A 57,671-nucleotide genomic window follows, 5' to 3' on the forward strand; every position below is an offset into this window, starting at 1 on the left:
CGCCCCATCGAGAGGCCGAGTGGAGGTTCTGCGCAGTGGGCAACCCGGCATGGATGCCGGGTTAGCCGCCCCCGGCCATGGATGGCCGATGGCGGCGGGCCCACGGAGCAGGACCGGAGCGAGGGCATGGCGAGCCTAGGCGAGCCACCGAACGAAAGGGGCAAGAGCCCTTTGGTTACTTTGGGGCTTTTCCAAAGTGACTCGCTGTAAAAGCGAAACCAATAGCAGCCGTTACCGCAGAAATGGATATGTACTGAGCCAAAAGACGCCTTCGCGAGCAAGCCCGCTCCCACATTTGGATTTTCGTTGGCCCTCAGGCCATCGTTTCCTGGTGGCATACATGCTGCCGAGCATCACTGGCAATCAACTGCCTGATCTCTTCAAACAACTCATCCCCCTGCGCCTCCGTGCAGTCCTCGCCATAGCGCTTGCGCAACCCGTAATGGCTAAGAATCAAATGCACATCCGCGTGCAGCCCATGCTGCTTCAAGCAGTTTTCAACGCATTGCAACGGGCAACCATCCAGCGCAAAAATCCGCCGTCCCGAACGTGCCTTGTTGACCAGCGCCGCCACATGCCCGCCGACCCCGACGATGCAGGACATTTCAGCCAGACCGCTGCGATCGAGCCGCACAGCCAGGGTATTGGCCAGTTGGGCGACGTTGGAGCAGCCTGAGCAGGAGTAAATCAGGGGCAAGGTTGAACGGGGCATGAGCGCTCTCCATGGATGGACTTCTTCAGTGTGCAAGGCCGGTGGCATTGCGCATTGACTGCGGTCAATTCCGTCTATTGGAACGCCGCGAGATCCTCTTCGGCAAGGATGCTGATGTTGCGCCGTTCCATCGCGATCAGGCCGCTGTCCACCAGGCGGTGCAAGATCCGCGAAAAGGTTTCCGGCTGGATACCCAACTTCGAGGCCACCAGGCGTTTGGACACCTGCAAGACAATCAAGCCGCTGACCGGGTTGCGTTCCTGGAACAGGAAATTGATCACCCGCCGACTCGCACTGGCCATGGTCAACGTGTCGATGTCGCGCAGACGCAGGTGCAGGTGCACGCTCATGCTCGCCAGGATCGCCAGGCAAACTTTCGGCTGGTCTTCGAGGGCGTTGCGGTAATGGCTGCCCTCGATACTCACCAGCACGCTGTCCTTCAGCGCCGTGGCACTGACCGGGTAGAGACGGGCCTGGCTGAACAGCAAGGCTTCGGCAAACGTCTGGCCGGGCTGAATGATCTCCACCAGGTTTTCCTGGCCTTCGCCGGTAAGCCGGTACAACTTGATCTGGCCGCTGACCAGCAGGAAAAAGCGCTTGGCCGGGTCCCCTTGGTGCATGAGTGTGCTGTGACAGGCCAGGCGCTTGAGCATCGCCAGGCCGCAGACTTCCTCGAAGATTTTCTCCGGTAGCTGGCTGAACAGATGGTGACGACGCAACGTTAAAACGATGGAAGGGTGGGTCAGCATGGCGTACCTCCGCTGACGCTCATAGTAGAGAGCGCCGGCCGGATGACCTATGCCTCTGCCGGCCTACCTCCAAAGAGGCATGCCCCTCAGCCCGCATTGCGCAAGTGCTCCATGGCCCACACCGCCGCTTCGACCCGCGAGCGCAAACCGAGTTTGTGCAGCAGGTTTTTCACGTGAACCTTGACCGTGCCTTCGGTGATGCCCAGCTTGTGCCCGATGACTTTGTTGCTGAAGCCGCTGGCGATGGTTTTCAGCACCTGACGTTCACGCTCGGTCAGTTCCACCACGGTCTGGCGCTGCGGTGAGCGCAGTGCCTGGGCCATGACTTGGGTCAGCCCCGGGCTGATCACCAATTCGCCGTTCAAGGCATTGCGGATGTACTGAATCAACAGCTCGGGTTCCATGTCCTTGAGCAGGTAGCCGTCTGCATCCAGACGCAACGCGTCGCGAATATCGTCTTCGGCATCCGAGACCGTGAACAGCAGCACCTTGCCGGTGTAGTGCATCGCCCGTAATTGGCGCAGGGTTTCAATGCCATTCATTAGCGGCATGTTGTTATCGAGCAACACCAGATCCGGTTGCAGCGGTTCGATCAGACTGAGTGCTTCTTCTCCGTTGTTGGCTTCACCGACGATCAGGAAATCATCTTCGAGTTCGAGCATCTGGCGGATGCCGTGACGCATCATCGGATGGTCGTCGACCAGCAGGATGGTGTGTTGCAGGGAGGGGTTCATGTGACGCTACCTTCTGTTTGCTGCCCGAGAAACTCCGGTTGGAATTCCAGTTGGACGCGGGTGCCTTGCGGCTCCCTGGAGACTATTTCGAGTTGACCGCGCAAGCTGCGGGCCCGCTCATCCATGATTTTCAGGCCGTGGTGTTCGCGTTGGTCGACGTTGCCGCTGAAGCCGCGCCCGTCGTCTTCGACGATGAGCCTCACGGTTTCACCGTCCGGACGCAGTTGCAGCCAGGCGTTTTGCGCATGGGCGTGGCGCAGGCAGTTGGAGAGCGCCTCGCGGGTGATCTGCAAGATGTGGATTTGCTCGCTGGCCGATAGCTGAAAGGCCAGCGCATCGACGTGCAGGTGCACCTGGAATTCGCCGCGACGGGAGAACTCCTCGGCGGTGTCCTTGAGTTCCTGTACCAGCCCCGCATCGTGAATCTGCAAGCGAAAGGTGGTCAGCAACTCGCGTAACTGGCGGTAGGCATTGTTCAGTCCTTCGCGCAGTTCAGCGGTGACGTTTTCCAGGGTTTCGACCGGTTCGCCACGGCGCATCAGGGTCTGCAGGCGGCTGACTTGCAGCTTCATGTAGGACAGGGCCTGGGCCAGCGAGTCGTGCAGTTCGCGGGCGATGATCGTGCGTTCGTCGAGCAACAGCAGGCGATGATCCTGTTCCCGTTGACGCTTGAGCGAGAGCGAGGTGCCAATCAGGTTGGCCAGGGCCTGGATCAGTTGGGTTTCCCAGGCTTGGGTTGGATGTCCGTCGACAAAATGCGCCTTGAGTTCACCCAGTTCACTGCCCTGGTTGCTGATGCTGAACGTTTGAGGACTGGCTTTATGGTGCTTCTGACACGTGGCGCAATCGCTGCTGGCGCAGACTTCGCGGATGTTCGCGCCATGCAGGGCGAGCAACTGCTGGGCCGGTGCCTGCATTTGTCCTTGCAGACACAGCGACAGGCGCAAGCCGGGCAGGCGTTGCTGGAAGCGTCGAATCAACTCATCCAGACCTTCGGCATTGGCCAGGCGTGTGGCCAGGCTTCGGCTGCTTTGGTACAGCAACTCGAGGGCGGCATTGGCTTGTTGCAGGTTCAGGGTTTTTTGCTGGACCTGACTCTCAAGCGTGCGATGCGAGTCTTCGATCGTCTCGGCCATGGCGTTGAAGCTCATGGCCAACTGGCCCAGTTCGTCGTGGGACTGATGGTTGACCCGCACCTTGAAATCGCCGCGACGGAAGCGCTGGGTCGCGTCCACCAACTCTTTCAAGGGCATGACGACCCCGTACTGCAATTCGTAGAGCCCAATCAGCAGGACGAACAGGGTGGTGAACAAGGCGAGGCCCTGGATCACCTGTTGCCAACCTTGCTTCTGTTCGCTTTGACGCTGCAACAGGTTGACGAACTGGTTCAGTTGTTCAATGAAGGGCAGAGCCTGGACCTGAAAATAGGCGGCATCGCCACGCTCCAGTGCCGGGCGCAAATCCTCATTCCAGTGTTGCTGGATTTGCCCGTAGCTGATTTGCAGCGCGGCGGTCGGGCCATCTTCCAGCACTGCCTTGAGTGACTGGCTGTTGAGGCGGGTTTGCAGGCTGTCGCTGATGGCGATGATTTCTTCGCCGGTTGCACCCGCGGCCAGTTTCCAGCTCAGGTGGTAAGTCTCCATGCGCACCGAGCCTGCGGTGTTGATGGCGGCCGCATCGCCTTGGCTGAACCAGGCGATCAGTCCGGCGCTCAACGAACTGGCGAGGGCGAGCACGGCGATCAGGATCACCGCCAGCCCGGCGCGAGCGGGCAGGGAACTGCGCAACCAGCGCACCATCAGCGCAGGTCCGGGAAAAAATCAGGAAAACCGAGCATGTGCAGCTCCAGGATGGGTTTTGCCGCCGATCCCGGGCGCGCTACCTCTAAAGAGTTGTCGACTGATCCTTGTCAGCAAAAACCTTGGCGGAAAACCCTAAGACGCTGATAAACCGATGGTTTTAGGGTTTTCCTGCACTACCTCCTTAGAGGTAGACCGCACAAGCATAGGCCTATGCCCATATGGGCTTCGTTGACATGGATCAAGTTTTTGCGGGGTTGGCCTCTCTAGTCTGCCGCCATGGCTAATTGATTGGAGAGCATTTGTGAACCAACCGCGTGTACGACAAGGCTTGGTGCTGGGCATGAGCACGCTGGCCTTCACTGTCTGTTTCATGGTCTGGATGATGTTTGCCGTGCTCGGGGTGCCGATCAAGGACCTTCTCCAGCTCAACGAAACCCAGTTCGGCCTGCTGGCCGCGACCCCGGTGCTGACCGGCTCGCTGGTGCGGTTGCCGCTGGGTCTGCTGACCGACCGCTTTGGCGGGCGCAGCGTGTTCTTCCTGCTGATGCTGGCCTGCGTGGCGCCGCTGTACCTGATCAGTCACGCCACCGCCTACTGGCAGTTCCTGGTGCTGGGCTTGTTCGTCGGCCTGGCCGGCGGCTCGTTCTCGGTCGGGATTGCCTACGTCGCCAAATGGTTCGACAAAGAGAATCAGGGCTTCGCGATGGGCATCTTCGGCGCCGGTAACGCCGGGGCCGCAGTCACCAAGTTTCTCGCCCCGGCGCTGATCGCTGCCGGCAGCTGGCAGTTGGTGCCGAAAGTCTTCAGCGCGATCCTCTTTATTACTGCGCTGTTGTTCTGGTTCCTCAGCGCTGAAAACAAGGACCACCGCAGTGCCAGCGGCGCCACCTTGCGTGAGCAGTTGAGCTCGCTGAAGGACCCGGCGGTGTGGCGCTACTGCCAGTACTACTCGATCGTTTTCGGTGGTTATGTCGCCCTCGCGCTGTGGATGACCAAGTACTACGTGCAGGAATACGGTTTCAGCCTGCAAAGCGCGGCGCTGCTGGCGGCCTGTTTTTCCCTGCCCGGCGGCGTGCTGCGTGCGGTCGGCGGCTGGATGTCGGATCGCTGGGGGGCGCAAAGCGTGACCTGGTGGGTGTTGTGGGTCAGCTGGATCTGCCTGTTCCTGCTCTCGTATCCCCAAACCCAGCTGCAAGTGCAAACGATCAATGGCCCGGTGGATTTCCACATCGGCCTCAATCCCGCGCTGTTCACCGTCCTGCTGTTCGTCATGGGCATCGCCTTCGCGTTCGGCAAGGCCTCGGTCTTCAAGTACATCGCCAACGACTACCCGAAAAACATGGGCGCGGTGTCCGGCATCGTCGGCCTCGCCGGTGGCCTGGGCGGTTTCGTGCTGCCGATCCTGTTCGGCGCCCTGGTGGACCTCACCGGCGTGCGCTCTTCCTGCTTCATGTTGATGTACGGCGTGGTCTGGGTCTCCCTCACCTGGATGTACTTCAGCGAAATACGCAAAAGCGCGGTGCTGGGTAAAGCACCGCTGCTGACTCCGTCCCCGATTTCCAGCATTGCCCTAGGAGAAGAACATGTCCGTTCTGCAAAAGCCTGACAAAGGCCCGGTCATTCATGACTGGCGCCCCGAGGACCCAGCATTCTGGGGAAGTAGTGGCAAACAGACCGCCACGCGCAACTTGTGGATTTCCATTCCTGCGCTGCTGTTGGCCTTTGCGGTGTGGATGGTCTGGAGCACGGTGATCGTGCGTTTGAACGCCATCGGCTTCAGCTTCACCACCGACCAGTTGTTCTGGCTGGCGGCATTGCCGGGGCTGTCCGGGGCGACCTTGCGCGTTTTCTATTCCTTTATGGTGCCGATCTTCGGCGGCCGTCGCTGGACCGCCCTGAGCACCGCGTCGCTGTTGTTGCCCTCGATCTGGATGGGCTTCGCCGTGCAGGACCCGAGCACCTCCTACAGTGTGTTCGTGTTGATTGCCTTGCTCTGCGGTTTTGGTGGCGGCAACTTCGCCTCGAGCATGTCCAACATCAGCTTCTTCTATCCCAAGTCGCAGCAGGGCACGGCCCTTGGCCTCAACGCCGGGCTGGGTAACCTGGGCGTCTCGGTGATGCAGTTCTGTGTACCGCTGGTGATTACCTTCGGTGTGTTCGGTTTCATGGGCGGCTCGCCGCAAGCGTTGCCGGATGGCGGCCAGTTGTGGTTGCAGAACGCCGGCTTCATCTGGGTGCCGTTCATTGTCTTGGTGACGGTGCTGGCCTGGTTCGGCATGAATGACCTGTCCAGTGCCCGCGCTTCCTTCAGCGAGCAGGCCGTCATCTTCAAACGCAAACACAACTGGCTGATGTGCTGGTTGTACCTGGCGACCTTCGGTTCGTTCATCGGTTTCTCCGCCGCGTTTCCGCTGCTGATCAAAACCTCGTTCCCGGATGTCATCGCGTTGAAATTCGCCTTCCTCGGCCCGTTGGTCGGTGCGCTGGTACGCCCATTGGGCGGCTGGCTGGCGGACAAGCTCGGCGGCGCGAAAGTGACCTTGTGGAACTTCGTGGCGATGATCGTGATGGTCTTCGGCGTCATGCACTTCCTGCCGCAGAACGGTGGGCCCGGCAACTTCTACGGCTATCTCGGCATGTTCATGCTGCTGTTCATTACCACTGGCATCGGCAACGGCTCCACCTTCCGCATGATCCCGGTGATCTTCCGCACCCAGCACGAAAAAGCCTCGGCCGGCAAACCACCGGCAGTACGCGAACAAGCCTTGAAAAACGCCGGCAAGGAATCCGCTGCGGTCCTGGGCTTCAGTTCGGCCATGGGCGCCTTCGGTGCGTTCTTCATTCCCAAATCCTTCGGCTCTTCGATGGCCCTGACCGGCGGCCCGGAGATGGCCTTCTACATGTTCGTCGGCTTTTACCTGAGCTGCATCGTCGTGACGTGGTGGTGGTACGCGCGCAAAGGCGCAGCGACTCCCTGCTAAGACGACCCGAATCCAACCATTGCGTGGGCGGGGCACAGAACCCCGCAGCAAGCCTGAGAGGACTACACCGTGAGTCATTTACTGGATCAACTGAAGTTTTTCAATCGCAAGCAAAACGAGTTTTCCGACGGTCATGGCGAGACCCGCAAAGAGTCTCGCGACTGGGAGAACGTCTACCGTTCGCGCTGGCAGTACGACAAGATCGTGCGGTCCACCCACGGGGTGAACTGCACCGGTTCCTGCTCGTGGAAGATCTACGTCAAGAACGGCCTGATCACCTGGGAAACCCAGCAGACCGACTATCCGCGTACCCGTAACGATCTGCCGAACCATGAGCCCCGTGGCTGCCCGCGTGGTGCCAGTTACAGCTGGTACATCTACAGCGCCAACCGGCTCAAGTACCCGAAAATCCGCAAGCCGTTGCTCAAGCTCTGGCGCGATGCGCGGCAGACCATGGCGCCGGTGGAAGCCTGGGCCAGCATCGTCGAGGACAAGGCCAAGGCCGACTCCTATAAAAGCAAACGCGGCATGGGTGGCTTCATTCGCTCCAACTGGGAGGAAGTCAACGAGATCATCGCTGCCGCCAACGTCTATACGATCAAGCAATACGGCCCTGACCGGATCGTCGGTTTCTCGCCGATCCCGGCCATGTCGATGGTCAGCTATGCCGCGGGTTCGCGTTACCTGTCGCTGATCGGTGGCGCCTGCCTGAGCTTCTACGACTGGTACTGCGACTTGCCACCGGCCTCGCCGATGGTCTGGGGCGAGCAGACCGACGTGCCGGAATCGGCCGACTGGTACAACTCCAACTACATCATTGCCTGGGGCTCCAACGTCCCGCAGACCCGTACTCCCGACGCGCACTTCTTTACCGAAGTCCGTTACAAGGGCACCAAGACCGTCGCGATCACTCCGGACTACTCGGAAGTCGCCAAGCTCACCGACCTGTGGCTGAACCCTAAACAAGGCACCGATGCGGCGCTGGCCCAGGCGTTCAACCATGTGATCTTCAAAGAATTCCACCTGGACAAACCGAGCGCCTATTTCACCGACTACGCCAAGCGCTTCACCGATTTGCCGGTGCTGGTGCTGCTCAAGCAAATGGTCGACAAGGCACCGGGCGCCGGTTACCAGCCGGACCGCTTCCTGCGCGCCAGTGACCTGACCGACAACCTCGGCCAGGAAAACAACCCGGAATGGAAAACCATCGCCCTCGATGTCAGCGGCGAACTGGTGTCCCCTCAGGGCTCCATCGGTTATCGCTGGGGCGAGAAGGGCAAGTGGAACATCCTGCCTCGTGAAGGCGGCGAAGGCCGTGAGATCGATCTGAAACTGAGCCTGATCGGCGATGACGTTGCCGAAGTGGCGTTCCCGTATTTTGCCGGCGAGTCCCACGAGCACTTCCAGCACGTGGCCGGCGATGCCGTGCAATACCGCCGAGTGCCGGTGCATAACGTGGTGCTGGCGGACGGCAGCGTGGCCAAAGTCGCCACCGTGTTCGACCTGTCGGCCGCCAACCTGGCGATCGATCGCGGCCTCGGCGGCGACAACGTAGCCAAGGATTACGACGACGCCTCGGTGCCTGGCACCCCGGCGTGGCAGGAGCAGATCACCGGCGTCAGCCGCGAGAAAGCCATCCAGATTGCCCGTGAGTTCGCCGACAACGCCGACAAGACCAAGGGTCGCTCGATGATCATCGTCGGCGCGGCGATGAACCACTGGTACCACATGGACATGAACTACCGCGGGCTGATCAACATGCTCATGCTCTGCGGGTGTGTCGGTCAGACCGGTGGCGGTTGGGCGCACTATGTGGGTCAGGAAAAACTCCGTCCGCAATGCGGCTGGCTGCCATTGGCGTTCGGCCTGGACTGGAACCGTCCGCCTCGCCAAATGAACGGCACCAGCTTCTTCTACGCCCACAGTTCGCAGTGGCGCCACGAGAAGATGAGCATGCACGACGTGCTCTCGCCATTGGCCGACAAATCGCAATTCCCTGAGCATGCGCTGGACTACAACATCCGCGCCGAACGTGCCGGCTGGTTGCCCAGCGCACCGCAACTCAACACTAACCCTTTGCACATTTGCCGTGATGCGGCTGCGGCCGGCATGGACCCGAAAGACTACGTGGTCAAGTCGCTGCAGGACGGTTCGCTGCGCTTCTCCTGCGAACAGCCGGACAGCCCGGTCAACTTCCCGCGCAACATGTTCATCTGGCGTTCCAACCTGCTGGGCTCCTCGGGCAAGGGCCACGAGTACATGCTCAAGTACCTGCTGGGCACCAAAAACGGGGTGATGAACGAAGACATCGGCCAGGTCGGCGACTGCAAACCCGAAGAAGCCGAATGGGTGGACGAGGGCGCCATCGGCAAGCTCGATCTGGTCACCACGCTGGACTTCCGCATGTCCTCGACCTGCGTCTATTCCGACATCGTGTTGCCGACGGCAACCTGGTACGAAAAAGACGACATGAACACCTCGGACATGCACCCGTTCATTCACCCGTTGTCGGCCGCCATCGACCCGGCATGGGAATCGCGTTCCGACTGGGAAATCTACAAAGGCATCGCCAAGGCGTTTTCCAGCATGTCCGAAGGGCATCTGGGCGTTGAAAAGGATCTGGTGACCATCCCGTTGATGCACGACAGCGTCGGCGAACTGGCCCAACCGTTTGGCGGCACCGACTGGAAAAGCGACGGCGTGGCACCGGTGCCGGGCAAGAACGCACCGAACCTGCATGTGGTGGAGCGTGACTACCCGAACATCTACAAGCAGTTCTCGTCCCTCGGGCCATTGCTGGAGAAACATGGCAACGGCGGCAAAGGCATCAACTGGAACACCGAAGACGAAGTGAAATTCCTCGGTGAACTCAATCACAAAGAAGGCGATGCCGGTATTAGCCAGGGTCGGCCGAAAATCGACACGGCGATCGATGCCGCTGAAGTGATCCTGTCCCTGGCCCCGGAAACCAACGGCCAGGTCGCTGTGAAAGCCTGGGCCGCGCTGTCGGAGTTCACCGGCATCGACCACAGCCACCTGGCGCTGTCCAAGGCCCACGAGGCCATCCGTTTCCGCGACATTCAGGCACAGCCGCGCAAGATCATTTCCAGCCCGACCTGGTCGGGTCTCGAAGACGATCACGTCAGCTACAACGCCGGCTACACCAACGTTCACGAAGGGATCCCATGGCGCACCATCACCGGTCGCCAGCAGTTCTACCAGGATCACCCGTGGATGCAGGCGTTCGGCGAGCAATTGATGAGTTATCGGCCGCCCGTCAACACCCGCACCATCGAAGGGGTGAAAGGCAAGCGCAGTAACGGCCACAAGGAAATCGTCCTGAACTGGATCACTCCGCACCAGAAATGGGGCATCCACAGCACCTACAGCGACAACCTGCTGATGCTCACCCTCAGCCGTGGCGGGCCAATTGTCTGGCTCTCGGAGAACGACGCGAAAAGCGCCGACATCGAGGACAACGACTGGATCGAGTGCTTCAACGTCAACGGTGCACTGACTGCCCGGGCGGTGGTCAGCCAGCGCGTCAAGGACGGCATGGTGATGATGTATCACGCACAGGAACGGATCGTGAACGTGCCCGGTTCGGAAACCACCAAGACGCGTGGCGGCCACCACAACTCGGTCACCCGGGTTGTGCTCAAACCGACCCACATGATCGGCGGCTATGCCCAGCAGGCCTACGGTTTCAACTATTACGGCACGGTCGGTTGCAACCGCGATGAATTCGTCGTGGTGCGCAAAATGTCCAAAGTCGACTGGCTCGATGGTTCAAGTGGCGATGACCTGCCGCGTCCACTGCCGACCGATATCGAGGAGAACTGAGATGAAGATTCGCTCACAAATCGGCATGGTTCTGAACCTGGACAAGTGCATCGGTTGCCACACCTGTTCCATCACCTGCAAAAACGTCTGGACCAGCCGCGAAGGCATGGAATACGCGTGGTTCAACAACGTCGAATCGAAACCCGGGATCGGCTACCCGAAAGAATGGGAAAACCAGGACAAGTGGAAGGGCGGCTGGATCCGCAATGCCAACGGCACGATCAACCCGCGCATCGGCGGTAAATTCCGCGTGTTGGCGAACATTTTCGCCAACCCGGATCTGCCGAGCCTCGACGATTACTACGAACCGTTCGACTTCGATTACCAGCACCTGCACACCGCACCACTGGGTGAGCATCAGCCCACTGCACGTCCGCGTTCGCTGATCTCCGGCAAGCGCATGGAGAAAATCGAGTGGGGCCCGAACTGGGAAGAAATCCTCGGCACCGAATTCGCCAAGCGTCGCAAGGACAAGAACTTCGACAAGATCCAGGCGGACATTTACGGCGAGTACGAAAACACCTTCATGATGTATTTGCCGCGCCTGTGCGAGCACTGCCTCAACCCGACGTGCGCAGCGGCTTGCCCGAGCGGGGCGATCTACAAGCGTGAAGAAGACGGCATCGTCCTGATCGACCAGGAAAAATGCCGTGGCTGGCGGATGTGCATCAGCGGCTGCCCTTATAAGAAGATCTATTTCAACTGGAAGAGCGGCAAGTCCGAGAAATGCATCTTCTGCTACCCGCGTATCGAAGCCGGGATGCCGACCGTTTGCGCAGAAACCTGCGTCGGGCGCATTCGCTACCTCGGTGTGTTGCTGTATGACGCCGACCGCATCAGCGAAGTGGCGAGCACCGCCAATGAGCAGGACCTGTACGAGAAACAACTGGAGATCTTCCTCGATCCGAACGATCCGGCGGTGATTCGTCAGGCCTTGGCCGATGGCGTGCCGCAGTCGGTGATCGACTCGGCCCAACGTTCGCCGGTCTACAAAATGGCCGTGGACTGGAAACTCGCACTGCCGCTCCACCCGGAATACCGCACCTTGCCGATGGTTTGGTACGTACCGCCACTGTCGCCGATCCAGAACGCCGCCACTGCCGGCACCGTTGGCATGAACGGGGTGATCCCGGACGTCGACAGCCTGCGTATTCCACTGAAGTACCTGGCCAACCTGCTGACGGCGGGCGATGAAAAACCGGTCAAGCGTGCGCTTAAACGCTTGCTGGCGATGCGCGCCTACAAACGTTCCGAGCAAGTCGATGGCGTTCAGGACCTGCAAGTTCTGAAGGATGTCGGTTTGAGTGTGGCCCAGGTCGAGGAGATGTATCGCTACCTGGCGATTGCCAACTACGAAGACCGCTTTGTGGTACCGAGCGCCCACCGTGAAGACGCCATGAGCGATGCCTTCGCCGAACGTTCCGGTTGCGGCTTCAGTTTCGGCAGCGGCTGCAGCGGCAGCTCCGACACCAACATGTTCGGCGCCAAGAAGGCCAACCGTCGCGACATCCTGAAAACCGTCCAGTTGTGGGAGGAATGAGCATGCAAATTCTCAAAGTGATTTCGCTGCTGCTCGACTACCCGACCGAGACGCTAATTAGCGGTCGCGACGAACTGGAGCAAGCGATCATCCAGTCACGGGAAATCAGCCCGACGCAGCGCGGTGCGTTGTTCGAATTGCTCGAGCTGATCTGCGGCAATGACCTGATGGACGGGCAGGAGCACTACGGTGCGCTGTTCGGTCGGGGGCGCTCGCTGTCGCTGCTGTTGTTCGAGCATGTGCACGGTGAATCCCGCGACCGTGGCCAGGCGATGGTCGACATGATGGCGCAATACGAAGAAGCCGGTTTTGCCATCGGCGTCAAAGAGCTGCCCGATTACATCCCGCTGTACCTGGAGTTCCTGTCTACCCGCGAAGACATCGAGGCCCGCGAGGGCCTGGCGGATGTTTCGCACTTGCTGGCCTTGCTCGCCGCACGTCTGGAAGAGCGCGAAAGCGCCTATGCCAGCTGCTTCCGGGCGTTGCTGCAAATTGCCGGGGCCGAGCCGCATCAAGCGGTCGCCGACTTGCGGGCGCAGGTCGCGGCGGAACCTCGCGACGACTCCCTCGAAGCCCTCGACAAGATCTGGGAAGAGGAGGCCGTGGACTTCCTCCAGGCCGAACAGCAGGACCGTTGCAGTTCGCTGTCAAGCGCGCCGGGCAAGGCCCGGGAAGAAAGCGCGGTGCCGTTGCACTGGGTGGATTTTCAGCATGAAGGGTTGGCCGCCGTGCCAGCCAAGGAGGTAGGCAATGTCTAAATGGAACCTGTTGTTGTTCGGGGTCTATCCCTACGTCGCCCTGGCGATTTGCCTGATTGGCAGCTGGGCGCGCTTCGACCTGTCGCAGTACACCTGGAAGGCAGGTTCGAGCCAGATGCTCAATCAGCGCGGTATGCGCGTGGCGAGCAACTTCTTCCACATCGGTGTGTTGTTCGTGCTGGCCGGACACTTTGTCGGCCTGCTGACCCCGGCGTCGATTTATCACCACGTGATCAGCACTGAGAACAAGCAGTTGCTGGCAATGGTTTCAGGCGGGTTCTTCGGCCTGTTGTGCCTGATCGGCCTGCTGATGCTGGTTAACCGGCGGCTCAGCGACCCTCGGGTACGTGCCACCTCCAGTCCTTCGGACATCCTGATTCTGCTGGTGCTGCTCGCGCAATTGCTGCTCGGTCTACTGACCATCGTCGCGTCCACCGGACACATGGACGGCTCGGTCATGGTGATGCTCGCCGATTGGGCGCAGAACACCGTGCTGTTGCGTCCGGTGGAAGCAGCGGCGGCCATCGCGTCGGTCGGGCTGATCTACAAGTTGCACGTATTTCTCGGTTTGACCCTGTTTGTGCTGTTCCCCTTCACCCGTCTCGTACACATGATCAGCGCACCGATCTGGTACCTGGGGCGTCGTTATCAAATCGTTCGTCAGAAGTACTGAGGAGACAATCATGTCAGGTGGATGTGGATGTGGTGGTGGTAACGGCGGCAGCGGTGGCTGCGGTTCTTCAAAAAAAGCGGAGGCCGTTCTAGACATCGCGCCGGTCGCAGAGGCGCAGTTTGAAGCGCTGCCGGTTGAACCCGCAGGGGGCGATGACGCCCCGGCGCAGTTGATCGCCAGCAGTGAACAGGAGTGGCCGATCATCAGCGTCAACGAGGTGTCGATCACTTCGGAGGCGATGGCCCAGGAGCTACAATATCACCCGGCCGAAAGCCGCGAGGAGGCGGTCTACCTGGCCGCCCGGGCGCTGGTGATCCGCGAGTTGTTGCAGCAGCGCATCACCGAGCTCGGTGTGTCGCTGGAGATCGGCGCCGGTGAGAACGAAGAAGAAGCGGCCACGCGCTTGCTCCTCGAACGTGAAGTGCACGTGCCGCAGTGCGATGAGGAAACCAGCCTTCGTTACTACGAAAACAATCGCGGACGCTTCCACAGCGCGCCGTTGCTGGCAGTGCGGCACATCCTGCTCGAATGTGCGCCGGACGATGTCGAGGCGCGCGCCGTTGCGCATGATCAGGCGGAAGTTCTGCTGCAACGACTGGAAGAATTCCCCGGCAGTTTCGCCGAGCTGGCCGTGAAATATTCGGCCTGCCCGTCGAAGGCTCAGGGTGGTTCTTTAGGGCAGATCAGTAAGGGCCAGACCGTGCCCGAACTGGAACGTCAGCTATTCACCCTGGCACCGGGCCTGGCCAGCAAACCGCTGGAAAGTCGCTACGGCTGGCATGTGATCAGTGTCGATCAGCGAATCGAAGGCATGCCGTTGCCCTATGAAGTGGTGTCGACGGCGATCCGCACGCAGTTGCAGCAAGGCGTCTGGCAGAAAGCGCTGGTGCAATACCTGCAAACCCTGATTGGTGCGGCGGATATTCGTGGCATCCACTTGCAGGGCGCCGACTCACCGCTGGTGCAGTGAGCATCGAGGCAAACCGGGAGAAGTGATGAACGCTGTGATGCAGGATGGTTTTGGGCGGCAGATCGATTATCTACGGATGTCGGTGACGGACCGCTGTGATTTTCGCTGTGTGTATTGCATGGCGAAAAACATGACGTTCCTGCCGCGTCAGCAGGTGCTCACGCTGGAGGAGTTGCAGCGTTTGGCGACGCTGTTCGTTGGCCTGGGTGTACGCAAAATCCGTCTAACTGGCGGCGAGCCGCTGATCCGTCCCGGCATTGTCGGGCTGTGCCGCAACATCGCCGCCTTGCCCGGTTTGCGCGAACTGGTGATGACCAGCAACGGCTCGCAACTGGGCCGTCTGGCCCGGCCGTTGGTCGACGCCGGGGTCAAGCGGATGAACATCAGCCTCGATAGCCTGGACGGGCAGAAGTTTCGGGCGATCACCCGCATCGGCGATCTCGACCAGGTGCTCAATGGCATTGAAGCGGCGCGGGACGCGGGGTTCGAGCGGATCAAACTCAACTGCGTGGTGATGAAAGGGCGCAACTTCGATGAAGTCCCGGCGTTGGTGCAGTACGCCATTGACCAGCGCATCGACATCAGTTTTATCGAAGAAATGCCCTTGGGCGACGTCGGTCGTTCCCGGGGCGAATCGTTCTGTTCCAGCGACGAAGTGCGCACGCTGATCGCCAGCCAGCATCGCTTGCTCGACAGCACTGAAAACAGCGGCGGCCCGGCGCGTTATGTGCGTCTGGAGCGCCATCCCGAGACCCGGATCGGTTTTATTTCGCCCAACAGCCACAACTTTTGTGGCAGCTGTAATCGGGTGCGGATGACGGTTGAAGGGAAGCTGTTGCTGTGTCTGGGGCAGGACGATGCCCTGGATTTAAGAGGATTGCTGCGGCGGTATCCGTTGGATGATCAGCCGGTGATCAATGCGGTGCAGAAGGCCTTGCGCGGTAAGCCGCTGCGCCACGATTTCAGCCCTGAAGGGGAGGTGCAGATTGTCAGATTCATGAACATGAGTGGCGGTTGAACTGACCTGCGCATTCTGTAAAACACCGAGAACCAATGTGGGAGCGAGCTTGCTCGCGATAGCGGTAGACCAGTCGACATCACTGTTGAATGTGCTGCAGTCATCGTCGGAACGCCGCCCGGAGCAAGCTCGCTCCCACATTAGATTCTCGCTGGCCTAAGTGTTTTTTATCCGCCCTGCATTTGGGCGTTTTTTTTGCCGGAAAATCTTGATATCGATCAATTGCAGATCAGCACTTTGTCCGTAGCCTTACCGCATGTTGTGTTGATTATTAATTAAACATCTATATGTAGTGTCTGGAGGCCAAATGCAGAGCACGCTGATCGCAGTAGGATGTAACCGCTTGCACAAACGCGATGGCAGTCAGGTCGCCTTCGATGCCGACAAAATCCGTCAGGCATTGATCGCCGCCGGCAAGGCGACGGGGGAGTACGGCGAGGTTGAGGTTGAAGGCTTGCTTCAGGCGGTATTGGCCAGGCTCGAAGGATTGCCAAGACTCCATGTCGAGCAAATCCAGGACCGTGTTGAACGGGTGTTGATGGACGCCGGTTTTTTCCTCGCCATGCGGGCCTACATCGTCTACCGCGAACAGCACGGGCGCTTGCGCCGCGATCGGCGGACCATGGTCGAAGTGGCGACCTCGATGAACGAATACCTTGACCGTGAAGACTGGCGGGTCCAGGCCAACGCCAATCAGGGCTATTCCCTGGGCGGTCTGGTGTTGAACGTGTCGGGCAAGGTTACCGCCAACTACTGGCTGGACGAGGTGTACAGCGAGGCCATCGGTCAGGCTCACCGCGAGGCGGATTTGCATGTGCACGACCTCGACATGCTCGCCGGTTACTGCGCCGGCTGGTCGCTGCGCACCCTGTTGCACGAAGGGCTCAACGGAGTGCCGGGGCGTGTTGAAGCCGGTCCGCCGAAGCACTTGAGCAGTGCCCTGGGGCAGATGGTGAATTTCCTCGGCACCCTGCAAAACGAATGGGCCGGCGCCCAGGCGTTCAGCTCGTTCGACACCTACCTGGCGCCCTATGTGCGCAAGGATCAGCTGAGTTTTCAGGAGGTACGCCAGGCGATCCAGGAGTTCATCTACAACCTCAATGTGCCTTCGCGCTGGGGCACCCAGACGCCGTTCACCAACCTGACTTTCGACTGGGTGTGCCCGCAGGATTTGCGTGAGCAGATACCTGTCATCGGCGGTGAGGAAATGCCGTTTGCCTATGGCGACCTGCAAGTCGAAATGGAGCTGCTCAACCGCGCTTACATCGAGGTGATGCAGGCCGGCGATGCGAAAGGACGGGTGTTCACCTTTCCGATCCCGACCTACAACATCACCCATGACTTTCCGTGGGACAGTGAAAACGCCGACCGCCTGTTCGAGATGACTGCGCGTTACGGCCTGCCGTATTTCCAGAACTTCCTCAATTCGGACTTGCAGCCCAATCAGGTGCGCTCGATGTGCTGCCGTTTGCAGCTGGATGTGCGCGAGTTGCTCAAGCGCGGCGGCGGCTTGTTCGGCTCGGCGGAGCAGACCGGATCGCTCGGCGTCGTCACCATCAACTGTGCGCGGCTGGGCTATGTGTTCAAGGGTGATACCAGCGGTTTGCTGCAGCGCCTGGACACGCTGATGGAATTGGCGATGGAAAGCCTGGAGGTCAAGCGCAAGGTGATTCAGCACCACATGGATGCCGGTTTGTACCCGTACACCAAGCGCTACCTGGGCACCTTGCGCAACCATTTTTCCACCATCGGCCTCAACGGCATGCATGAAATGCTGCGCAATTTCACCGGCGACGAGGAGGGCATGCACACCGAGCACGGCCGGCAGTTTGCCCTGAAGATGCTCGATCATGTGCGTGCCACGTTGCTGCGTTTCCAGGAAGAAACCGGCCACATGTACAACCTGGAAGCGACGCCGGCCGAGGGCACGACCTACCGCTTCGCCAAGGAAGACCTCAAGCGCTACCCCGACATTCTCCAGGCCGGCAGTGTGCAAGCGCCGTATTACACCAACTCCTCGCAACTGCCCGTGGGCTACACCGAAGACCCCTTCGAGGCGCTGGAACTTCAAGACGAGCTGCAATGCAAATACACCGGCGGCACGGTCTTGCACCTGTACATGGCCGAGCGGATTTCTTCGACCGAGGCCTGCAAGCAACTGGTGCGCAAAGCCCTTGGCCGCTTCCGCCTGCCGTACCTGACCGTGACCCCGACGTTCTCCATCTGCCCGGTGCACGGCTACCTCGATGGCGAGCACGAGTTCTGCCCCAAGTGCGACGAAGCACTGCTGCTGCAAGAACAGAAACTCGGCACCGTTCATTGATTTCGATCCACTCAACTGCAAGGAGCTTCACCATGACTGCATCGCAAACATTGCCCCAGGCTAAACGTCAACGCTGCGAAGTCTGGACTCGCGTAATGGGCTATCACCGCCCTGTGTCGGCGTTCAATCCGGGTAAACAGTCGGAGCACCGCGAGCGGGTGCACTTCACTGAAGGCGCGGCATTGGCCGGGCGCCAATGAGTCGAACGCTTCGGGTCGGGGGCATGGTGCCCCTGACCACTATCGACTATCCGGGACAGCTCGCCTGCGTGCTGTTTTGCCAGGGTTGCGCCTGGCGTTGTCGTTACTGCCACAACCCGCAGTTGATCCCGCCTCGTGGCACAGACGAGGTGGATTGGCGGCGGGTGTTGGCGTTTCTGCAACGGCGTCAGGACCTGCTCGATGCGGTGGTGTTCAGTGGCGGAGAGCCCACCTTGCAGGACGGTTTGCTCGGTGCCATGGATGAGGTGCGGGCGATGGGATTTCGCATCGGTTTGCACAGCGCCGGGATCAAACCCGCCGCGTTCGCCAAGGCACTGACCGGGGCCGATTGGGTCGGTTTCGATGTCAAGGCGTTGCCCGAAGATTGCCAGGCGATCACCCGGGTCGAGGGCAGCGGAACCGCCAACTGGCGCAGCCTTGAGCATCTGCTGGCCAGCGGTGTCGACTACGAATGTCGCACCACCGTGCATTGGCATCTGTTCGAGCCGGCGCGTCTGCTGATCCTCGCCAAGCGCTTGAGCGAACTCGGTGTCAAACGCTTCGCCGTGCAGTTGGTTCGCACTGAGCGGATGTTCGATCCGCTGCTGCCGAGTGTTTCGGCACAAGCCTTGCTTCCTGAACTGTGGGAAGCCATGCGCGAGTTGTTTCCAGCCTTCGTATTACGGGGGTAACCGGGGCTGGGGTTTTACGTTTAGCGGTGACATCCATCATTAGGTTTTCAAATGCGCTGCCAATCGGCAGGTATCAAACTGGGAGCATTTGATATGGCCAAATTAACGACAGCACAACGTATCGTCATCGGCTTTGCAATCGCGCCGTTGGCATTGATGGGCATGGCGTTTTACGCGTTGCACGATCTGGCAACGCTCAAGGAGCAGGCGGTAGTCATCGTCAAGCAGGACTGGCCGAAGATCGATCCGATCATGGTCATTGCCACCGGCGTGCGCGATAACGCCAGGAACACCCGTGATTTGCTGATCGATAAAGACAATCAGCAAGTTCAGCAGTCAATCGACGCCACCAAGAAACGGATTACTCAGGCACTCGAAACGCTTGAGCCGTTGTTCTATTTGCCCGAGGGCAAAACCGCTTATGCCGCGCTGAAGAAGAATCGCGAAGCCTACGTGGCGGCGTTCACTCAAGTGCAGGTGTTGATCCGGCAAGGGGCCTTCGATGACGCCATGGCACAGCTGAAACAAAAGGTCGTGCCGGCCGAACGCGAGGTTTATAGCAGCCTGGATCAGTTGATGGTGCTGCAAGGGAAAATATTCGCCGACCGAGAACAGGCAGCGCAGGAGCTGTACAGCGATGCCCGGCGCAATATGCTTGGATTGTTTGTGTTCTGTGTGGCGTTGGTCATCGCCGCGGCGGTGATCGTCACGCGCAGTGTGACCCGTCCATTGGGCGGCGAGCCGGATGATGCCGCACGGTTTTTGAGTCAGATCGCTCAAGGCGACCTGACGATTCAGGTGCCCGTGAACTCAAGTGTCGGCGGCAGCGTGATGATGAACATGCATCAGATGCAGCAAAGTCTGAATGCCATGGTCAAGCACATCGCGACTTCGGTGGACCAGGTGGCCAGTTCCTCCGAAGAACTGAGTGCGGTCAGCAGCCAGACCAGCAGTAACCTGCAATTGCAGGGGCTGGAGATCGAGCAGGCGGCCACCGCTGTGAACCAGATGACCGCTGCGGTCGATGAAGTGGCGCGCAATGCGGTCAGCACCTCCGAGGCCTCGCGGCAGTCCGAGCAAACCGCGCAGCGCGGGCGTGAACAGGTTCAGGAAACCGTGGTTTCAATCGGCGCACTGGCCGATGGCGTCACCGACACCTCACAACGCATCGAGCAATTGGCGGGCCGGGTGCAGGACATCAGCAAGGTGCTGGACGTGATTCGCAGCATCGCCGAGCAGACTAATCTGCTGGCCCTCAACGCGGCCATTGAAGCGGCCCGTGCCGGTGATGCCGGACGCGGTTTTGCCGTGGTCGCCGATGAAGTGCGCGCTCTGGCGCATCGCACTCAAGAGTCCACCCAGGAGATCGAGCAGATGATTGGCAACATTCGTCTCGATACCGGCCACGCGGTGACGGCCATGCAAAGCAGCAGCAACCTGGTTCGGGCCACCCTTGAAGTGGCGCAACGCTCGGGCGATGCACTGGATGAGATCACCCGGTCAATCTCACAGATCAACGAGCGCAACCTGATGATTGCCAGTGCTACGGAAGAGCAGGCGTTGGTGGCGCGGGAGGTGGATCGCAATCTGATGGGGATTCGCAACTTGTCCGAGCAGGTTTTGCTGGGTGCCCAACATACTCACACCGCGGGTCACGATTTGGCGCAGATGGCCGGGGCGCTGCACCAGACGGTGGCGCGTTTTAAAGTCTAGGTAATTCGGGGTGGTGGTTGTGGATGAGGGCGCTCAGGACCAGCCCCAGAACTGCAACCACCAGCCGAAACCTACCAGGCCGGTGGCGAGTAACAGGCAAGTGCTGCCAACGCAGCGACGAACCTGGGAAAGGCCTTCGCGGTCCAACCGTTTCCATCCCAGCAGCAGGCTCCAGCCCATCGCGGCCATTAACAAACAAGCCCTGGCCGGTTGTACCCATTCCAGCAGCAGACCTTCATAGCGCAGCAATTTCACCGTTGTGGCCGACAGCCCGAGAAACAATCCCGCACCACCCAGGGGCGTGAGTGTCAGCGCCAGGGGCCAATACAGTGCAGGATCTTGCGCCAGTCGAGCCGTCAGGTGCAGAAGGATCATCAGCGCCGTGCCCAACACCATCGAGCTCAAACTCAGATAAACGACGATGCTGAAACCGTCGAGCCAACTGAAGCTGTCGTTGAGCTGCGGGTAATGAGTGAGCAACCACCAGGGCGCGTTGTCCTGCAGAGCCCAGAGTTGGTCGTGCTCGACCAGCCATTGGGCGAGGGTTTGTTTGAGGGCAACGAACCATGGGCTGACCGTCCACTGAAAGGCGCCCATGGCCAGGCCGATCACGCCGAACAGCAGTAGGCGCGCGTCCCACGGCGAAAGCGTCTGCGCCGTTGCGTGAAGAATCTCTTGGTTGCTGGAGCGGGCGATCAGCTGAACGGCGCCGCGTTGTCCGCTGCAACGTCCGCAGGCGTGGCAGTCACTGGCGCCTTGCATACGACGGATATCGAGCAAGGGCGCGCAGTTGGGCGGCGGCAGGCGGGGCGCGGCATTGTCCATCCAGCGTTGTTCGTCGACCTGAAAATGCACGGGAGCCAGACGGGCGAGCAGGGCGAAGACGCCGCTGACCGGGCACAGGTAACGGCACCAGACGCGCTTGCCCCGGGCGAACAGCAGCCCGACGACGACTGCGGCGACAGTCGAACCGCCCAGGATCAACAGCGCCGCCTGGGCGTAGTCATAGACGCTGATCAACTGGCCGTAGAGGGTCGTCAGGCAGAACGCCAGGGTTGGCCAGCCGCCCCAACGCAACCAGCGCGGCACACCCAAACCTTTGCCGTAATGGCTGGCCCATTCGCTGAGTGAACCTTCCGGACAGAGAACGCCACACCAGAGTCGGCCGAACAGCACGATCGACAGCAGCACGAACGGCCACCAAACGCCCCAGAACAAAAACTGCGCGAGCAGGGTCAGGTTATCGAGCAGCCGTGCCTGGCTGTCCGGCAGCGGCAACACCGCCGGGATCACCAACAGCAACGCGTAGAACAACACAACGACCCACTGCACGGCACGAATCACGGGCGCATGACGACGCATGCCGTCGCCCAGGCGCTGGAGTAAACGATTGCGGCGACTCAGCTCAGGCATGGGACTTTTTCCGCAGCACGTTGACGCAGCCAACCGCCGACGGCCAGCCAATAACCGGCCAGCACCAGTAACGTCATGCCGCTGGGCGTCGCACGATAACCGGCAAAACCCGCGAGAAAACCGCCCAGTCCATGGCTGTCGCTGAGCAATGCGCTGCTGTCCCAAAGCGCATCGCCAACGAGGCTGTACATCACCTCCGGTAAATCCATGGCAAGTAATTGACCGCCGATTCGCTCGGTGCCGCTGACCAGCAATGCCGCGCCGAGTACCAGCAAAACAGCTTCGCTGATGGCAAAGAATCGCTGCCACGAAATGAACTGGCGACTGCTGTGCAGCAGGGTAATAGTCAGCGCCGACAGCACCAGCCCCATTGCGCCGCCGATGGCAAACAAACCGAGCTGCGGACCTCGCAACTGAGCACCGGCGCCATAGAGAAAGACCACCGTTTCACTGCCTTCGCGGCTGACGGCGAGCATGGCCAGCAGTAACAGACCTGCGCCACCTTGCCGGGCCAGGTGGCTATCGGCGTGTCGTTGCAAATCGTGCTTGAGCGTGCGCCCGTGACGGTGCATCCAGCCAACCATTTGCACGATCAGCAGGCTGGCCACCAGCGCGAGTGCGGCCTGGAACCATTCACTGGCGGAGCCGCTCATGGCCTCACCGGCAAACAGAATCAACACCGCCAGCAGGCCCGAAAGCATCAATCCCAGCACAACACCGGCCCACAAGTACTTCGCCAGTCGATCACCCTGATGCTGCTGGCTGACCCAGGCCTGGAGAATGCCGATCACCAGCAGCGCCTCGACGCTTTCGCGCCAGACAATGAACATTGATTGATTCATGAAAACTCCGTGTTTGAACGGGTTATTTCGCGAGGATGCCGCCCTCGGGCAGTTGTGGATTGAACTCGTCGAAGAAGGGGTAGTGGCCAGGTCTGAGGGGATGAATCACTACGAAAGTCGTCACGCCCGGCGACAGTACTTTTTCAACCCGCAATGGTGTGCTCTCGAACTCTGCTGGCCCTTGACCGATATTTTTAAGGATGATCTTGAAGCGCTGTCCGGCCGGCACCTCCAACAGGGCGGGAGTGAAGTGACCATCGCGCAGGTCGAGTTCATAGCTCGGTAATTCGGCATAAGCCGTGAACGGCGCAACTGCTCCGGCAAGCATCAGCCATGCCTTGCGCAGGCGCTTCATTCAATAGCCGCCTTTTTTACCGATGCCGGCGTAGATGAATTCGTAGTGCAATTCGCAGCGTTCAAACCAGGGAGCCACACCGGTTTCCTTATCGGTATGGCGGCCAAGGGACCCATGACCGTCGGGTGGCAGGACGGTGAAAGTCAGCTGATATTTGCCTGGACCGAGCAGCTTTACATTGTCGCCATAGTGCGGGCCGTCATTGGCGACCATGGCATGGAAATCGCCTTTGAGTTCGTTCTCGTTGCCCTGTTTTTTCAGGTTGAACGAGACATTGAGGTAAGGCACGAAACTGCCTTCCTGAAAGCCCTGTCGATTGTCCGCCGTGGCACGAATGTCGGCTTCCAGATGTACATCGGAATCCGCGGTGGCCCGCATCATTCCGGCAGGCGCCATCTCGATCGGCTGCAAATACACCGCCCCGACTTCCAGCCCTGGACACAACTGGGGTTCCCCGATCGGGTATTCCTTGGCCTGAGCCAACGGTGTGAGCAAGAGCAGGGCGAGTGACAGCGAAAAGGTCGTACGCATGATGTCTTCCTGGGCACAAACGAGTAGGAACCCGAGTGTAGGAAGCTTTCCTGCGAATAATAATGATTGTTATCAAGTTTTCAGCGATTAAGGCATTCGATTTCAGTCCTTGATCCGTATCAAGAGCGTTCTTGCGCAGGCGATGTAGGTTGGAGGCTCATCCTAGAGGCGAACCGGGGAGCGACATGGCCAAGAACTTTCCCATCAGCCCCAAACATCCCGAGCGCATTTGCTGGGGCTGCGACAGATACTGTCCAGCCAATTCCCTGGCGTGCGGCAATGGCTCCGACAGGACAATGCATCCAGCCGAAATGATCGGAGACGATTGGTATCTGCATGGCGACTGGGGCATTGAACCTTTGATCGCGGTCGAAGACGTAACGGACGATCCCGGTCTGAAGGGCTGAGCAACCCCTTTAAACATAGAAACCACCGGACGGAATTTTTTTTGAAATCAAGGGGTTGCCAGCCTCGGGAAATCAGTACATAATTCACGCCATCGAAAGCACTGACCGCTGAAAAAGCTCAATGTTTTCAAGGAGTTAGATCACGAATCTTACTCCAAGTTTGTACGCGTTTGGTGTTGTGCTACATGACATCAGATGTTTGAGGCCGAGTAGCAAAATGGTTATGCAGTGGATTGCAAATCCACCTACGCCGGTTCGATTCCGACCTCGGCCTCCACTTTAAACAAGCTCCGTAGATCTATGATTTACGGAGCTTTTTTATTTGCGCTGTCCTGCAAGATTTAGTCTTGAAAAGGTCAGTCGCAAACTTGCTTCGACGGGGCGGGATGTATATATTTCCCCCTCTGCTGCACAGGCGTCAGAACTGCCAGATCGTTATTTGACAGTCTTCAGACTGCTTCACCGCGCTACCGCCCGAATGGCGAAACTGGTAGACGCATGGGACTTAAAATCCCCCGCTCGTAAGGGCGTGCCGGTTCGATTCCGGCTTCGGGCACCATCTTGCATTCCACTGAGCGCTTTTGAGTTCTTTGGAAGCCTTGAAAAACCTGCCTTCTGGCGGGTTTTTTCGTTTTAGCATTCCGTCGGATTCTCGTCCATTCTTCTCTAATCCAGTCATTTAGAGGGTAGAGTTAGGGGTAGTCTTTGGTTCGATTAAGGATGATACCCTTATGTCGCGCACAACTGCTCCGCTTACCGACGCTGCTTGCCGTTTAGCAAGGCCAACGGACCGTCCCTACAAGCTTTTCGACGGCGACGGTCTCTATCTCCTAATTCAACCCAATGGTCGTAAAGGCTGGCGTCTCAGGTATGTAAAGCCTGACGGCCGGGAGGGGTTGACCTCCCTCGGCAGCTATCCCGTGATTGGCCTGGCCGAAGCTCGCCAGAAGCGTTTAGATGCGAAGCGGATGCTCGCAGACGGCATTGATCCCGTCGAGAACAAGCGTAAAGCCAAAACGGAAGATGCTGTTAACGGCCGTACTTTTAAAAGCGTTGCGTTGGACTGGCACAAGAACATGTCGGCCAGATGGACACCCGACCATTCCAAAAATGTGTTCAACCGTCTGAATAACTATGTGTTCCCGTTTATCGGTGCTCGCGCGATTGCTGATCTCGATACTTATGATCTGATGCAACCTTTGGAGGCGATCAGAAAACGTGGAACGATTGACGTCGCCTTAAGGGTACAAAGATACCTGCAAAGTATTATGCGTGAGGCAAAACGCCTTCGTCTTATTCCGATAAACCCTGCGTACGATCTTCAGGGCTTGATCAAAGCGCCGCGAGTCTCCCATCGGCCTGCATTGCCCCTGTCACGCCTGCCTGAATTGCTGGCACGAATCTATGCCTACAAGGGCCGAGAGCTGACCCGGCTAACGCTCATGCTCTCGCTGCACGTGTTTGTTCGCTCGAGTGAGTTACGTTTCGCTCGTTGGTGTGAGTTCGACCTTAAGCGTTGCGTATGGGAGATCCCGGATACTCGGCCGGAGCTGGAGGACGTACGCCATTCAACACGGGGGACGAAAATGGCGGGCGATGTTCATCTGGTGCCTTTATCGCCGCAAGTTGTGGCCGTGCTTGAACAGATCCACACCCTCACTGGCACATTCGACCTGGTGTTTGCCGGTGATGCTAGGGCCTGGAAGCCGATGTCAGAAAACACCGTGAACAAAGCGTTGCGCACCATGGGATACGACACGAAGACAGACATTTGTGGTCACGGATTCCGCTCAATGGCCTGTAGTGCACTGATCGAGTCAGGTCTGTGGTCTGAGACGGCCATCGAAAGGCAAATGAGTCATAGAGAACGCAACAGCGTTCGAGCTGCCTACATTCACAAGGCAGAGTTCATTGAGGAGCGTCGGTTGATCATGAACTGGTGGAGCCGGTACCTTACGGCGAATCTTCAGGAGCATGTCACGCCTCATGAGTTTGCGAATCTGGCCGGCGAGAATGTCACTCGATTGGCGACAAAAAGATCGTTCGCCAATTGATTCCCTCACTTCGGATAATTTCGACGTGACCAAGCGGATCGTGTGTAGTGCCCTGGGCTCAAACTGAGGCGTTAACTTCGAGCGGTGACGATGGATGTTACCGCTACACTTGAGTGCTTCTGATGGGAGTTCGTTGTTTTTCGAGTTGCCGCTGGAGGGCAGGAGTTCTCGCGCCATATGAGGCACCGGAAGACACTCGAAAAATGACGGTCAACATCTGATTTCTACGGGCTAATGATCGCGATACGCTGCCCTTGAGTCGGATTTTTTATTGCGCAGAAGAACACCATTTGGCAAGACCTCTCAACTACGAAGGAAAAATGACGCGCTTGAGTTGAATGCGCCACCATCCAGCCCTGCCGCCGGTACTGCCGATTGTCTCTGTAAGTCCAGCTATGGCTCTTGCTCCGCGTACAAAGCGCTGCGAGTCTAGAGTCTGTTATTTACAGTCAAACTCTTGCTCTCCAAAAAACATTTTGACTTGGCTCTAGGACGGTGCTTCTAGGCTTAGAAAAACCAACTATGCCCCCAGTTTTGCCCCCATTCGCATGCGATCCACGAACAATTGCGAGTGCGCGCCCTGGCGGTGATGCAATGGGGGATTTGATGGCTTTCAGTGTGTCTCTCCACTATGAGGATGAGTAGCGGCTAATCGCTTTCGTTGAGCTTGCAAGGTGTCTAGATAAGCCGGGGCGATTCAGAAGGATTGCAAAGCTAAACACGGTTCCACCACCGTTGAGTCCTGGCTCACCAAGTGACTAAGGTTTGAGTACAAAAAGGGCCCCATGGAGCCCTTTTCATTTGTGCGTTACTGGAGTGTTAGTTCCAGCAGTCATCCCGCTGAGCCCGTGACGCTTGGGTATCGAACTGGAGTGTCCCGCGCTAGCCGGCGTTCCTTTAAGGCGCAGGGTAATGTTAAGCAACGGTCTACAACTCAGCTACCATACTGTTCGTGGCTACGTTCAATTTTCCATCGGACACACAGCGCCAAAGAAATGAAGCATGCGCCAACCCAACCTATGGCGTTAACGCCTACGCGATCTATCACCAATCCAGTAATGACTGCACCAATGCCGATGCCTAGATTTATCATTGATACGTTTATGGCGTTGATCAACTGACCAGCGTTCCCAGCCCTTTTTAGCACGTCTATTCCGATAAGCAGGCTGACACCAGCGTGGCTGCTGGCAACGATGATGACGGCGAGTGGTACAGCCCATTTGAGATTGCCAAACACTGACAGGGCGCACATGCCCACGGCCATGGTCACCAAGACCCGTCTGAACAGTGGCCCAAGATCGTCCTTCACACGTTTGGATAGGATCAAATTGCTCACAATGTCTGCGACGCCGTAGAGACATAGGATCAGTGTGACGTTCATCTCACCGAGGCCGGTCTCCTTTTCCAGGAAGGTAGCCAAGAAGTTGAATATCGAGGCAACGCCAGCAAACATTAAGCATGAACTGACCAAGGTCATTGATACGTCCGGCTTGAAGGCTACACGCAGGGCGTCGCGCAGGTTTTCTTTCTGCCGCGATTCTTCAGTAGGCCTCACCCAAATCCACACAGTTAACAAAGCCACACTGCTCAGCGCTGTCATCATCCACATTGCCATCCGCCAATTGGTGGCGTCTGCGATGAGCTTGCCGACCGGGACGCCTACGACCGATGCGATCGAGATTCCTACCAAGACTCTACCAATCGCCATGCTTTCATTGCGGCCTTGCGACAGTGACTTCGCGGCCAGAGCGGCGTTTGTCCAGAAAACAGCAACACCGATTCCTCCTAGTACGCGACCAATGAGGATGATGTAGTAGTCGCTAAAGACTGCGGAAATCCCGTTTCCGAGAACAAGTACCACGCACGCGGCGATGAGAAGGGATCGTTTCGAGGCCCGGTGTGTTAGAACACCAATGATTGGCGCGCTGATGCCCATGCCTAAAGCAAAAGCTGTCACCAGCCCACTCGCCGCGCCAATAGTGATGGCCAGCGATGTTGCAATTTCAGGTAGTAAACCTGCGACGATAAATTCAGAGGAGAGCATTACAAATGCAGTGAAGGTCAGCGCATAGACCCTTGGGTTGATCGTGCTGCGGTCTGTTGTCATCGGAAAAACCATCTTCTGAGTTCAGTGGACACGGCCTGCCAAGAAGGGGCGTTTGGTGAAATTTTCTCGGGTTGGGCAGGGCGCTTACTCAGGCTCTCTGAATCGCCTGATGAAGCTTTTATAGAAGCAGGATGAGCAAAACCGCGACAGCCACAAAGCTATCGCGGTTGTTCTGCGTTTTAGCGGTTAGCGTCGGCCAAGCCAGCCTCGATGAAGCGAACGGAACTCTCCATAGCCTGCTGACCTTCTGGCAGCATGGTGGCGTAGAAGTGCCAGGCGTGGAACATAGCAGGCCATACTTCCAGGTTCACGCGAACTCGGTTATCAGCCAGGTGAGTTGCAAGGCGCATTGCATCACTCAACATCAGCTCGTTCTCGCCGATCTGCACCAAGATTGGTGGAAGACCGGTGACGTCCGCGAACACAGGTGAGGCCAGAGGATGATTGGCCAATGTGTCGCCTAGGAATGCTCTGGCGAGGATGTCCAAGACAGGCTTGGAGTTCAGAGGATCCAGACCTTCACGGTTGCTCATGGAAGCACCGGTGTGTTCAAGGTTCGCCCATGGTGAGATGGAGGAGCCAACCGCAGGCAATGGAAGCCCTTTCGATTTAGCCGCGACCATGACGCTGACAACCATTGCGCCGCCAGCCGACTCGCCAGAGAACGCAATTTTGTTAGCCGGGATTTTCTGCTCAAGCAACCATTCGTAAGCGCGTAACGTGTCGTCGATAGATGCTGGAAACTTGTGCTCAGGAGCGAGGCGGTAGTCCGGCATGTACACACGAGCACCGAGCATTTTCGCGTAGTTGCCGCCGATACCGTGGTAGCCGTCTGGACGTCCTACAATGTAGGCGCCGCCGTGGATGTACATCACGACCGCGTCGGTTTTGATCTCGTCCGGAGTAACCAGTGTGCCGGGTACGCCACCCATGTCGACTGCTTCGAATTTAACGCCAGCTGGCGCTGGATTTTGCGCGAGCATTTTTGCGTAAGAGTCGCGGATGTCGCTCATTTTTGTGGTGGTATCGATTCCCTTAAGAACGGGTACCAGATCGCTAAGGCTATTGGCCCAGGTTTGGACGGCTGCTTGGACTTTAGTGTTCATAATGACCTCAATTGATCGTTGGGAGTGGATTAGCTAATTGAGATACTATGCTTAGTATTGGGGAATAGGGTTCCCCATAACAGGTGCTAAGCCGCCCGAACGTTGAGACCACCGAGGCCGTATGGAACTCCATAACCTGAATGACATTGCCGCGTTTGTGAGCTCGGTAAACGCTGGAAGCTTCACTGCGGCGGCAAAACAGCTTGGCCTTACGCGCTCTGCAGTGGGGAAGTCGATAGTCAGGCTTGAGGCTCGTTTACAGGTACGTTTACTGAATCGCACTACGCGAAGTTTAAGCATGACGGATGACGGCCAGGTTCTGTATGAGCGCTGTGTGGGCGTTCTTCAGGATCTGGACGACGTGGAGGATGCCCTTGCGTTTCGTCGTTCGACACCCAGTGGGCGACTGCGGATGAGTCTGCCGGTTGCGCTGGGCAGACTTCATGTCCTTCAGCACATTGAGTGCTGCCTTAAAGATTGGCCCTCCCTGAGCGTGGATATCACCTTTTCTGACAGGCTGGTCGATCTGATCGATGAGGGATTTGATTTGGCCATGCGCATCGGGCCACCGAAGGAAGATTCTCGGTTGTTAACGCGCACTGTGGCCTACCAACAAATGATTACCTGCGCTTCCCCCAAATATTTGGCTGAGCATGCCGAGCCTAAAACGCCGGAGGATTTATCCGAGCACCAGTGCCTGCATTTCGTGAGCGGTGGGAGATTGCTTCCTTGGAATTTTCGCGTGAATGGTAGCTCTGTGTCCGTTACTCATGGTGGAAGGCTACAGATGGACAGTGCTGAGTCATTACACCAGTCAGCTGTAGCTGGCCTGGGCATCGCGACTCTTCCTTCCTACGTGGTGAACGACGATTTGAGGAGCGGCAAGCTTGTTCAATTGCTCGCTGGGTATGCAGAGGCCGCAGAGCCTATTCGGGTGATCTACCCTAGCAAGCGGCACCTATCTCCAAAAATTCGACTCTTCATCGATAAGCTCGTGGAGGCTTGGTCACCATGCCCACCATGGGAGCAGCATTCTGCGGAAGGCATTCACTCTGCCTGACCCGTGAGCGAGGCCCGCTCGTCTAGTCGATACCTAGCCTATGCATCGCGTATTCATCTCACTTGAGCATCGACTCCCAGGCGTGGGCACTGCGCCCGTGTTCCGTGCATCTGCCGAAGGAGCCAGTGTCTCAGAGGCTTAGTGCGCCGGTGTTTTTCACATCCTCAATATGATTGGCGCAGATGCTCATGACTGCGTTTCGTAGGAGCTACTGGCGCTCCTTGCGGGGGAAGTGACCGTGCAGACAGCTTGACAGCGGTCAAATATCCGAATAAAAATGAAGCGCTTCATAAATATCTCTTTCGAGAATAAATACAAAAAATAGAGTCGTGAAAAGATCATGGATTTTGTTGGCTTATGACCGCAGGCTATGAGAATGAAACGATTCATATTTGCCGTTTTCCTAGGCAAGTCTGGAGATCATAATGATCACTGCATCATTAGCCTTCGCTCGGTCAACGACGCAGGCTGCCCTCGCCACTCTCTTACCTAAAGTCACAGACCGCTCCGGCACGGGGGCACTGGCTTCGCCACGCAAATCTCCTAAAACCACCCGCCTACATGAGTCCGAAATTTTCGGTCAGCCAGCGCGGCATCGGACGCGTTTGAGCATCACCGCCTCTTGTTTCTGTTTTTTTAGCGCGGGGAATTTGGCATGACGAATCTTCGACATTCAGGACGCACAGTTCTCATTACCGGGGCAGGAGGGGGGATCGGTGCCTCAATTGCCCGGCTGTACTGCGAGGAGGGCGCGCGGGTTGCCTTGGTAGATTTCGACGAACAGTCAGTTTCCGAGCTTTCCCGGCAACTCATTGCTGCCGGACATTTGGTGGCTTGGGCTAAAGCTGACGTATCAGATTTCGCGCAATGCAGTCGAGCCTGTCTTGAGCTTAGTGAGCAGCTCGGCCCGATCGACACCTTGATCAACAATGCAGGCGTGTCACCCAAACATCAGGGCGCACCCGCACCGATTTGGGAAATGGATCCTCTGGAATGGGAAAGGGTCGTCGGCATCAACCTCACTGGCTCGTTCAACCTGGTTAGGGCCATCGCGCCGGGAATGGTTGAGCGCGGCTTTGGAAGAATCGTGAACATGTCTTCCGTCGCCGGCAGCGCCTATTTGCCTATTGTCGCGGCGCATTACAGCGCTACTAAAGCCGCGATTATCGGTTTTACCCGTCACCTGGCAGGTGAGCTCGGGCCCTATGGCATTACTGCAAACGCACTGGCTCCGGGACGCATCGAAACGCCGCTTCTTAAAACCGTTTCTGCGCAAGCGAACCAGGCAGTCGTTGATGAGACTCCGTTGGGCCGTCTTGGAACGCCACTTGAGGTAGCTAAAGCAGCATGCTTTTTGACTTCAAACGACAGCGACTTCATCACGGGCCAAGTTGTGGATGTGGCGGGTGGCTGGTTGATGCGCTGATCCATCCGGGCTCGTATTCAACGTAACGATTTATCTCACAGTTTTTCAGCAGCGGGTGGTGGCATGGTTCGAACAATGGGTTTTCCTGGCCGATACGAGCAAGGGCCAGACGCGCTAAAGCAGCTTGGCAGAATCCTTTCCGATATGGGGCAATCGCGCCCTTTGGTCTTGTGCGACGAGTTCGTCTCGAGGCATCTGTGGCCTGAGGTAGGGAATGCATTGTCAGAGCATGGCTTCGAGGCGAACAGTATCGTTTTTCCTGGTGAATGCACTAAAGCGGCAATTGCGTCTCTCTGTGAGCGATCAGCAGATTACAGGCCAGACACCATCATCGCTTTGGGCGGGGGTAAGACAATTGACACGGCTAAAGGGATGGCTGCTCAGCTTAACGTCCCCATCGTCGTATGCCCGACCATTGCTTCCAGCGACGCCCCAACCAGCCGTTTGATTGTGCTTTACGACGAGGCGCACAAGGTCGTTGGTGTCGAGTACCTGAACATGAACCCCTCTGCAGTAGTCGTGGACACCGAAGTGATTGTCCGTGCGCCTGCAAGGTTTTTCGCCGCAGGCATCGGCGACGCCATCAGTAAAAAGTTTGAGGCGCAACAATGTCAGTCTGCCGGAGGCAATAACTCATTTGGTACTCCAGCGTTGAACACTGCATTGCTGCTAACAGAGGCTGTGTTTAAGACGCTTATGACCTACGGGTACAGCGCTTACCAAGCAGTAGGCCGGCACGAGGTTAATGATGATGTCGAGCGGGTTGTTGAAGGAACCGTCCTTATCAGTGGCGTTGGGTTCGAGAGTGGCGGCTTGTCGCTAGCTCATGCGCTTGTGCGAGGTCTTACGGCAATTCCTGCGATTACTTCCATGCTGCATGGTGAGCTTGTCGCATTCGGGACGCTGGTGCAGATGTCCGTCGAAGAGCGCCCAGACTCAGAGATCCTAGAGGTCGCTCAGCTTCTGAATGATGTGAATCTGCCCGTCACCCTCGACGGCCTTGGCCAGACGTCTGCGTTTACCTCTGAGGAACTGGACATTGTCGTCCAGGCAACACTGGGTGCGGTGTACGCAAAAAATATGGCGCCAGCCCTTACGGCTGAACGACTCGTCCGAGGACTCGCTCGTGCTGACGAGCTGGGACAACGATTCGAACGTTTCAACTAACCGCTAAATGCAGCACAGCTAATCCAAGAATAAAAGAGGCTCAGAAAATGACAGACAAGACCGTTCCGCATATTCATGACTTGCTCAAAGACTCCCCTAAGAACTGGGGTAAGTGGGGCCCGGATGATGAGGTAGGCTCACTCAACTACCTTACAGGTATCGAAGTTCTCCAAGGGGTCAAAGAGGTCAAGCAAGGCAAGACATTTACTTTGCAGGTGCGGATGGCAGATCCTGCTGGTGACCCGGTCTGGCCTGGTCGCTCCCAGTCAAAACGCATGAATATCATGGATCGTGGTCACTACAACTGTGGCAAAGGCCCACATTTTCCGGGCTCTTACGAGTTCGCCGACGACGTGATGTTTTTTCATCTTCAAGGGTCAACTCAGTACGACGCCCTTGGGCATGTCTGGTACGACGATCAGATTTGGAATGGCTACAGCGCCGATACCACTATCGGTTCCCTGGCCAAGGCGAGCGTTGCTCCATTGGGTGAAAAAGGCATTGTTGGCCGAGGCATCCTGATCGACATAGCGCGCCACCGTGGTAAAGACGTGCTGGATGCAGGTGAAACGTTCAACCATGAGGATTTAATGGCTGCGGCCCGCGCTCAAGGCGTCTCTATCAACAAGCGTGACATTCTCATCATCCGCACTGGATGGATTGGCTCGTTTTATAAACGCGACCCGGAAGAGTTCTACAAAGACTTTATCGAGCCAGGCCTGACCTACAGCCCTGAGTTGGTGAAGTGGTTTCAGGAGATGGAAATTCCGAACATTGTCACCGACACCATCGCTAACGAAGTCACCGTCGATCCCGTGTCAGGGGTTGCGTTGCCGTTGCACAACGCACTCATGAGGAACTTAGGCATCACTCTCACTGAGATCGCTCAGCTTGATCCTCTCGCTGAGGACTGCGCTGAGGACGGTCAGTGGACGTTTCTCTATACCGCAGCCCCTCTAAAGGTCGTTGGCGGAACCGGAGCTCCTGTGAATCCGATCGTCATTAAATAAGTGTTTTTGCCTGGGGGCAGCAGAAACGCCGCTCTCAGGTTTTTCCCTCCAATTAACGGCTCCCGAACGGCAGGCTGTTGGCTTATCATCCTCTGCGCAAATCGAGGGCGTTCTTCTGATCGTCCTGTCTCCGCGCTACGATCGAGGATGCTGAATCTCCAATGAAAAAAATCGAGAAACCGAAGCTCAAGGACGTGGCTGAATTGGCGGGCGTCTCGATGGGGAGTGCTTCAAGAGCATTGGCTGTCCCGCACTTAGTGAAACCTGCCACGCTGGCCAAAGTACAAGCAGCTGTTCAAGAGCTCGGGTACCTGCGAGACGGGGCCGCGCGTGCTTTGGCATCCAGGCGTACGCACAGCATCGGAGCCGTTTTTCCTACTTTTAACAACCCAGCGTTCGCTGAAGCTGTCCAGGCCCTTCAGTTAAGGCTAACGGAGCTTGGGTATCACCTGATCATTTCTTCCCATGAATACGACCAGGCGCAAGAACTGGTAAACGTAAGGAACATGATTGAGCGGGGCGTCGAAGGCCTACTGTTGGTGGGTACTGAACATAGTCCTGAAATTTATGAAGCACTAACTGCCGCCCAATGCCCATTCATTCTCATGTGGTCCCTTGATGGTGCTCACGACCATCACTGCGTGGGGTTCAGCAATGAGGAGGGTGGTCGATTGATAGCCAGGCACTTGCTTAGCCTTGGTCATCAAAGTATCGCCATGATCAGTGGCGTTGTTTCTAACAACGAACGGGCAAAATACCGTCTGAAAGGAATCACCGCTCAGCTACTCGAGTCAGGGATAGAGCTTTCAAGTGAACGGATTATTGAGCAGCCATTCACGATTGAGGGAGGGCGCGCCGGGCTGCGGATTGCTATGGAGCTTAACCCCAAGCCTACAGCCATTGTCTGCAGCACTGACCTCACCTGTATCGGAGCGTTGGCGGAAGCGCGCTCCAATGGGATCGACGTCCCCAAAGAACTATCAGTCAGCGGGTTCGATGATATCGAGTTCGCGGCTGCCTACGTACCAGCCCTGACGACCGTCAGGGTGCCGACTTCGAAAATTGGTATCAGCAGCGCCAACAACATCGTTGCGCTGATCGAGGGACGCCCACTTGCACGCCGCGAGCGCATACAAATCGAACTCGTCGTCCGAGATAGTACGGCGCCACGGCCTTAGAGCGTTTTCAGGAAGGGACTAAACTCTTGGTGCTTCATTGGCATTGAACCAGCCTGGGCGGTACTCGCTCCAGGTCAGTTGCCAGAATCCTTCATGCTTGCGACGAAGCCGCATCCGGTAATGCGCGCCATAGAGAGGCGTGCCATCTTGCGCGTGTGAGTTTCCCGGAATGATTCTGCCGACAATCATTTCCGCTATACCCTTTTCCTCGTCGGACTTGATCTCCAGCACCTCCGCGAAATGCTGCATCCACGGCCAGGGCCGACGAAACTCTTTGAAGGAGCCGATGATCGCGTGGCGCCCTTCAATAAGGCCCATCGGTTGAAAATCACCAGCGGCGTCGTTGGTAAAGCAATGAGCAAGCTGCTGCATGTCAGCCTGATCCAGCGCCCATGAGTAACGAGCGTAGGTTTCAGCAATACACTCCGCACTGGTCACCGAAGCCGTTGAGTCAGGGAAAGCAAGCCATGGCGAATTCAGCTCGCTAACGATGGTCGGGGCTGGGTCGCCAATCCTCCATCCGTCGTCACCTGGTGGAAGCTGCCAGTGAATTGCAAGCGAGTAGTCCCCGGTTACCCAATTTAAGGCAATCAGCACGCTGTCGAGGCGCCAGGTGCCTGCTGTCTTTTTCAGAGAGCCTGTGACAGTCATACCAAATCCGAGCGTGGCCGACTTTGTGGCTTTGCTGATATGGCCATAGGCGTAGAGACTGAAAGTGGCGTCGGTTTCTCCACCACCCACATAGTGATTGGTTGCCTTCACTGAAAAGCCATCAGCCTTGGCACGGTCTTGCTGGAAAGCTCTGACAATCTTGCGTCCACCCTCATGAGCGGACATGTGGCTTGTCACCAACTGGCAATTCTCAGTGAACATATCCCCAGCAGAGTCCCAATTACCGCTCTCCCAGGCTTTCAGAAAGGTGGCTATAACGCCCTTGATGGCGGTGCGATCACTTGAGCCGGTCACTGGGTCACCTGCGAGGCAGGTTGGCCTATGGGAAAGTGTGGCAGGACATACTCAGCCATCTCCTCCAGGACATCTGCTGCTGGTCGCTGCAGAGGTTTGATATTCAGTGCCACGTGTGAAACGCCCTCATCCTGTTGCCGTTTCCAGAGCTCCACGAGAGCATTACGCCCGATCCTTATTCCGTTGTAGCCGCGTTCCAGCGGTGTGTTCGGATCCTTCGCCAGATCGAAAAATGTCGCGTAGCCGTATGGTTTTGCATTGCCGGTCTGGCTGGCAGAACGGAACTCGCGGATGAGGCCGGGCAAACGATTGAAGTCGCTCAGATGCCAAATCCAGGCATCGGCATTATTGGCTATCCACTCAAGCGTCTGACGGGCCCGGCCCACGACAATCATGGGGAGTCGAGGGCCAACTGGCTTGGGTACCATGTCTAGCAAGCCTTCCAGCTGGCCGAAAAGTTTGGTTGAGACGCTTGGGAAGCTGTTTTCAGTGACTGTCTTAATCAGCTCAAAGCCTTCCCGGTATCGTTCTTCTCTCGCTTCGAAATCAATCCCGAATGCTGGATATTCAATTGGGCGATCTCCGCTGGATAGCCCTAGCAAGAAACGACCGCCGGTTAGCTGGTCGACCGAAACGGACTGCTTAGCGACGATCAGTGGTTCACGTAACGGAAGAACGATGCCCGTTGTGCCCAAGGCAATGTTTTTGGTAACAGCAGCCAGGTATCCCAGATATACAAACGGGTCGATCATTTGACCAGTATCACCAAAGCTCGGGTCATAGAAGGGCACATCTCTCATCCACAGACTTGCGAATCCAGCCTCGTCCGCGATGCGAGCAAGGCGTTGATGATCCTGCAGCGTGGGAAACGGTGAATTCGGATAGCCCTCCAAGGGCATGATGTATCCGAAGGTGAGGCCTTCGGGCTGAAACACTCGCGAATAGGCCGGATGAGCTGCAAGCTCGGGACTGAGCTCAAGGGAAGGGCTGAGAGAAGTCATTGCTAAACCTCATTATTTCAAGCCGATTACTACTGTGTAAGCGGCTTTCAGATGAACAGGTCTGCATGGTAGTGAAGGTATTGGGGAAAATGTGTCCCCTCTGATGGGGCGCGATCCACTGGTGGCCGCTATCCACTCAATGAAAAATCTGCGGGGTCAATCGCTTGAACTCGTCCGCAGTAGGCGCCTTAGATGAGTCGCGGCCTTCAACGGGATGAGTCTTACGCGCTGTGACGAGTGGTCACAGATGGTGTGAATTTCTGAGTATTCTCCTGTGCGAGAGCATCACCTACTCTCACTCAGCGATTGAAATCCTGGCTCGCTCGCCAGTCACACGTTGAGAGAAATTATAATGAATACGCCCGTTAAACCTGATGAACTTGCCATTCCTTATGCTTTGCCGCAGGTGCCTTTCATGTCTCCAGACATGGTGCATCCAGGCGTTATGACCACTTGGCTCGAAGACGATAATCTCTGGGTGCCGGTCACCAAATCAGTATCTTTCAAACCACTGCTGCTGAGCGTTAGCGGTGGGTACTACATCAACTTGCTCCGAGTTCGGCAGAGCGGGGTTTTGTCTCGTCACCGCCACTCAGGTGCAGTACATGCGATCGTGTTGAAGGGGCGTTGGTACTACCTCGAACACGATTGGGTTGCTGATGAAGGCTCCTTTGCATTCGAGCCGCCAGGGGAGACTCACACTCTGTTCGTCCCTGAAGATGTCGAAGAAATGATTACTTGGTTCCACGTTCAGGGTGGCTACACTTACGTCGACCCACAGGGTGTCGCGGTTGGCTATGAAGACGTTTTCACCAAGCTGGAAGCTGCCCGCAGCCATTACAAAAATTTGGGCTTGCCGGACGATTATATCGAGCAGTTCATTCGCTGATTCTGGTTCAAAAAAGAACGCGCTACGGCGCGTTTTTTTTGTGTAGATAAACAGGTAGATTCAGTCGCTTAAGGAGCGTACCGAAATGGATCAATACTCTCAAATGCTAGCCTTCATCTGGTCAACAGAGTGCGGAAGTTTTTCTGCTGCCGCCAGGGCGCATGAGATGACTCCGTCGGCCATCAGTAAATTGATAGCACGGCTAGAGGATCGGCTTCGGGTTCGACTTTTTCAGAGGGGGTCCCGAGTCCTCACTCTGACGGAGGAGGGGGCGGCTTATCTGCGCAGTGCGAAAGCTGTGGTTGAGGCGATGAGTGAAGCTGACTCTCTGGCAGAAGGGCTTCCTTCAAGGGTCAGTGGCACGCTTCGCATCCACACGATGACCTCTTTTGCGAAGCAGCAGATCGTGCCTTGGTTGCCGGAATTCCTCGACACCTATCCCGGTCTTGATGTCGAGATTCAGTTAGGCGCTCAGTTCGTTGACCAGTTCGAACAAGGATTGGACATAGCCATCCATAGCGGGATTCTTCCGAGCTCTTCCAGAATCGCAAAGAAGATAGGCGAATGTGAATGGTTGCTGTGTGCTTCACCTGACTACCTGGAAAAGTATGGAATACCGCAGCAGCCACAAGATCTGATGAATCATCGATGCTTTAATTTCAGTTTTGCCAGCCCTTGGAACAAATGGGCCTTTATCCAAGATGGCCTAGGTGTGACGACCCCTGTGAAGCCTCGAGGATCGTTTACCCAGGGTGAGCTGCTGAGAGATATGGCCAAATCAGGTGCGGGTATAGTCCGCCTTGCGGATTTCCACATTGGAAAAGACATTCAGGACGGATCGCTGGTGCTCCTGCTTGACGAGTACAAAGCGGAGATCCTGGAGCCTATTTACCTGCTTTATTCAGACCGTAAGCATTTGAGTCCTCGCATCCGGGTGTTCATCGAGTTTTTTCAGGAAAAATGGATTGCTCATCCATGGAAAATCGTGAGAGGACTGCCCGGAGCGGTTTGATAGCCACTACGGCTCGGCGCTTACTTTCACTCTACCTCCGCGCAAGCGTGCAACTTTGGCTCCTGCACAAGGGAGCCAATACTCCACCACTCTGATAATTTTCCCTCTTGCTCTGTGCCCAACAGAGCTCTCAAAAAATTGAGACCTGTTCCCCAGTAATTACTTAGTCAAATGCTTCGCTGGCACCTCTCTCATTTTGTGCCACTGACCTGTTCCTGGCGGTCACAGCAGGTGTGCTTTGCCAGCTATATTCAGCCCTGAAATTGAGCCATAACCTCTGTCCATGGTGAGCAGTACGACAAGTGCTGGATCACCTCGGATGTTGAGGCGTATGTGTGCAAAACACCGATCCTCAGCCGGAGAATAAAAATAAATACCCGGAGATATCCCCATGGGATTTGCTCAAGACAAAATCGAAGCATTACCTGCGGTCAATCGTGTGCCAAAAGGTGCAGGTGCAGCCTCCTGGGGTGCGATGGCTCTTTTGTGGCTCGTGTATGCCATGGATGCCAACTCCCGCCAGATGTTCTTTATGGTATTGCCCTCCATCACCAGCGAGTTCAAGACAAGCGCTGAGCTGACTGGACTGCTTGCCGCGTTCATCACGATCGCTACATCTTTGATAGCCGTGCCTTGCATGATTTGGGCTGATAAAGGCGGTCAGGGATGGATGCGAAAATACCGCCATCTGCCAATCGTGATTGCTTACACGCTATTCACCTTTCTGACCGGCCTCAATTTCTTGACAGGCTCGCTTGGAGTGCTTGTTGCGCTGCAAGTGATGTCACACGCATTTGGCGGTGCTGGCGAAGCCATCGAAGTCACTTCCTTGTCTGAGTGGTGGTCGAAGGAGCGCCGTGGTTTCGCCCTGGGACTTCATCACACCGGATACCCTTGGGGCACATTGATCGGTGGCTTGGCGATCAGTGCTCTACTCCACGCTTACGGCCCGGAAAATTGGCGCTTGGCATTCCTGCTATTCCCTGTACCGATGATCATCATCTTTTCGGTCTACTGGTGGTTCAGTACGAAGAAGCGTTACGAGTCCTTTGTTGAACACGCTCAAGCCGTGGGTGAGACCCCTCCATCAATGGAAGCGGTACAGGGAGTGGTTGAGGTGCCCAAAGGCGCGTTCAAGTCGGCAATGAAAAATCCGAACATCTCCGCTATCGCTCTTATCTCGATGTTCGCGATCGTTGGCTACTTCGGCATCAGCTTCTGGCTACCTCAGTATCTGGCCTTTGTTGCCCATTACAACTTCGCAGAGGCAGCTGCTTACTCGGTGCTCTTCACGATCACCGGTGGTATCGGCCAGATCGTTTGGGGATGGGTTTCAGACCGTGCAGGCCGAAAACTTTGCCTCGTGCTTGTTTTCGCATGGCTTGCGGTGGGCATGTACCTCTTCAAATACTCATCCGTCAGCCTGACTTGGCTTATCGCGATTCAGTTGTTTGCCGGGTTCGCGATGAACGCGCCCTACACGTTGCTGTATGCCATTGCGTTTGATTCTGCGAAGCAAGGCACGACTGGCCTGGCAGGCTCAATCGTCAACGTCGGTATTTACGCCGGTGGCTTTGGGCCATTCGTGATCGGGATGTTCATCGGCGCAGGTGGTGGCTTTGAGCAGGCTGCTGGTTACAACTACGCGCTCTACTTTATCTCAGGCCTGATGGTGCTGGCGGCCATCATCACCATTTTCTTCACACGTGAAACTACCGGCTGGTTCCTTAAGTACGACAAGGCGCTGGTCTCGAAGCACTCTTGCAACATGGGTTCATAACAAACCTATTGCACCTGCAATTACAAGAAAATCCCCTTGGGGATAGCTAAAGCTAGGAGAAAGTCATGACCCTTATTAATGATGCCAAATGGTTGAGCCAATTCGCTGACGAGTTAAACGGTGATGCTGATTGGACTGCCGCTGCTCGCTATTTCGATGGACGCATTCAATTCAAGCACAGCAAAGGCTTCTCAACGCTTGCGGTTCTCGCCGGTAAGGTCGTTGCGGTTTACCCGGAAGGAAGCCCCTTGGGTGCGGATATCATCGTGTCTGGTGCTGATGATGAGTGGCAGCGCGTTCTTGACGGAAAGATCGACTGGTTTGAAGCGTTGTCCCCAGGGTTGGGCAAACTTGAGCTTGAGGGCAACGTAGTCGCCGCATGGCAGTACGTTGATGTGATGGCCCGCGCGTTTGACGCAATGAAGCGTGTAGGGAAAGCTAATAATAACCCACCAGTCTCTTACTCTCCCGGGCCTAAGCCGTCAGGGAAAGAGACGGTAGGACGGTACATTACCGTTGATGGAATTCGCGTTTATTACGAAGAATCAGGGGAGGGACGTCCACTCGTTTGCTTCCACGCGGCATCACAAGATTCTCTGATGTACAGGCACGTACTGGACGGTCTCTCAGATGAGTTCCGCGTCATCGCAATTGACGCCCCCGGGCACAGCAAATCAGAGCTACCCGAATCAGGCCCATTCCACAGCCTCACTCGCCATGCGGAGTTCAATGAGCACCTTATGGAGGCCTTGGGACTTGAGAAACCCGCCATCATGGGATGCTCGATGGGTGGCAATCTGGTGCTGGAATTGGGGGCACGTCGGCCCGATGCGTACAGCGCGATCATTTCAGCCGAGGGGGCAGATTTTACCCCGACGGTTTCCGAGTTCTTCCTCGATATGTTGCTCATGAATGGGCCAGAGATCATCGGTGCCTGGTCTCGTTCGATGACGGGCAATCGCACTCCACCTGATCGTGCGAGGGAGGTGGTGTGGCAGATCTCGCGCACCACGCCGCAGGTGATGAAAGGTGACCTCACAGGCTATGCGAACTTTGATCAGCGGCAACAAGTTGGAAAAATCAAAGCGCCTGTTTTACTTCTGCGCGGTGACGCGGATTGGTTGGTGTACCAAGAGAAGGTTGAGGAGACAGCATCTCGCATTCCCGGCAGTAAGATCGCCGTGCTCGCAGGTACTGGCCACTATCCAATGACTGAGAACCCATTGGAGTTCTGTGACACGGTACGCGCTTTCCTTCGTGAAGCGGGTCACTGCCACGCAGTCTGAAAGATCTGATTGAGGAGCCCGCTCGTCAGGCGGGCTTTTCTGCGTTTATTTAACGCGAAGGCTCAATCCCGAAAAAGCCTTTTCTATTCCCGCACAAAAAACCTGAAGCGCGCCAACCCACTGAGGCTCAGGCCTTTGCAGGTGCAATCTCGACCCTCGAATCCCTTCCATAGCCGATCGTCAGACAATCAGAATTATTTACTTGTGATCTGTGATCACAGTGGATAGCATCTGTCTCAGAGCGAACATCCGAGCGTCAGCATGGTTCACCAACCGCTCAAACGATTACTCCTAAACATAAATACAAAATTTGGAGAACATCATGCGAAGTACAACTCCATCTGCGACAGAGCGTGGCCCCATTGCAATCGTTGGCGCGGGCCTGATTGGGAGAGCTTGGGCGATTGTTTTTGCTCGGGCAGGACATCCGGTGCGTTTACACGATATGGATCTGCAGACAATGCAGAACAGCCATGCCTACATCGAAGCGAGGCTTAATGAGCTCGCAGAATTCGATCTTCTTAATGACGCCCCCCTCACCGTACTGGCACGCATTACTTGCGTTCCCGACTTGGCTGATGCGCTACGTGATGTAGTGCTCGTACAGGAAAATGTTCGGGAAACGGTAGAGGCGAAAATCGATATCTTCAGTCGAATGGATGCGTTGGCGCCCAAGGACGCGATTCTTGCCAGTTCAACTTCATGGTTACCGGCCTCCGAGTTCACTAAAGATCTACCAGGTCGGGGGCGCTGCGTAGTTGCACACCCTACCAACCCACCTTACTTAGTTCCTCTTGTGGAGCTTTGCCCTGCGCCGTGGACAGAATCTGAAGTGATGATTCGAGCGCATGAGATCTACACCGCAGCAGGGCAGAGCCCTGTTGTTCTATCCCGAGAGATCCACGGCTTCTTGTTGAACCGAGTCCAAGCAGCAGTTCTCAACGAATGCTTCAAATTGCATGAGGAAGGCTTTGCTAGCTCTGAGGATATTGATCGGGTACTCAAAGATGGACTCGCCCTTCGCTGGTCATTTATGGGCCCCTTCGAAACCATCGATCTCAACGCCCCTGCCGGCGTATCTGACTATGCCAAACGCTATGGTCAGCAAAATCGCGAAACGATCAATTCCGAAAATGCTTTTGATTGGTCGGAATCAGCAGTCGCCCGAGTACATGACGAGCGCCGCCAAAAACTTGAACTCGAAGGAATTGCGTTGCGATCCGCCTGGCGTGACCGCCGCCTTATGGCTCTCTCTGCGCACAAGCGTCAAGCACCAAATTCCTGACGGCATCACTTCATCCTGAACACCAAAATAAAAGTAACCAGGAGGTCACCATGGCTCGTAAAGTCATCATCACTTGCGCGGTCACCGGCGCAATTCATACACCTTCCATGTCCCGTTACCTGCCGGTAACACCAGGTCAAATTGCCGAAGCGGCGATTGGTGCCGCTGAGGCTGGCGCCTCAATTGTTCACCTACATGCTCGTAATCCAATTGATGGCAGTCCCTCTCAGGATCCGGAACTGTTTAAGCAGTTTCTGCCGGCTATCAAAGAGGCTAGCGATGTGGTGATCAACCTGACTACAGGTGGCGCACCGACAATGTCGCTTGAAGATCGACTTCGTCCAGCACATCAGTTCAAACCGGAAGTGGCCTCACTGAACATGGGCACGATGAACATGGGTCTTTACCCAATGCTCAATCGGTTTAAGGAGTTCAAACACGCTTGGGAGGAACCATACCTCGCCGGCAGCCATGACCGCATTTTCAAAAATACATTTACCGACATAGCCCACATCCTCGAGTCATGCAGTGAGAACGGTACCCGTTTTGAAATCGAATGCTATGACATTGGGCATCTCTACACCGCTGCACATTTCATTGATCGTGGCCTCATCAAACCTCCGTTTTTGATCCAATCGGTTTTCGGCATTTTGGGCGGTATCGGCGGTCACCCTGAGGATGTCCTGCATATGCGGCGCACAGCTGATCGTCTCTTCGGAGATGACTATCAGTGGTCGGTTCTTCCTGCAGGAAAGCAGCAGATGAGCATTGGTGCTCAATCAGCCACGCTTGGAGGACACGTGCGTGTGGGTCTTGAAGACTCGCTTTGGGACGGGCCGGGTCAATTGGCAAAAAGCAATGCCGATCAAGTTTCGCGCATGCGCAAAATTCTCGAAGGGCTTTCACTTGAAGTGGCGACACCTTCTGACGCGAGGGAAATCCTGAAGCTAAAAGGTGGCGATAACGTCAATTTCTAAGCGCGGGTATTCATCCCCGTAAAGCCTATCTAGAGGATATTTTGATAACTAATGGTCGCGTCACAACACTCGCGCCTTAGCAATTTATCCTCGTGAGGAGAACATGAATCATGTTAGCTACGACCCATACAAAAACACAAAAGGGACAGTCGCTGAACGCTTTAATGTTTCGCAAACTAATGCCGATGTTAATCTTTGCTTACGTTATAAGCTTTCTAGACAGAACTAACATTTCACTTGCCAAAACACACATGGCAGTAGACTTGGGTATTTCCGCTGCCGCATACGGTTTTGGTGCAGGGCTCTTCTTCCTTACCTATGCACTCATGGAGGTACCCAGTAACTTGATCATGCACCGGGTAGGGGCCCGACTCTGGATCACCAGGATCATGATCACCTGGGGATTGTTATCTGCCGGTATGGCCTTCATTACCGATGAGACTACGTTTTACATTGCCCGCGCGCTACTGGGCGCAGCTGAAGCCGGATTGTTCCCAGGTGTAATGCTCTATTTAACCTATTGGTTTGGTCGTGAGCAAAGGGCACGAGCCAGTGGCTATTTTCTAATCGGGGTTTGTCTCGCGAATATCATCAGCGGGCCGGTTGGCGGGCTGCTGTTAGAGATGGATGGAATCTGGGGTTGGCACGGCTGGCAGTGGCTGTTCTTCTTGGAGGGAATTCCAGCTGTTCTATTCTCCGTCGTGATTTGGCGAAAGCTTCCGGACGGCCCATCTACGGCAAGTTGGCTATCAAAGGAACAAGTCACTGAAGTAGAGCAAGTTCTGAAGAAAGAACATGATGAAGAAATCGCCTCCGGCAATGTAGGTCATTCTTTTAAGGGGGTTCTTAAAATCCCTCAGATTTGGCTTGCGATCGCGGTGTATTTCCTCCACCAAGTTAGTGTCTATTCGGTAATTTTCTTCTTGCCGGGCATCATTGGCACGTACGGAGGCTTATCATCGTTACAAATAGGATTGTTAAACTCAATCCCATGGATCGCAGCAGCACTCGGGGCAGCGTTTCTTCCAAGGTATGCAACTACTCCGAAAATTTCACGCAAAATAATGTTCGGTGGGCTGCTCCTGATGTCGGCTGGATTGACCCTTGCGGCCTTTACCACTCCACTGATAGCTCTAATAGGATTCACTCTTACGGCATCGATGTTTTTCGTTGTTCAGCCTGTGATATTCCTCTTTGCCAGTTCAAGACTGGCGGGAGCAGGTATGGCGGCGGGTCTGGCGTTAGTGAATACCTTTGGTATTACTGGTGGTTTCTTCGGCCCTTCACTTCTGGGCTTCGTTGAACAAACTACTGGGAGCACGAAGAATGGGCTCATTATTGTAGCGGCTCTTTTAACGCTCGCGGCATTCCTGAGTCTGAAGCTACGTCAGGCACAAGAAACGATTACTACAAAAACGCGGGACAACATTGTATTGCCCCAGGCTGCGCCGTGTATTACTGATAATGCGAGGACAAAATGAAGAGTACATCCCTAGCACTTAAACTACATCCCGACGATAATGTTGCAATCGCACGCGCTTCGATACCTCAAGGAACCGTGGTTACGGAGTTCGGTAATATCGTGGTGCTCGCCGATGTGCCCGCAGCGCACAAAATCGCCCTTGCACACGTAAACCCAGGTGATCCTGTTCTACGTTATGGCCAGATCATTGGCTTTGCTACTAAACCCATTGAGCCAGGCGATTACGTGCATACGCACAATCTGGAGATGGCGACGTTCGAGCGAGACTACGCGTTCGGCGAGGATGCCAAAGTCGCGTCGCCTGCAGCCTCTCCTGTGACATTCCAAGGTTTCGTCCGCGCTGACGGGCGAGTAGCAACTCGAAACTACATTGGTGTAGTGAGCACTGTGAACTGCTCCTCCACTGTTACCAAAATGGTGGTTGAACACTTCTCGCGAAACGGTGTGCTGGATGCTTACCCAAACGTGGACGGTGTGGTGCCGATCACCCACAGCTTCGGTTGCTGCATAGAGCACAATGGCGAGGGGGTGAACCAACTGCGGCGCACGCTAGGCGGGTTCATCAAGCACGCCAACTTCGCTGGCGTGGTTGTCATCGGCCTTGGCTGTGAAGCCAATCAGATGGGTGCGCTGTTCATGGCCCAGGGCATTGAGACCGGCAAGCTTATCGCTCCCGTGGTCATCCAAGACGTTGGCGGAACCCGCAACGCAGCGGATGCCGCCATTGCCGCCGTGGAATCGATGCTGCCGGTTGCCAACGAGTGCCGGCGCGAGCCGGTCTCGGCGCGGCACCTGACCGTGGCGCTCCAGTGCGGCGGTTCAGACGGATACTCGGGCATCACGGCCAACCCCGCCCTCGGTGTGGCTGTCGATATGCTCGTAGCGCAAGGTGGAACTGCCATCCTTAGCGAAACGCCGGAGATCTACGGCGCTGAACACCTGCTGACTCGTCGCGCTGCAACCCGTGAGGTTGGCCAAGGTATCGTCGACCTTATCAAATGGTGGGAAAGCTACGCAGACCGCGAAAAAGGCAGCATCGATAACAACCCCACACCTGGCAACAAGGCTGGCGGCCTGACGACCATTCTTGAAAAGTCTTTAGGCGCAGTTGCCAAAAGCGGCTCCTCCGCACTCATGGGGGTGTACCGTTACGCCGAGCCAATCACGGCCCGAGGCTTGGTGTTTATGGATGCACCTGGCTACGACCCGATGGGAGCCACTGGCCAAATCGCCAGCGGCGCAAACCTCGTTGCGTTCACCACCGGACGCGGCTCGTGCTTTGGCGCCAAACCTGCTCCTTCGATCAAGCTTGCGACGAATACCAAAATGTACACTCGCATGAAGGATGATATGGACATCAACTGCGGGGATGTCATGGATGGCGATGCCACCCTTGAATCGAAGGGTAAAGAGATTTTCGACATGCTCATACGAGTGGCTTCTGGAGAAAAATCTAAAAGCGAGGCGTTGGGCGTCGGCAATGAAGAAACAGTGCCTTGGATGATCGGCGCTCAGATGTAATGAGCGAACAAAAAAGGCGTCCTGATATCAGGGCGCCTTTTTTAAACCTTGTTGATGAGGTTAATCAACTTCGACAGGCTTGTGCGCATCGGCAACGATCAGCGCCCCTGTATTCAGGATAAACTCGGCAGCACTTTTGATGTCATCTTGCAGTGATTCACAGGCGGCAACGGAGTCACCCTTCTTTAAAGCATCAACCATCGCTGCGTGATGACTGGCTTGCACTCGCTGAACCACACGCTCAGTGCCAGATCGTAGGTCATAGTTGATGATAGGCCCTATTCTCAGCCACAGGGACTCAACTATCTGGAGCAGGATGGGCATGTCCGCCTGATTATAAATTGCGAAATGCAGTTCTTTGTTCAGCGTAATCAGCCGTGACTCATCGGGAGCGCCTTTTGCAAACTCTGCGCAAAATGCCTCGTGTATCTTTTCAATCTCAGCCAGCGCCTGCGAATCAACAAGTTCCGCAGCACGAGCTGCAGCTTGCCCCTCCAGATTCAACCGGATACTGGTGATTTCCCGGAATTGGCTGACTGTCAGTACAGGAACGCGAATATATCGATTAGCCGCCATTTCAAGCGCTTGCTCAGCGACCAACCTGTGAACAGCCTCTCGCACTGGCATGACGCTAACACCAAGAGCATCCGCTATAGATCTGAGCGAGAGCTTTTCCCCAGGCATAACGCGTCCGCTTATCAGCAGATCACGCAGCTGGGCATAAACGTCCGCACTGAGGGTCTGGCGGATCATGGGCGTTACGAGTGTGGATAGGTTCATGGCGAGAATTATAGGCAGGTTCGATCAGCCAGCATAGGAAAATGAGACAACTGTGATCACGGATGTGCCGGTATAGAAAGTGACGGAATTCGGGAGAAACGAGCTCTCTAGCACACGCGCAATAATCGTCTCGCTACCAAGGTCGGTGGCGAGACGTGTAGGTCTGACTAATCAAAGATACTCGACATTGCCGTCGATGCTGATCGCTTGTCCTGTCACATTGTTAGCAGCAGGAGAGCATAGAAATAAGGCCATTGCTGCCACGTCTTCGGGTGGAGTCATCCGGCGCAATGAGATTTTCTTCAATGTTTGTTGGCGCATCTCCGGCTCTGAAATGCCTAACTGTTTGGCGCGATCACTGATGACGCGATCCTGGCGCGGGCCCTCGACGATGCCTGGCAGCAGTGCGTTGACTCGAATGTCTTTTTCGCCCAACTCGGCTGCCAATGACTTCATAAGACCAACGATGGCCCACTTGGTCGCGGCGTATGGAGTCCGCCAGGCATAGCCTAAGCGCCCCGCGACCGATGAAATATGAATGATGTGTGCGTGTTCTGACTTCGTTAGGAGGGGGACAGCATGATGAGCGAAGCGATACTGCGCATTGAGATTGATGTCTACTGTCTGTTCCCATTCGGCATCACTAATTTTGTCGATTCCGCCGGTCGGCCCTGCTATGCCTGCATTGTTGATAAGTACATCAAGCCCACCCACCCACTCCTGTTGTATCTCGAAGACTCGCTTAATTTGAGCAGAGTCGGAGACGTCGGCCAATGTGGCCAAAGCTTCAGGATAGCGCTCACGAAATTGTGTGATCGCCTGCTCACTTACATCACATACATGGACTCTTGCCCCAATTTCGAGATATGCAGCCGCGATCGATTCTCCAATGCCTGATGCTCCACCGGAAATTAAAACCTTCAATCCGGTATAAGGTGTCAGCCGCTTCATCACGTTCATAGCTAATGCGTCCTGTCTTATTTTTGTTCATGAGTTCTTTCTTGGCTACGGCTTCCGTAGACAAGAAAACTTCATTAAGTGATATGTGATCACAGTTTATTTGTCAAGACAGGCTTGCCGCAGGTTTGCAGGTGAATTACCGGGGAGGGCGCAGACTCCTACCCCGGTTCAGCATTGCAATCTACGGCCCGATTACTCTGCGAGTGGCAGCCGGCGGCGACTGCGCTTACCTCAGCACTACATCGTTATCGGATCTGGGCCATGGTCGGGTAATCCGTATAACCTCGCTCCTCACCCTGATAGAAGGTGGTCGGGTCTGCGTCATTCAATGCGACACCCTGTTCGAATCGCTCTACCAGATCCGGGTTGGCCAGGAACGCAGTGCCAAAGGACACCAGATCAGCATTTCCTTCTCTGAGGGACGTTTCTGCGCGTTCCGCGTCATAGCCCCCATTGGCGATGTAGGTGCCTGCGAAACGACGCTTCAGTTCTCTGAAGTCGAATGAACCCGCACCGACTTCTACTACGTGAATGTAGGCTAGCCCGTAGCGACTGAGCATTTTCGCTGCATAGTTGAAAGTCGCTTGGGGATCGCTGTCGCTCATGGAGAAGTAATTAAAAATCGGCGACAGGCGAACGCCCACGCGGCTAGCCCCGAATACTTCGATGACCGACTCCACAACCTCCTTAAGAAACCGAGCGCGATTTTCTGCAGAGCCGCCGTATGAATCGGTTCGGGTGTTGGTGCCATCGCGCAGGAACTGATCGATCAAGTAACCGTTCGCGCCATGTATTTCCACACCGTCAAAACCTGCACGCTTCGCGTTTTCAGCACCTTGGCGAAAATCCGCGATCACGCCAGGAATTTCATGCAGACTCAGAGCCCGTGGCGACTCGTAAGGCTTCAATCCTTCAGGCGTGTAGAGCTCGCCATCAGCTTTGATCGCTGAGGGGGCTACCGGCAGCTGATTATCGAGCTGTACTAGGGAGTGTGACAGGCGCCCAACGTGCCAGAGCTGGAGAAATATCCGTCCGCCCTCTGCATGCACGGCGTCGGTCACGTGTTTCCAGCCGGCGATTTGCTCGCTGGTGAAGATGCCCGGTGTTCTCATGTAGCCTTTGCCTTGAGCCGAGACCTGGGAACCCTCAGTAATGATGAGGCCGGCGCTTGCACGTTGACGGTAATACTCGACTACTGTGGAAGTTGGAACATCACCTTGGCCAGCCCGGCTTCGCGTCAGAGGCGCCATCACCATATGATTTTTCAAGGGTAGGTTGGCGATTTGAGCGGGGGACAAAAGAAGGTTGAGATTGCTCGCTGTCATGACGTGCCTCAGTATGATTTGGGGTGTTGGATAGTTGTCGTCGAGATGATTTTCACGCCGGGTTGAGCGGCGCTAGTTGAGCCGTCCTTGCTGGCGCAACCGTGTGCCAATCCGCTGTATTTCCGTTTCGCCCTGCGCCAGAGCTGCCTTGCTCGTGTGAACCGAGTAGTGACCCGTTACCAGGTCGTACGGATGCTTTACCGCCGAGCCCATCACGAAAGAGCAATCGCCTTTCGCGATGAAGTTGATGCGGTGCTCTGACTCTTCGAACACGGCTAATTCGCCGGCATTGATCAACCCACCTGCGTCCAGACTTCCAGAACTCACAGCGAGCCAAGCAATGTTGTGACCGGATGGAGGGGTGTAATGCCAGTGCTCACCGCCTTTTAAACTCACGGCGAGATAGTTCATTTCACTCGGCACTTCAATCAGGCTTTGGGCTGCCCCGTAACGTCCCAGTAGTACCCGTGCTGGGCCCACTTGTGGAACTTGCGACGGATCAAGGTAGGTACTCATCGCGGGAGCGTTTTCAAGCGGCGGCGGCAATGCCACCCAGAGCTGGAATCCCTGTATTGCGGACTCGCTTGCTAGCGTAGCGTCGTGCCACACCCCATTGCCGGCCTGCATCCACTCGACACCACCCGCGAGCAGTAAACCGGTCGCCCCAGTGGTGTCCTCATAAGAGACATCCCCTTTTGTCATGAAGGTAACCGTTGCGATTCCTGAGTGCGGATGCATGCCGAAACTCGACTTACTACCACTGGCGTTCAGGCTGAAAATGTCCAGGAAAATAAACGGTTTTAACAGCTCTCCTAGATCACCTGGACTCATAAGCCTCGTTATGGGGCCATGTGTGGTTCCTTCAGTACGATGGACAATGGCGCGTGGTCGAACTACTACGGTGGCGGTCATATGTTTTCTCTTTGTTCTCCCTTGCCGACAGACGATATCGTCGAGCGGAGTTCCGGCTGCCTGGACTGGATGGGGATTAACTCAGTGATGCCGAAAAGCCTTGACGGTCAGCCCGTAGGAGATTCCGGCAACTGAAGGTCAGCTGCAGCAATGACTGAAGGATATGCGTCTATTGATTGCTTTATTAGATGGCATAATTGGATTGAACTGATCCATTTTTGGAGTGGGTGGTAGCAAGATGATCGATCTGAATGACGTCGCATTGTTTGTAAAAGTGGTGCGCAGCGGTAGTTTCGCTGAGGCAGCACGGCAGCTTGGAATGCCCTCAAACACCTTAAGCCGGCGGGTTCAACAGCTTGAGGCTCAACTCGGTACGAGGCTGCTGCAGCGCTCCACGCGCAAGCTCACACTCACCCAGTCTGGCGAGGCTTTTCACGAGCGATGCTGTGGAGCCGTGGATGGACTGATTGACGCTGGTGAGCAGCTGATGACAGGAAACCAAGAGCCGAGTGGCACCGTGCGCATTGCGGCAATGGCTGATTTTTTCGACTTCTTTCCTATGGAGTGGGTAGCCGATTTTCTCGAGGCGCATCCACGGGTAGACGTCGACTTTGTGCTGAGTGATGCACGCGCCGATTTGATCGCTGATCGTATCGACATTGCGTTTCGAGGCGGAGCGTTGCAAGACTCAGGATATGTCGGTCGCCAACTCCTTGGAGCTGGTAACGAAGGTCTGGTGGCCAGCCCGAATTACCTTAGAAAAAAAGGCGTACCTGATTCGCTTGGAGATTTGGTCAATCATGATTGTGTAACTTTTGGCCATCCTAGTGGCGTCACCACCTGGACTCTCCATGGGCCAAATGGTGCAGCGGAAGAAGTGCGGGTCACTAGCCGTTTCAATGGAAACACCGCCCAAGCTTTGCGCAAGGCGACGTTGGCCGGGCTAGGAATTGCCTTGCTGCCGCCCGCCATGACAAAGTCTGATCTTCAGACAGGGCGCCTTGTGTCTGTGCTGCCGCAGTACCATAGAACCGGATACGGCCTGCATGTGCTTTACCCAAGTCGGCAACATTTGCCGTTAGCTGTGTCTGCATTCATTGGGTTGGTGATGGAGAAACTGGAGGGACAAGAATTTCCTGCAACGGCTCTCTCCTGATCCATGCATCCGTCAAGAGTATGGGATATGCCTAAGAATGACGCAGGCGCATGATGGCATCTGTGATGCCTTGAGCATTCTTGTCCAGCGTCTCCATCGCCCCGATTGCGTTAGCGGCTACATTCTCCGCTCCGTTATCAAGCGGCCACTTTGTCACCTCTTCATTGGCTGCGCGTATTGCGTGCTGGTTGTGTAGCCGCAGCGTGAGGGCGTCTGCTGTGGCTACATTCACTTGAGAGCTATCCGGCATCGGAATCTTCCTTGATGATCTGGTGCGTAGGTAGTAGCTGATCTCTCGCCTGCCCGATCTCTTCCTGAATCTACCCGCAAGGGGATGGCCCATCGGTTCTGGCACGGCCTAGGGTATCAACCGCATCTCGCGTAGTTTGTCGAACACGTCGAAAAATGCCTGATCGCTCGACCAAGCCAGCGTCCATGCAACGACGCAGCAGTTCATTGAACAGCCAGCGAAAGAGATCGCTGTCCGAAAACGGCCATGTCTATTTTTGGAAAAGGTCGAGTGGCTGGGGACTTCATCTTCAAGGCTTAACCGGCAGAACCAGCGATACGCCAGGTTCAAATGGGCCTCTGCGCACAACCGCCGCTCTGAGCGAATGCCGTAGCAATAGCCCACGATCAGCATGCGGATCATCAGTTCAGGATCAATCGACGGACGCCGATCGGGCTAAAGAAATCGGCGAGGTAATGGCGCAGGTCGCTCAGATCGAGACACCGATCAATGCTGCGCAGAAGGTGATTGGCGGGAATGTGATCTTGGAGGTTGAACGAGTAAAACAGCCGATCCTGCCCACTCGATAACTGCCCCATCATGCTGCGTGCTTCCCTGCGGGCCAATGCAGATATTTTGCCGCAGGCAAGATAGAGGAGCTACTTTTTCAACACATCGTTGCCGTTGAAGTTCGATTCCCGGTTTGCATGGGAAGTGTCAGCCCCTCCGATTTTGAGTTGTTCGGACAGAGCTAGCGCGACAATGCTAATTAACTAATTGATTTTTAACGATTAATTCCTTTGGTGGAATACGAGTCTGTACGGAGGTGGTGTTGTTCGCTCATCGATTCCAGTGTTCACCGTTCCGCTGAAAGCTTCAGGCCGGTCTATCGAATCGCAGAGTGTCCGGTCGGAGCTATCCTCATCAATAGCCCACTTGGCCTTAGGCTGGGGGCATCCTTTTCAAACCATCCAAAGCATGCCCTCAGATGTGCCCCCAATGTAGCAATCCACTGGAAGTGAATGGAGCTCCATGGTTTGTGGAAAGGCAGAAATGATTAGCCGAACTGCCTGCCCGACGAAACCTAAAGACTCTCAGGGTCGCCAAAAAACATTTTGACTGGGCTCTAGGATGGTGTTTTAAGGCGGAAAAAATTCAAATGTGCCCCCAATTTTGCCCTCAGTGCATCAGGTTCGCGAGTGGCGATTTCCGGCAGAGCCAGATGGATTCAGATGGCTTTCAGTAGTTCATAAGTGGGGAAGGGGGCTCACATTGCCTATCTCTCAGTCGGGAATGACCAGCGGCGTCGAATGGAGCTATCTACAGTGCTGCGTATCTTTCAGTCCGACGCTGATTGACCTACGAGCGATTGGATATTTATACAGTTGTTACGCAGACTCCGACGACTTGCACCAAAAATTGTCTCCGAACTTGTTTACCGGTCCCGTCAATCACGCTAACTTGCGGTAACGCTGGCACAGTGCCGCTATCGGTCATCTCTGACTAGATCTCACTCGCGCGCACAGCTGCTCAGCTGGTGCCTACCCTTAATCAGGGCGGGATCATTGATCGCGCGCAGCAACCGCAAGAGGATTCTGCGGTTTAGTGTTTGTAGGAAGTGTTATGGATGGCGTGAGCTTCAAGCAGGTAGACCAGTATGCCCTGTGTTGTGTCGAGAATTTTTCTGATGAGCTTAAGCTCGCGCTGAGGGGAAACCTCACCCGTATCTGCCATGGTGCTGATCAGGCCAGCAAGGACAGGGCGATCTACAAATACCCTGCGACGATTAAGCACTTCTGGAACGAGCGCTATTCCAAGAAAACTTGGGAAACCCGGATTGGTATGCTGGGTGAGCTCCTGTCTCACGTCATCATTCTGAAGCTCTTCCCCAACTTCGATGTGGTCTCCCCGTTCTTCAATATGGAAGAGAAGAGTATCCGGAAGGGCTTCGATCTCCTCCTATACGAGACCTCAACCAACAACGTCTGGATCACCGAGGTCAAGTCGGGTGGCAGAGGGGCGGACAAGACTTCTTGCTCGGCCACAAGTGCGCAATTGCGTTTGGCTCGGGATGACCTCAAGAGGCGTTTGGCTGAGCCGGAGCTCAATCACTGGCTCAACGCGATCAATGCCGCGAAAAATGCGATCCACAACAAAGCTAATTACCGGGACTCGGTTATTGAGATCTTGGAGATGGAAGGTGATTTGGCTGAAGAAGACGGGGCGAGTGCTTCGGACAACAATGTGTTTCTGGTCTCTGCCCTGTTCAGCGAAGTATCCCAGGCTATCGCCGAAAATACCGTGTCAAATTTCACCACCAAGCTGGTAGCTGAAGCTGTGTTCAAAACGGTGTGGGTGCTGTCCCTCCACAAAGGCACCATGGAAAAGCTGGAAGAGTTTTTGAGGCAGGAGGCGGAGCAGTAGCATGGAAGAGCTGACTATCAGAAAACTGGGCAACACCAAGTTCAAGGATCTGTATTTCCAACTCCTCAAGGGAGACGAACTGGGTAACACAGAGATTGTGAAACTTTTGGCGATCGCCGTGCTGCTCCTTAACCACAAGACCCTCGAAATTCGACGTCTCGGCTACCGCATTATCCTGTTTTACGGTAACGCTTCGGGTCAGTACCAGGCTCTGTACGATGTAGCACTCAACAGTGGTCTGCACCCTGTCTCAGCAGTAATCAGCAGCTACTTTTCCGAGGATGATCACCGCAGCGAGTCGTTCATCCGAAACATCGTGGGCAGCTACATCGATACCTTCCGTGATCAAGGCATCGTGCTGACTGAGCAACAGGATGCCCTGCGGGCATTTGTTCAGTCGGAGTACCGTAAGTCGTCAGTCGTGGTTGCTCCGACCAGTTACGGTAAATCTGAGCTCATCATCCAATCGGTGAGGGAAAATCCAGGGCAGCGGATCCTGATCCTTGTGCCTTCTAAGGCTCTGCTGGCCCAGACGAAAAAGCGGTTGATCTACGCGGACATTGAGGGGTTGGGCAAGGTGGTGACCCACCCCGAGATGTATTCGGGTGAGCGAAAGAACAGGGCATTTGTCCTGACCCAGGAGCGGCTCAACAGGCTCTTGAACGAGAACGCCGGGCTGAGCTTCGATATGGTCTTCGTCGACGAGGCCCACAACCTGCTGCAGAGCGACCGCAGAAGTGAGTTACTGGCTGCCATGCTGTGCATCCTGGGGGCTCGTAATCCGGAAACATCATTCAAGTTCCTGACTCCCTTCCTATGTGATGAACTCAACGTCCGTGTGCGCTTCCTGGACATGATCCCGAGCGGATTCAAGATCGACGAGTACATCAAGTCTGAGCGCTTCTACATCAGGGATTTTAGGGGAGGGAGGGGCCAGACGAAGCTCAAGCTCTATGACCATTTCCTGAATGACTGGATGGAGTTCGATCGGAGGTATGCAAACTGCTTCGAGCTCATCAAAGGCGAAGCACTGTCCAAAAACATTGTTTACGGCAACAGGAAGAAAAGCATTGAGTCATTTGCGGTTGAACTGGCAGCCGTGCTGCCGCCCGTAGATTGTCCGCTGATCCAGACGGCCTGTGCCGAGCTAGGAGAGCTTTTTGACCGACGCTACAAACTGATCGGCTGCCTGCGCAAAGGGGTTATGTACCACCATGGTTCGATCCCTGACACCATCCGTCTTTACTTGGAGAACCTCTTCAGTAGCTCCAAGCAGATGAGGTTTCTGGTCTGCAACTCCACGCTTCTGGAAGGGGTGAACCTGCCGATCGAACGACTCTTCGTTTTTGATTTTTTCAAAGGGAAGCAAAAGCTGACGCCATCTCAATTCAAGAACCTGGTCGGACGCGTCAATCGGTTCAGTGAGGTCTTTGCGCCTGGAGCTAAGGCTGCGTTGAGAAAGCTGGAGTCCAGCATCTACCTGTTGGGCGTAAATGGCTACACACGCGACAATGCAGCGCTTGAGACTTTCTACGATAAATCCGTCAACGTCTCAAAGGTGGTCAAGGACACTGTCAGCAACGTTCTGCTTGAAGCCACCAAGATCATCGATGGGAAGGTGTCGGTTCTCTACGACGACGCCGTGGCTCGTCTAGAGAATCTGCATCCTGGCGTGGTGAAAGATCGAGAGTGTCGTTACGTTACCACTCAGGTGGGCAAGCTCCTTATCGCGAACAGTGTCAGTGAAATTGACGTGTTCTCAGAGGAGCAGGCTATTGAACGGAAGATCAGGCGAGGCATCGAGGCGAACGGCGTCATCAATACCGTTGACAGGCTGATGCTTGCGATCTCCAAATCGTTCGTCGATCACTTCGACGACAGCCGAGAGTACAGCGACCTGGTGCGTCTCAAGCAAGAGCCTGCCCGGAATTTCTACGCCATGATCCTGGATTGGAAGCTGAAGAAACTCAGCGTCAAGCAGACGATCCGACAGACGCTCGCGTACTGGAAAAAGCTGGTCGAGACTAGCCATAGCGATCACGTATTCGTGGGTAAATGGGGTGATACCAAATATCGCGACAGCAAGTACGAGAACTGGGTAAGAATCTCCCAAAAGGATGACGGCGAGCGTATTAACCTGGCAATCGTCCGTCTCAAGGACGAGGACGATTTCTTCGACAACAAGATTTTCAAGTTCGTCGAGGTGCTGAATGGGGTAGGTGCCCTGGATCCAGGCTTCTACAAACTCATCAAATACGGTACCGCGGATGACACCAAGATCAAGCTCATCCGCGATGGCTACAGTCATGGCCTGGCGGATC

The 57,671-nt window shown here is 56.0% G+C and carries 47 protein-coding genes, 2 tRNA genes and 2 pseudogenes (1 of these 51 running past the window's edge); 33 read left to right on the forward strand and 18 right to left on the reverse strand.

Annotated features, from left to right (window positions below; all coding sequences use genetic code 11):
• Positions 1–313: 313 nt before the first annotated feature.
• The 4 genes from CKW16_RS15290 to CKW16_RS15305 all read right to left on the reverse strand — a co-directional run bounded on the left by CKW16_RS15290 (position 314) and on the right by CKW16_RS15305 (position 3,994).
• Positions 314–712 (reverse strand): putative zinc-binding protein, encoded by a 399-nt coding sequence (locus CKW16_RS15290; protein WP_095129103.1) that lies wholly within the window; start codon positions 710–712, stop codon positions 314–316.
• A gap of 74 nt (positions 713–786) precedes the next feature.
• Positions 787–1,461 (reverse strand): Crp/Fnr family transcriptional regulator, encoded by a 675-nt coding sequence (locus CKW16_RS15295; protein WP_033059073.1) that lies wholly within the window; start codon positions 1,459–1,461, stop codon positions 787–789.
• Positions 1,462–1,547: 86 nt separating this feature from the next.
• Positions 1,548–2,195: a two-component system response regulator NarL gene (gene narL / locus CKW16_RS15300; RefSeq protein ID WP_046047384.1), complete on the reverse strand. Its 648-nt coding sequence runs from the start codon at positions 2,193–2,195 to the stop codon at positions 1,548–1,550.
• Entirely contained in the window at positions 2,192–3,994 is a 1,803-nt protein-coding gene (locus CKW16_RS15305; RefSeq protein ID WP_095129104.1) for a histidine kinase, read from the reverse strand. Before CKW16_RS15305 ends, narL begins: the two co-directional genes overlap by 4 nt.
• 304 nt (positions 3,995–4,298) lie before the next feature.
• Here CKW16_RS15305 and CKW16_RS15310 point away from each other — a divergent pair, with 304 nt between their 5' ends.
• The 13 genes and pseudogenes from CKW16_RS15310 to CKW16_RS32850 all read left to right on the forward strand — a co-directional run bounded on the left by CKW16_RS15310 (position 4,299) and on the right by CKW16_RS32850 (position 20,708).
• Positions 4,299–5,603 (forward strand): nitrate/nitrite transporter, encoded by a 1,305-nt coding sequence (locus tag CKW16_RS15310; RefSeq protein WP_095129105.1) that lies wholly within the window; start codon positions 4,299–4,301, stop codon positions 5,601–5,603.
• A complete protein-coding gene (locus tag CKW16_RS15315; protein ID WP_095129106.1) occupies positions 5,581–6,978 on the forward strand; it encodes a NarK family nitrate/nitrite MFS transporter in 1,398 nt (465 codons plus the stop codon). Before CKW16_RS15310 ends, CKW16_RS15315 begins: the two co-directional genes overlap by 23 nt.
• Positions 6,979–7,047: 69 nt before the next feature.
• Positions 7,048–10,821 carry a nitrate reductase subunit alpha gene (locus CKW16_RS15320; RefSeq protein ID WP_095129107.1) on the forward strand — a complete coding sequence of 1,258 codons (3,774 nt, stop codon included), beginning with the start codon at positions 7,048–7,050 and terminating at the stop codon, positions 10,819–10,821.
• Position 10,822: 1 nt separating this feature from the next.
• Complete coding sequence (narH, locus tag CKW16_RS15325) at positions 10,823–12,361, forward strand: nitrate reductase subunit beta (RefSeq protein ID WP_033059086.1); 1,539 nt, start codon at positions 10,823–10,825, stop codon at positions 12,359–12,361.
• A gap of 2 nt (positions 12,362–12,363) precedes the next feature.
• A complete protein-coding gene (gene narJ, locus CKW16_RS15330) occupies positions 12,364–13,119 on the forward strand; it encodes a nitrate reductase molybdenum cofactor assembly chaperone (protein WP_095129108.1) in 756 nt (251 codons plus the stop codon).
• Entirely contained in the window at positions 13,112–13,792 is a 681-nt protein-coding gene (gene narI, locus CKW16_RS15335) for a respiratory nitrate reductase subunit gamma (RefSeq protein ID WP_095129109.1), read from the forward strand. Before narJ ends, narI begins: the two co-directional genes overlap by 8 nt.
• Before the next feature lie 10 nt (positions 13,793–13,802).
• Positions 13,803–14,762 (forward strand): peptidylprolyl isomerase, encoded by a 960-nt coding sequence (locus CKW16_RS15340; protein ID WP_095129110.1) that lies wholly within the window; start codon positions 13,803–13,805, stop codon positions 14,760–14,762.
• Between the two features lie 25 nt (positions 14,763–14,787).
• Entirely contained in the window at positions 14,788–15,780 is a 993-nt protein-coding gene (gene moaA, locus CKW16_RS15345) for a GTP 3',8-cyclase MoaA (protein ID WP_095129111.1), read from the forward strand.
• Between the two features lie 307 nt (positions 15,781–16,087).
• Entirely contained in the window at positions 16,088–18,103 is a 2,016-nt protein-coding gene (locus tag CKW16_RS15350) for a ribonucleoside triphosphate reductase (RefSeq protein WP_095129112.1), read from the forward strand.
• Between the two features lie 32 nt (positions 18,104–18,135).
• Complete coding sequence (nrdD, locus tag CKW16_RS15355) at positions 18,136–18,303, forward strand: anaerobic ribonucleoside-triphosphate reductase (RefSeq protein WP_095129113.1); 168 nt, start codon at positions 18,136–18,138, stop codon at positions 18,301–18,303.
• Entirely contained in the window at positions 18,300–18,995 is a 696-nt protein-coding gene (locus CKW16_RS15360; protein ID WP_046052648.1) for an anaerobic ribonucleoside-triphosphate reductase activating protein, read from the forward strand. The genes nrdD and CKW16_RS15360 overlap by 4 nt, the downstream gene beginning before the upstream one ends.
• A gap of 93 nt (positions 18,996–19,088) precedes the next feature.
• A pseudogene (locus CKW16_RS32845) lies at positions 19,089–19,583 on the forward strand (MCP four helix bundle domain-containing protein); the annotation flags it as partial.
• 420 nt (positions 19,584–20,003) lie between these two features.
• On the forward strand, positions 20,004–20,708 hold the full coding sequence (locus tag CKW16_RS32850; protein ID WP_371918033.1) for a methyl-accepting chemotaxis protein: 705 nt from the start codon (positions 20,004–20,006) through the stop codon (positions 20,706–20,708).
• Positions 20,709–20,741: 33 nt separating this feature from the next.
• On the opposite strand, the gene CKW16_RS15370 is transcribed toward CKW16_RS32850, so the two are convergent.
• From CKW16_RS15370 to CKW16_RS15385, 4 genes are read right to left on the reverse strand one after another with little or no spacing between them, the layout of a single operon-like run.
• A complete protein-coding gene (locus CKW16_RS15370) occupies positions 20,742–22,121 on the reverse strand; it encodes a 4Fe-4S binding protein (RefSeq protein ID WP_095129115.1) in 1,380 nt (459 codons plus the stop codon).
• Complete coding sequence (locus CKW16_RS15375) at positions 22,109–22,963, reverse strand: FTR1 family protein (protein WP_095129116.1); 855 nt, start codon at positions 22,961–22,963, stop codon at positions 22,109–22,111. The genes CKW16_RS15370 and CKW16_RS15375 overlap by 13 nt, the downstream gene beginning before the upstream one ends.
• A 22-nt stretch (positions 22,964–22,985) precedes the next feature.
• Entirely contained in the window at positions 22,986–23,318 is a 333-nt protein-coding gene (locus CKW16_RS15380; RefSeq protein ID WP_095129117.1) for a cupredoxin domain-containing protein, read from the reverse strand.
• Positions 23,319–23,849 carry an iron transporter gene (locus CKW16_RS15385; protein ID WP_095129118.1) on the reverse strand — a complete coding sequence of 177 codons (531 nt, stop codon included), beginning with the start codon at positions 23,847–23,849 and terminating at the stop codon, positions 23,319–23,321.
• 185 nt (positions 23,850–24,034) lie between these two features.
• On the opposite strand from CKW16_RS15385, the gene CKW16_RS15390 reads away from it, so the two are divergent.
• The 4 genes from CKW16_RS15390 (at position 24,035) to CKW16_RS15405 (ending at position 26,310) form a co-directional block, all read left to right on the forward strand.
• Complete coding sequence (locus tag CKW16_RS15390; RefSeq protein WP_033055179.1) at positions 24,035–24,256, forward strand: DUF3079 domain-containing protein; 222 nt, start codon at positions 24,035–24,037, stop codon at positions 24,254–24,256.
• Between the two features lie 203 nt (positions 24,257–24,459).
• Positions 24,460–24,533 (forward strand) — tRNA-Cys (locus tag CKW16_RS15395).
• A gap of 195 nt (positions 24,534–24,728) precedes the next feature.
• Positions 24,729–24,815 (forward strand) — tRNA-Leu (locus CKW16_RS15400).
• A 172-nt stretch (positions 24,816–24,987) separates the two neighbouring features.
• Positions 24,988–26,310, forward strand: a complete 1,323-nt coding sequence (locus tag CKW16_RS15405) for an integrase arm-type DNA-binding domain-containing protein (RefSeq protein ID WP_095129119.1) — start codon at positions 24,988–24,990, stop codon at positions 26,308–26,310.
• 934 nt (positions 26,311–27,244) lie between these two features.
• Here the strand turns inward: CKW16_RS15405 and CKW16_RS15410 are convergent.
• A complete protein-coding gene (locus tag CKW16_RS15410; protein WP_256580490.1) occupies positions 27,245–28,429 on the reverse strand; it encodes an MFS transporter in 1,185 nt (394 codons plus the stop codon).
• A 167-nt stretch (positions 28,430–28,596) separates the two neighbouring features.
• Entirely contained in the window at positions 28,597–29,523 is a 927-nt protein-coding gene (locus tag CKW16_RS15415) for an alpha/beta hydrolase (RefSeq protein WP_027620514.1), read from the reverse strand.
• Positions 29,524–29,644: 121 nt separating this feature from the next.
• On the opposite strand from CKW16_RS15415, the gene CKW16_RS15420 reads away from it, so the two are divergent.
• The 5 genes from CKW16_RS15420 (at position 29,645) to CKW16_RS15445 (ending at position 35,364) form a co-directional block, all read left to right on the forward strand.
• Entirely contained in the window at positions 29,645–30,583 is a 939-nt protein-coding gene (locus tag CKW16_RS15420; RefSeq protein ID WP_027620513.1) for a LysR family transcriptional regulator, read from the forward strand.
• Between the two features lie 655 nt (positions 30,584–31,238).
• Positions 31,239–32,009 (forward strand): SDR family NAD(P)-dependent oxidoreductase, encoded by a 771-nt coding sequence (locus tag CKW16_RS15430; RefSeq protein WP_095129121.1) that lies wholly within the window; start codon positions 31,239–31,241, stop codon positions 32,007–32,009.
• 75 nt (positions 32,010–32,084) lie between these two features.
• Positions 32,085–33,176: a glycerol dehydrogenase gene (locus tag CKW16_RS15435; RefSeq protein ID WP_256580491.1), complete on the forward strand. Its 1,092-nt coding sequence runs from the start codon at positions 32,085–32,087 to the stop codon at positions 33,174–33,176.
• A 47-nt stretch (positions 33,177–33,223) separates the two neighbouring features.
• Positions 33,224–34,186 (forward strand): cyclase family protein, encoded by a 963-nt coding sequence (locus tag CKW16_RS15440; RefSeq protein WP_027620510.1) that lies wholly within the window; start codon positions 33,224–33,226, stop codon positions 34,184–34,186.
• Positions 34,187–34,347: 161 nt separating this feature from the next.
• Positions 34,348–35,364, forward strand: coding sequence for a substrate-binding domain-containing protein (locus CKW16_RS15445; RefSeq protein ID WP_095129123.1), 1,017 nt, complete (start codon positions 34,348–34,350; stop codon positions 35,362–35,364).
• An 18-nt stretch (positions 35,365–35,382) separates the two neighbouring features.
• On the opposite strand, the gene CKW16_RS15450 is transcribed toward CKW16_RS15445, so the two are convergent.
• Both CKW16_RS15450 and CKW16_RS15455 read right to left on the reverse strand, forming a co-directional pair.
• Entirely contained in the window at positions 35,383–36,330 is a 948-nt protein-coding gene (locus tag CKW16_RS15450; RefSeq protein ID WP_095129124.1) for a nuclear transport factor 2 family protein, read from the reverse strand.
• Positions 36,327–37,331, reverse strand: coding sequence for an LLM class oxidoreductase (locus CKW16_RS15455; RefSeq protein WP_027620508.1), 1,005 nt, complete (start codon positions 37,329–37,331; stop codon positions 36,327–36,329). The genes CKW16_RS15450 and CKW16_RS15455 overlap by 4 nt, the downstream gene beginning before the upstream one ends.
• 352 nt (positions 37,332–37,683) lie before the next feature.
• Here CKW16_RS15455 and CKW16_RS15460 point away from each other — a divergent pair, with 352 nt between their 5' ends.
• The 8 genes from CKW16_RS15460 (at position 37,684) to CKW16_RS15495 (ending at position 47,564) form a co-directional block, all read left to right on the forward strand.
• The gene (locus CKW16_RS15460; RefSeq protein WP_007913179.1) at positions 37,684–38,220 is read left to right on the forward strand and encodes a 2,4'-dihydroxyacetophenone dioxygenase family protein; all 537 of its coding nucleotides are present in this window, start codon (positions 37,684–37,686) and stop codon (positions 38,218–38,220) included.
• 85 nt (positions 38,221–38,305) lie between these two features.
• The gene (locus CKW16_RS15465; RefSeq protein WP_095129125.1) at positions 38,306–39,232 is read left to right on the forward strand and encodes a LysR family transcriptional regulator; all 927 of its coding nucleotides are present in this window, start codon (positions 38,306–38,308) and stop codon (positions 39,230–39,232) included.
• Between the two features lie 391 nt (positions 39,233–39,623).
• Positions 39,624–41,012 (forward strand): MFS transporter, encoded by a 1,389-nt coding sequence (locus CKW16_RS15470; protein ID WP_095129126.1) that lies wholly within the window; start codon positions 39,624–39,626, stop codon positions 41,010–41,012.
• Between the two features lie 65 nt (positions 41,013–41,077).
• Positions 41,078–42,298, forward strand: coding sequence for an alpha/beta fold hydrolase (locus tag CKW16_RS15475; RefSeq protein WP_095129127.1), 1,221 nt, complete (start codon positions 41,078–41,080; stop codon positions 42,296–42,298).
• A 322-nt stretch (positions 42,299–42,620) separates the two neighbouring features.
• On the forward strand, positions 42,621–43,583 hold the full coding sequence (locus CKW16_RS15480; protein WP_095129128.1) for a 3-hydroxyacyl-CoA dehydrogenase: 963 nt from the start codon (positions 42,621–42,623) through the stop codon (positions 43,581–43,583).
• Between the two features lie 50 nt (positions 43,584–43,633).
• Entirely contained in the window at positions 43,634–44,560 is a 927-nt protein-coding gene (locus CKW16_RS15485) for a 3-keto-5-aminohexanoate cleavage protein (RefSeq protein WP_095129129.1), read from the forward strand.
• A 110-nt stretch (positions 44,561–44,670) separates the two neighbouring features.
• On the forward strand, positions 44,671–46,041 hold the full coding sequence (locus CKW16_RS15490) for an MFS transporter (protein WP_095129130.1): 1,371 nt from the start codon (positions 44,671–44,673) through the stop codon (positions 46,039–46,041).
• The gene (locus CKW16_RS15495; RefSeq protein ID WP_095129131.1) at positions 46,038–47,564 is read left to right on the forward strand and encodes a UxaA family hydrolase; all 1,527 of its coding nucleotides are present in this window, start codon (positions 46,038–46,040) and stop codon (positions 47,562–47,564) included. Before CKW16_RS15490 ends, CKW16_RS15495 begins: the two co-directional genes overlap by 4 nt.
• A gap of 60 nt (positions 47,565–47,624) precedes the next feature.
• Here CKW16_RS15495 and CKW16_RS15500 read toward each other — a convergent pair whose 3' ends face one another.
• From CKW16_RS15500 to CKW16_RS15515, 4 genes are all read right to left on the reverse strand, one after another.
• On the reverse strand, positions 47,625–48,317 hold the full coding sequence (locus tag CKW16_RS15500) for a GntR family transcriptional regulator (RefSeq protein WP_224789881.1): 693 nt from the start codon (positions 48,315–48,317) through the stop codon (positions 47,625–47,627).
• Positions 48,318–48,515: 198 nt separating this feature from the next.
• Entirely contained in the window at positions 48,516–49,304 is a 789-nt protein-coding gene (locus CKW16_RS15505; RefSeq protein WP_095129132.1) for an SDR family oxidoreductase, read from the reverse strand.
• Positions 49,305–49,549: 245 nt separating this feature from the next.
• The gene (locus tag CKW16_RS15510; RefSeq protein WP_095129133.1) at positions 49,550–50,629 is read right to left on the reverse strand and encodes an alkene reductase; all 1,080 of its coding nucleotides are present in this window, start codon (positions 50,627–50,629) and stop codon (positions 49,550–49,552) included.
• 72 nt (positions 50,630–50,701) lie between these two features.
• Entirely contained in the window at positions 50,702–51,541 is an 840-nt protein-coding gene (locus CKW16_RS15515; protein ID WP_095129134.1) for a pirin family protein, read from the reverse strand.
• 238 nt (positions 51,542–51,779) lie between these two features.
• Here CKW16_RS15515 and CKW16_RS15520 point away from each other — a divergent pair, with 238 nt between their 5' ends.
• Entirely contained in the window at positions 51,780–52,697 is a 918-nt protein-coding gene (locus CKW16_RS15520; protein ID WP_095129135.1) for a LysR family transcriptional regulator, read from the forward strand.
• Positions 52,698–52,728: 31 nt separating this feature from the next.
• On the opposite strand, the gene CKW16_RS15525 is transcribed toward CKW16_RS15520, so the two are convergent.
• Both CKW16_RS15525 and CKW16_RS15530 read right to left on the reverse strand, forming a co-directional pair.
• Entirely contained in the window at positions 52,729–52,947 is a 219-nt protein-coding gene (locus CKW16_RS15525) for a hypothetical protein (RefSeq protein ID WP_095129136.1), read from the reverse strand.
• 157 nt (positions 52,948–53,104) lie between these two features.
• Positions 53,105–53,528 (reverse strand): annotated as a pseudogene (locus CKW16_RS15530) (transposase); the annotation flags it as partial.
• A gap of 1,021 nt (positions 53,529–54,549) precedes the next feature.
• Between CKW16_RS15530 and CKW16_RS15535 the strand changes: the two are divergent.
• Positions 54,550–55,350 carry a hypothetical protein gene (locus CKW16_RS15535; RefSeq protein ID WP_095129137.1) on the forward strand — a complete coding sequence of 267 codons (801 nt, stop codon included), beginning with the start codon at positions 54,550–54,552 and terminating at the stop codon, positions 55,348–55,350.
• 1 nt (position 55,351) lies between these two features.
• Positions 55,352–57,671, forward strand: partial view of a DEAD/DEAH box helicase gene (locus CKW16_RS15540; RefSeq protein WP_095129138.1) — the 5' portion only. Its footprint extends 146 nt past the window's final position; only the first 2,320 of its 2,466 coding nucleotides appear in the window; it begins with the start codon at positions 55,352–55,354; its stop codon lies off the right edge, out of view.

Source organism: Pseudomonas sp. Irchel s3h14, from assembly GCF_900187425.1.
In the GTDB taxonomy this organism is placed as follows: Bacteria; Pseudomonadota; Gammaproteobacteria; order Pseudomonadales; family Pseudomonadaceae; genus Aquipseudomonas.

Bases quoted from the DNA above. Each gene is read 5' to 3' on its own strand.
- CKW16_RS15305 (WP_095129104.1), bottom strand. From the start codon at position 3,994: ATGGTGCGCTGGTTGCGCAGTTCCCTGCCCGCTCGCGCCGGGCTGGCG.
- CKW16_RS15370 (WP_095129115.1), bottom strand. From the start codon at position 22,121: ATGCCTGAGCTGAGTCGCCGCAATCGTTTACTCCAGCGCCTGGGCGAC.
- CKW16_RS15350 (WP_095129112.1), top strand. From the start codon at position 16,088: ATGCAGAGCACGCTGATCGCAGTAGGATGTAACCGCTTGCACAAACGC.
- CKW16_RS15505 (WP_095129132.1), bottom strand. From the start codon at position 49,304: ATGAACGTGATGAAGCGGCTGACACCTTATACCGGATTGAAGGTTTTA.
- CKW16_RS15415 (WP_027620514.1), bottom strand. From the start codon at position 29,523: ATGAACACTAAAGTCCAAGCAGCCGTCCAAACCTGGGCCAATAGCCTT.
- CKW16_RS15380 (WP_095129117.1), bottom strand. From the start codon at position 23,318: ATGAAGCGCCTGCGCAAGGCATGGCTGATGCTTGCCGGAGCAGTTGCG.
- narJ (WP_095129108.1), top strand. From the start codon at position 12,364: ATGCAAATTCTCAAAGTGATTTCGCTGCTGCTCGACTACCCGACCGAG.
- CKW16_RS15360 (WP_046052648.1), top strand. From the start codon at position 18,300: ATGAGTCGAACGCTTCGGGTCGGGGGCATGGTGCCCCTGACCACTATC.
- CKW16_RS15475 (WP_095129127.1), top strand. From the start codon at position 41,078: ATGACCCTTATTAATGATGCCAAATGGTTGAGCCAATTCGCTGACGAG.
- CKW16_RS15480 (WP_095129128.1), top strand. From the start codon at position 42,621: ATGCGAAGTACAACTCCATCTGCGACAGAGCGTGGCCCCATTGCAATC.
- CKW16_RS15385 (WP_095129118.1), bottom strand. From the start codon at position 23,849: ATGCGTACGACCTTTTCGCTGTCACTCGCCCTGCTCTTGCTCACACCG.
- CKW16_RS15440 (WP_027620510.1), top strand. From the start codon at position 33,224: ATGACAGACAAGACCGTTCCGCATATTCATGACTTGCTCAAAGACTCC.
- CKW16_RS15390 (WP_033055179.1), top strand. From the start codon at position 24,035: ATGGCCAAGAACTTTCCCATCAGCCCCAAACATCCCGAGCGCATTTGC.
- narI (WP_095129109.1), top strand. From the start codon at position 13,112: ATGTCTAAATGGAACCTGTTGTTGTTCGGGGTCTATCCCTACGTCGCC.
- CKW16_RS15495 (WP_095129131.1), top strand. From the start codon at position 46,038: ATGAAGAGTACATCCCTAGCACTTAAACTACATCCCGACGATAATGTT.
- narH (WP_033059086.1), top strand. From the start codon at position 10,823: ATGAAGATTCGCTCACAAATCGGCATGGTTCTGAACCTGGACAAGTGC.
- CKW16_RS15490 (WP_095129130.1), top strand. From the start codon at position 44,671: ATGTTAGCTACGACCCATACAAAAACACAAAAGGGACAGTCGCTGAAC.
- CKW16_RS15455 (WP_027620508.1), bottom strand. From the start codon at position 37,331: ATGACTTCTCTCAGCCCTTCCCTTGAGCTCAGTCCCGAGCTTGCAGCT.
- CKW16_RS15485 (WP_095129129.1), top strand. From the start codon at position 43,634: ATGGCTCGTAAAGTCATCATCACTTGCGCGGTCACCGGCGCAATTCAT.
- CKW16_RS15460 (WP_007913179.1), top strand. From the start codon at position 37,684: ATGAATACGCCCGTTAAACCTGATGAACTTGCCATTCCTTATGCTTTG.
- CKW16_RS15375 (WP_095129116.1), bottom strand. From the start codon at position 22,963: ATGAATCAATCAATGTTCATTGTCTGGCGCGAAAGCGTCGAGGCGCTG.
- CKW16_RS15295 (WP_033059073.1), bottom strand. From the start codon at position 1,461: ATGCTGACCCACCCTTCCATCGTTTTAACGTTGCGTCGTCACCATCTG.
- CKW16_RS15445 (WP_095129123.1), top strand. From the start codon at position 34,348: ATGAAAAAAATCGAGAAACCGAAGCTCAAGGACGTGGCTGAATTGGCG.
- CKW16_RS15420 (WP_027620513.1), top strand. From the start codon at position 29,645: ATGGAACTCCATAACCTGAATGACATTGCCGCGTTTGTGAGCTCGGTA.
- CKW16_RS15435 (WP_256580491.1), top strand. From the start codon at position 32,085: ATGGGTTTTCCTGGCCGATACGAGCAAGGGCCAGACGCGCTAAAGCAG.
- CKW16_RS15290 (WP_095129103.1), bottom strand. From the start codon at position 712: ATGCCCCGTTCAACCTTGCCCCTGATTTACTCCTGCTCAGGCTGCTCC.
- CKW16_RS15465 (WP_095129125.1), top strand. From the start codon at position 38,306: ATGGATCAATACTCTCAAATGCTAGCCTTCATCTGGTCAACAGAGTGC.
- CKW16_RS15500 (WP_224789881.1), bottom strand. From the start codon at position 48,317: ATGATCCGCCAGACCCTCAGTGCGGACGTTTATGCCCAGCTGCGTGAT.
- CKW16_RS15430 (WP_095129121.1), top strand. From the start codon at position 31,239: ATGACGAATCTTCGACATTCAGGACGCACAGTTCTCATTACCGGGGCA.
- CKW16_RS15315 (WP_095129106.1), top strand. From the start codon at position 5,581: ATGTCCGTTCTGCAAAAGCCTGACAAAGGCCCGGTCATTCATGACTGG.
- CKW16_RS15340 (WP_095129110.1), top strand. From the start codon at position 13,803: ATGTCAGGTGGATGTGGATGTGGTGGTGGTAACGGCGGCAGCGGTGGC.
- CKW16_RS15520 (WP_095129135.1), top strand. From the start codon at position 51,780: ATGATCGATCTGAATGACGTCGCATTGTTTGTAAAAGTGGTGCGCAGC.
- CKW16_RS15410 (WP_256580490.1), bottom strand. From the start codon at position 28,429: ATGGTTTTTCCGATGACAACAGACCGCAGCACGATCAACCCAAGGGTC.
- narL (WP_046047384.1), bottom strand. From the start codon at position 2,195: ATGAACCCCTCCCTGCAACACACCATCCTGCTGGTCGACGACCATCCG.
- CKW16_RS15470 (WP_095129126.1), top strand. From the start codon at position 39,624: ATGGGATTTGCTCAAGACAAAATCGAAGCATTACCTGCGGTCAATCGT.
- CKW16_RS15405 (WP_095129119.1), top strand. From the start codon at position 24,988: ATGTCGCGCACAACTGCTCCGCTTACCGACGCTGCTTGCCGTTTAGCA.
- CKW16_RS15525 (WP_095129136.1), bottom strand. From the start codon at position 52,947: ATGCCGGATAGCTCTCAAGTGAATGTAGCCACAGCAGACGCCCTCACG.
- CKW16_RS15515 (WP_095129134.1), bottom strand. From the start codon at position 51,541: ATGACCGCCACCGTAGTAGTTCGACCACGCGCCATTGTCCATCGTACT.
- CKW16_RS15510 (WP_095129133.1), bottom strand. From the start codon at position 50,629: ATGACAGCGAGCAATCTCAACCTTCTTTTGTCCCCCGCTCAAATCGCC.
- CKW16_RS32850 (WP_371918033.1), top strand. From the start codon at position 20,004: ATGACCGCTGCGGTCGATGAAGTGGCGCGCAATGCGGTCAGCACCTCC.
- nrdD (WP_095129113.1), top strand. From the start codon at position 18,136: ATGACTGCATCGCAAACATTGCCCCAGGCTAAACGTCAACGCTGCGAA.
- moaA (WP_095129111.1), top strand. From the start codon at position 14,788: ATGAACGCTGTGATGCAGGATGGTTTTGGGCGGCAGATCGATTATCTA.
- CKW16_RS15535 (WP_095129137.1), top strand. From the start codon at position 54,550: ATGGATGGCGTGAGCTTCAAGCAGGTAGACCAGTATGCCCTGTGTTGT.